This window comes from Reyranella sp. (assembly GCF_030651995.1).
Classification (GTDB): domain Bacteria; phylum Pseudomonadota; class Alphaproteobacteria; order Reyranellales; family Reyranellaceae; genus Reyranella.
In genome coordinates this window covers 1-57060 of sequence record NZ_JAUSBN010000031.1, presented here as the reverse complement: position 1 = coordinate 57060, position 57060 = coordinate 1, and the positions used below count along the sequence as shown (strand labels likewise).

At 66.2% G+C, this 57060-nt stretch carries 46 protein-coding genes (1 of these 46 only partly in view); 20 read left to right on the top strand and 26 right to left on the bottom strand.

The annotated features are described in order from the left end of the window. Window positions 1-779 carry the 3' portion of an MFS transporter gene (locus tag Q7V45_RS08610; protein ID WP_304850127.1) on the top strand. 454 nt of this gene lie to the left of the window's left edge, so only the last 779 of its 1233 coding nucleotides appear in the window; its start codon lies off the left edge, out of view; the stop codon is at window positions 777-779. On the opposite strand, the gene Q7V45_RS08605 is transcribed toward Q7V45_RS08610, so the two are convergent. Together Q7V45_RS08605 and Q7V45_RS08600 are read right to left on the bottom strand one after the other, a co-directional pair. Next, window positions 766-3951, bottom strand: coding sequence for an efflux RND transporter permease subunit (locus Q7V45_RS08605; RefSeq protein WP_304850124.1), 3186 nt, complete (start codon window positions 3949-3951; stop codon window positions 766-768). The two genes, Q7V45_RS08610 and Q7V45_RS08605, sit on opposite strands and share 14 nt — an antisense overlap. 9 nt (window positions 3952-3960) lie before the next feature. Continuing rightward, the gene (locus tag Q7V45_RS08600; RefSeq protein ID WP_304850121.1) at window positions 3961-5106 is read right to left on the bottom strand and encodes an efflux RND transporter periplasmic adaptor subunit; all 1146 of its coding nucleotides are present in this window, start codon (window positions 5104-5106) and stop codon (window positions 3961-3963) included. Window positions 5107-5409: 303 nt separating this feature from the next. On the opposite strand from Q7V45_RS08600, the gene purT reads away from it, so the two are divergent. Beyond that, window positions 5410-6600: a formate-dependent phosphoribosylglycinamide formyltransferase gene (gene purT, locus Q7V45_RS08595; RefSeq protein WP_304850118.1), complete on the top strand. Its 1191-nt coding sequence runs from the start codon at window positions 5410-5412 to the stop codon at window positions 6598-6600. Between the two features lie 132 nt (window positions 6601-6732). Here the strand turns inward: purT and purH are convergent, their stop codons facing one another. The 5 genes from purH to Q7V45_RS08570 form a co-directional block, all read right to left on the bottom strand. After that, window positions 6733-8346 (bottom strand): bifunctional phosphoribosylaminoimidazolecarboxamide formyltransferase/IMP cyclohydrolase, encoded by a 1614-nt coding sequence (purH, locus tag Q7V45_RS08590; RefSeq protein WP_304850116.1) that lies wholly within the window; start codon window positions 8344-8346, stop codon window positions 6733-6735. 45 nt (window positions 8347-8391) lie between these two features. Then, on the bottom strand, window positions 8392-9621 hold the full coding sequence (locus Q7V45_RS08585; protein WP_370692570.1) for a threonine ammonia-lyase: 1230 nt from the start codon (window positions 9619-9621) through the stop codon (window positions 8392-8394). 95 nt (window positions 9622-9716) lie between these two features. Further along, window positions 9717-10802, bottom strand: coding sequence for an NAD/NADP octopine/nopaline dehydrogenase family protein (locus Q7V45_RS08580; RefSeq protein WP_304850111.1), 1086 nt, complete (start codon window positions 10800-10802; stop codon window positions 9717-9719). A gap of 18 nt (window positions 10803-10820) precedes the next feature. Next, window positions 10821-12164: an FAD-binding oxidoreductase gene (locus Q7V45_RS08575; protein ID WP_304850108.1), complete on the bottom strand. Its 1344-nt coding sequence runs from the start codon at window positions 12162-12164 to the stop codon at window positions 10821-10823. 1 nt (window position 12165) lies between these two features. Continuing rightward, a complete protein-coding gene (locus tag Q7V45_RS08570; RefSeq protein WP_304850105.1) occupies window positions 12166-12333 on the bottom strand; it encodes a DUF1674 domain-containing protein in 168 nt (55 codons plus the stop codon). A gap of 59 nt (window positions 12334-12392) precedes the next feature. Between Q7V45_RS08570 and htpX the strand changes: the two genes are divergently transcribed. Continuing rightward, window positions 12393-13340, top strand: a complete 948-nt coding sequence (gene htpX, locus Q7V45_RS08565) for a zinc metalloprotease HtpX (protein WP_304850102.1) — start codon at window positions 12393-12395, stop codon at window positions 13338-13340. Between the two features lie 115 nt (window positions 13341-13455). Here the strand turns inward: htpX and Q7V45_RS08560 are convergent, their stop codons facing one another. Continuing rightward, complete coding sequence (locus Q7V45_RS08560) at window positions 13456-14508, bottom strand: DNA recombination protein RmuC (protein WP_304850099.1); 1053 nt, start codon at window positions 14506-14508, stop codon at window positions 13456-13458. A 62-nt stretch (window positions 14509-14570) separates the two neighbouring features. Between Q7V45_RS08560 and Q7V45_RS08555 the strand changes: the two genes are divergently transcribed. The 4 genes from Q7V45_RS08555 (at window position 14571) to rnk (ending at window position 17744) form a co-directional block, all read left to right on the top strand. Then, complete coding sequence (locus tag Q7V45_RS08555; protein WP_304850096.1) at window positions 14571-15266, top strand: pyrimidine 5'-nucleotidase; 696 nt, start codon at window positions 14571-14573, stop codon at window positions 15264-15266. Next, window positions 15263-16195 carry a ketopantoate reductase family protein gene (locus tag Q7V45_RS08550; RefSeq protein WP_304850094.1) on the top strand — a complete coding sequence of 311 codons (933 nt, stop codon included), beginning with the start codon at window positions 15263-15265 and terminating at the stop codon, window positions 16193-16195. The genes Q7V45_RS08555 and Q7V45_RS08550 overlap by 4 nt, the downstream gene beginning before the upstream one ends. A 9-nt stretch (window positions 16196-16204) precedes the next feature. Beyond that, window positions 16205-17137, top strand: a complete 933-nt coding sequence (locus tag Q7V45_RS08545; RefSeq protein ID WP_304850091.1) for a ketopantoate reductase family protein — start codon at window positions 16205-16207, stop codon at window positions 17135-17137. 196 nt (window positions 17138-17333) lie between these two features. Beyond that, window positions 17334-17744, top strand: a complete 411-nt coding sequence (gene rnk / locus Q7V45_RS08540) for a nucleoside diphosphate kinase regulator (protein WP_304850087.1) — start codon at window positions 17334-17336, stop codon at window positions 17742-17744. Window positions 17745-17835: 91 nt separating this feature from the next. On the opposite strand, the gene Q7V45_RS08535 is transcribed toward rnk, so the two are convergent. Continuing rightward, window positions 17836-20136: an NADP-dependent malic enzyme gene (locus tag Q7V45_RS08535; RefSeq protein WP_304850084.1), complete on the bottom strand. Its 2301-nt coding sequence runs from the start codon at window positions 20134-20136 to the stop codon at window positions 17836-17838. A 210-nt stretch (window positions 20137-20346) separates the two neighbouring features. Between Q7V45_RS08535 and mutS the strand changes: the two genes are divergently transcribed. Beyond that, on the top strand, window positions 20347-22980 hold the full coding sequence (mutS, locus tag Q7V45_RS08530; protein WP_370692573.1) for a DNA mismatch repair protein MutS: 2634 nt from the start codon (window positions 20347-20349) through the stop codon (window positions 22978-22980). A gap of 113 nt (window positions 22981-23093) precedes the next feature. Here the strand turns inward: mutS and Q7V45_RS08525 are convergent, their stop codons facing one another. The 4 genes from Q7V45_RS08525 to Q7V45_RS08510 form a co-directional block, all read right to left on the bottom strand. Further along, window positions 23094-24113 carry a methionine synthase gene (locus Q7V45_RS08525; RefSeq protein WP_304850078.1) on the bottom strand — a complete coding sequence of 340 codons (1020 nt, stop codon included), beginning with the start codon at window positions 24111-24113 and terminating at the stop codon, window positions 23094-23096. 16 nt (window positions 24114-24129) lie between these two features. Beyond that, on the bottom strand, window positions 24130-25524 hold the full coding sequence (locus Q7V45_RS08520; protein WP_304850075.1) for a heme biosynthesis protein HemY: 1395 nt from the start codon (window positions 25522-25524) through the stop codon (window positions 24130-24132). Window positions 25525-25532: 8 nt separating this feature from the next. Continuing rightward, window positions 25533-27527: a uroporphyrinogen-III synthase gene (locus Q7V45_RS08515; protein WP_304850072.1), complete on the bottom strand. Its 1995-nt coding sequence runs from the start codon at window positions 27525-27527 to the stop codon at window positions 25533-25535. 165 nt (window positions 27528-27692) lie between these two features. Continuing rightward, on the bottom strand, window positions 27693-28157 hold the full coding sequence (locus tag Q7V45_RS08510; protein ID WP_304850069.1) for a methylated-DNA--[protein]-cysteine S-methyltransferase: 465 nt from the start codon (window positions 28155-28157) through the stop codon (window positions 27693-27695). A gap of 61 nt (window positions 28158-28218) precedes the next feature. Here Q7V45_RS08510 and Q7V45_RS08505 point away from each other — a divergent pair, with 61 nt between their 5' ends. Then, window positions 28219-29619, top strand: a complete 1401-nt coding sequence (locus Q7V45_RS08505; protein WP_304850066.1) for an alpha/beta fold hydrolase — start codon at window positions 28219-28221, stop codon at window positions 29617-29619. A gap of 117 nt (window positions 29620-29736) precedes the next feature. On the opposite strand, the gene Q7V45_RS08500 is transcribed toward Q7V45_RS08505, so the two are convergent. Continuing rightward, complete coding sequence (locus Q7V45_RS08500; RefSeq protein ID WP_304850063.1) at window positions 29737-30231, bottom strand: L-2-amino-thiazoline-4-carboxylic acid hydrolase; 495 nt, start codon at window positions 30229-30231, stop codon at window positions 29737-29739. A gap of 269 nt (window positions 30232-30500) precedes the next feature. On the opposite strand from Q7V45_RS08500, the gene argC reads away from it, so the two are divergent. The 4 genes from argC to Q7V45_RS08480 all read left to right on the top strand — a co-directional run bounded on the left by argC (window position 30501) and on the right by Q7V45_RS08480 (window position 34755). Then, window positions 30501-31460, top strand: a complete 960-nt coding sequence (gene argC / locus Q7V45_RS08495; RefSeq protein WP_304850060.1) for an N-acetyl-gamma-glutamyl-phosphate reductase — start codon at window positions 30501-30503, stop codon at window positions 31458-31460. Between the two features lie 10 nt (window positions 31461-31470). After that, window positions 31471-31929: an N-acetyltransferase gene (locus Q7V45_RS08490; protein WP_304850057.1), complete on the top strand. Its 459-nt coding sequence runs from the start codon at window positions 31471-31473 to the stop codon at window positions 31927-31929. 270 nt (window positions 31930-32199) lie between these two features. Further along, a complete protein-coding gene (gene araD, locus Q7V45_RS08485) occupies window positions 32200-33948 on the top strand; it encodes an L-arabinonate dehydratase (RefSeq protein WP_304850054.1) in 1749 nt (582 codons plus the stop codon). A 111-nt stretch (window positions 33949-34059) separates the two neighbouring features. Then, window positions 34060-34755 carry an MgtC/SapB family protein gene (locus Q7V45_RS08480; protein ID WP_304850052.1) on the top strand — a complete coding sequence of 232 codons (696 nt, stop codon included), beginning with the start codon at window positions 34060-34062 and terminating at the stop codon, window positions 34753-34755. Window positions 34756-34849: 94 nt separating this feature from the next. Here Q7V45_RS08480 and Q7V45_RS08475 read toward each other — a convergent pair whose 3' ends face one another. From Q7V45_RS08475 to Q7V45_RS08465, 3 genes are all read right to left on the bottom strand, one after another. Next, window positions 34850-35434 carry a hypothetical protein gene (locus Q7V45_RS08475; protein WP_304850049.1) on the bottom strand — a complete coding sequence of 195 codons (585 nt, stop codon included), beginning with the start codon at window positions 35432-35434 and terminating at the stop codon, window positions 34850-34852. Window positions 35435-35602: 168 nt separating this feature from the next. Then, window positions 35603-35992, bottom strand: coding sequence for a hypothetical protein (locus tag Q7V45_RS08470; protein ID WP_304850046.1), 390 nt, complete (start codon window positions 35990-35992; stop codon window positions 35603-35605). Window positions 35993-36069: 77 nt separating this feature from the next. Continuing rightward, a complete protein-coding gene (locus Q7V45_RS08465; RefSeq protein WP_304850043.1) occupies window positions 36070-37281 on the bottom strand; it encodes a CaiB/BaiF CoA-transferase family protein in 1212 nt (403 codons plus the stop codon). Window positions 37282-37340: 59 nt separating this feature from the next. On the opposite strand from Q7V45_RS08465, the gene Q7V45_RS08460 reads away from it, so the two are divergent. Next, window positions 37341-38510 carry a hypothetical protein gene (locus Q7V45_RS08460; protein WP_304850041.1) on the top strand — a complete coding sequence of 390 codons (1170 nt, stop codon included), beginning with the start codon at window positions 37341-37343 and terminating at the stop codon, window positions 38508-38510. Between the two features lie 61 nt (window positions 38511-38571). Here Q7V45_RS08460 and Q7V45_RS08455 read toward each other — a convergent pair whose 3' ends face one another. Genes Q7V45_RS08455 through Q7V45_RS08445 form a run of 3 tightly spaced genes read right to left on the bottom strand, consistent with a single transcriptional unit; the run spans window position 38572 to window position 42092 of the window. After that, window positions 38572-39579, bottom strand: coding sequence for a phosphotransferase enzyme family protein (locus Q7V45_RS08455; protein WP_304850038.1), 1008 nt, complete (start codon window positions 39577-39579; stop codon window positions 38572-38574). A 7-nt stretch (window positions 39580-39586) separates the two neighbouring features. Next, window positions 39587-40882, bottom strand: coding sequence for an aspartate aminotransferase family protein (locus tag Q7V45_RS08450; protein ID WP_304850035.1), 1296 nt, complete (start codon window positions 40880-40882; stop codon window positions 39587-39589). A gap of 10 nt (window positions 40883-40892) precedes the next feature. After that, window positions 40893-42092: an acyl-CoA dehydrogenase family protein gene (locus Q7V45_RS08445; RefSeq protein ID WP_304850032.1), complete on the bottom strand. Its 1200-nt coding sequence runs from the start codon at window positions 42090-42092 to the stop codon at window positions 40893-40895. Between the two features lie 148 nt (window positions 42093-42240). Here Q7V45_RS08445 and Q7V45_RS08440 point away from each other — a divergent pair, with 148 nt between their 5' ends. Together Q7V45_RS08440 and Q7V45_RS08435 are read left to right on the top strand one after the other, a co-directional pair. Continuing rightward, window positions 42241-42990, top strand: coding sequence for a magnesium chelatase domain-containing protein (locus Q7V45_RS08440; RefSeq protein ID WP_370692569.1), 750 nt, complete (start codon window positions 42241-42243; stop codon window positions 42988-42990). A 704-nt stretch (window positions 42991-43694) separates the two neighbouring features. Beyond that, a complete protein-coding gene (locus Q7V45_RS08435) occupies window positions 43695-44777 on the top strand; it encodes a type IV secretory system conjugative DNA transfer family protein (protein WP_304850029.1) in 1083 nt (360 codons plus the stop codon). A gap of 59 nt (window positions 44778-44836) precedes the next feature. Here the strand turns inward: Q7V45_RS08435 and Q7V45_RS08430 are convergent, their stop codons facing one another. Together Q7V45_RS08430 and hsdR are read right to left on the bottom strand one after the other, a co-directional pair. Further along, window positions 44837-46306 carry an N-6 DNA methylase gene (locus tag Q7V45_RS08430; protein ID WP_370692571.1) on the bottom strand — a complete coding sequence of 490 codons (1470 nt, stop codon included), beginning with the start codon at window positions 46304-46306 and terminating at the stop codon, window positions 44837-44839. Between the two features lie 139 nt (window positions 46307-46445). Continuing rightward, window positions 46446-48797: an EcoAI/FtnUII family type I restriction enzme subunit R gene (gene hsdR, locus Q7V45_RS08425; RefSeq protein WP_304850023.1), complete on the bottom strand. Its 2352-nt coding sequence runs from the start codon at window positions 48795-48797 to the stop codon at window positions 46446-46448. A gap of 139 nt (window positions 48798-48936) precedes the next feature. On the opposite strand from hsdR, the gene Q7V45_RS08420 reads away from it, so the two are divergent. From Q7V45_RS08420 to Q7V45_RS08410, 3 genes are all read left to right on the top strand, one after another. Continuing rightward, window positions 48937-49323, top strand: a complete 387-nt coding sequence (locus Q7V45_RS08420) for a hypothetical protein (RefSeq protein ID WP_304850020.1) — start codon at window positions 48937-48939, stop codon at window positions 49321-49323. A gap of 8 nt (window positions 49324-49331) precedes the next feature. Then, complete coding sequence (locus Q7V45_RS08415; RefSeq protein ID WP_304850018.1) at window positions 49332-52205, top strand: type IV secretory system conjugative DNA transfer family protein; 2874 nt, start codon at window positions 49332-49334, stop codon at window positions 52203-52205. A gap of 134 nt (window positions 52206-52339) precedes the next feature. Continuing rightward, the gene (locus tag Q7V45_RS08410; protein WP_304850015.1) at window positions 52340-52693 is read left to right on the top strand and encodes a hypothetical protein; all 354 of its coding nucleotides are present in this window, start codon (window positions 52340-52342) and stop codon (window positions 52691-52693) included. A 10-nt stretch (window positions 52694-52703) separates the two neighbouring features. Here the strand turns inward: Q7V45_RS08410 and Q7V45_RS08405 are convergent, their stop codons facing one another. The 4 genes from Q7V45_RS08405 to Q7V45_RS08390 are packed head-to-tail and all read right to left on the bottom strand — an operon-like array spanning window position 52704 to window position 56694. Next, window positions 52704-54296, bottom strand: coding sequence for an FAD-binding oxidoreductase (locus Q7V45_RS08405; RefSeq protein ID WP_304850012.1), 1593 nt, complete (start codon window positions 54294-54296; stop codon window positions 52704-52706). A gap of 42 nt (window positions 54297-54338) precedes the next feature. Then, on the bottom strand, window positions 54339-55205 hold the full coding sequence (locus Q7V45_RS08400) for a TauD/TfdA family dioxygenase (RefSeq protein WP_304850009.1): 867 nt from the start codon (window positions 55203-55205) through the stop codon (window positions 54339-54341). A 50-nt stretch (window positions 55206-55255) separates the two neighbouring features. Further along, window positions 55256-56296, bottom strand: coding sequence for a S9 family peptidase (locus Q7V45_RS08395; RefSeq protein ID WP_304850006.1), 1041 nt, complete (start codon window positions 56294-56296; stop codon window positions 55256-55258). Beyond that, window positions 56293-56694 carry a histidine triad nucleotide-binding protein gene (locus Q7V45_RS08390; protein WP_304850003.1) on the bottom strand — a complete coding sequence of 134 codons (402 nt, stop codon included), beginning with the start codon at window positions 56692-56694 and terminating at the stop codon, window positions 56293-56295. The genes Q7V45_RS08395 and Q7V45_RS08390 overlap by 4 nt, the downstream gene beginning before the upstream one ends. A 59-nt stretch (window positions 56695-56753) precedes the next feature. Here Q7V45_RS08390 and Q7V45_RS08385 point away from each other — a divergent pair. Beyond that, window positions 56754-57060: hypothetical protein (locus Q7V45_RS08385; protein WP_304850000.1), on the top strand; the 307-nt coding region annotated here is incomplete at its 3' end.

Genomic DNA, 57060 nt, shown 5'->3' with positions numbered 1-57060 from the left:
TGCTCTCCGCGCCGCTCGGCCAGACGCTCACGACCGAACTCGGCTGGCGCGCCGGGCTGCTGGGCTTCCTCGCGCTGATTGTCTTCATGCTGCCGGCGGCCTGGATCGCCGGACGGGTCGACCGCCTGTCGCCACCCATCCCTGCCACGGGCGACATCAGCGCCGCATCGCCGCGCGTGGCCCTCATGGCGGCGCTGCGGAAACCCTCCTTCCTGGTGATGACGGCGGCCTACTTCGTCTGCGGGATGCAGCTCCTGTTCATCACCACGCACCTGCCGTCCTATCTCGCGATCTGCGGCATGGATCCGTCGCTCAGCGCCGGCGCGCTGGGGGCGATCGCGCTGTTCAACGTCTTCGGCAGTCTCTTCTTCGGCTGGGCCGGCGGCCATTGGTCCAAACTCGGTCTGCTGGGCGGCATCTACATCGCCCGCTCGATCGTGCTCGCCGGCTACTTCGTGATGCCGCCGACGCCGGCCAGCACCTTGGTCTTCGCCTCGGCCATGGGCTTCCTGTGGCTGGGGGTCGGCCCGCTGGTCGCCGGCTCGGTGGTCGAGATGTTCGGTCTGCGCTGGCAGGCGATGATCCAGGGCGTCGCCTTCATGAGCCACCAGGTCGGCAGCTTCGTGGGTGCCCTGGGCGGCGGCCTGCTGTTCGACGCGCTGGGCTCCTACGACCTCGCCTGGCGCCTGGGCGTCGCGATGGGGCTCACCGCCGGCATCGTGCAGGTGGCGTTCGCGTCGATGCGCCCGCCACCCGCCACGACGCCTATTGCGGCGTGAAATCGGGCTTGATGTCCTGCTTGCGCCCCTTGAAGCGCAGCTCGGCGAGGCCGACGCACAGCACGTAGAAGACCGGCGTGAAGATCAGGCCGAAGATCGTCACGCCCAACATTCCCGAGAACACGGCGGTGCCGAGCGACTGGCGCATCTCCGCGCCGGCGCCGGTGCTGATGACCAGCGGCACGACGCCCAGGATGAAGGCCAGCGAGGTCATCAGGATGGGACGCAGGCGCGTCTTGGAGGCGGTGACCGCCGCATCGAAGCGGTTCATGCCCTGCTCGTGCGCCTGCTTGGCGAACTCCACGATCAGGATGGCGTTCTTGGCGGCCAATCCGACCAGCACGACCAGGCCGATCTCGACCAGGACGTTGCGGTCGAGGCCGCGGATGTTCACGCCGATCATGGCCGCGAGGATGCACATGGGCACGATCAGGATGACGGCCAGCGGCAGCAGCCAGCTCTCGTAGAGCGCCGCCAGCAGCAGGAACACGAACAGCACGGCCAGGCCGAAGGCCAGGATCGCTGTGTTGCCGGCCAGCTTCTCCTGCAGCGCGATCTCGGTCCATTCGAAGCCGAAGCCCGACGGCAGCACCTTGTCCGCCAGCGCTTCCATCGTGGCGATGCCCTGCCCCGAGGAGTAGCCGCGCTGCAGCGCCACCTGCACCTCGGCCGCCGGATAGAGATTGTAGCGGGCCACGCGGTAGGGACCGGTGATGTCCTCGAAGGTCGCGACGGCGCCGATCGGCACCATCTCGCCGCTGACGCTGCGCGTCTTCAGGTTTTCGACGTCGCGCAGGGTAAGCCGATAGGGATCGTCGGCCTGCACGGTCACGCGGTAGGTGCGGCCCAGGATGTTGAAGTCGTTGACATAGGCCGAGCCCATATAGGCCGACAGCGTCTCGAACACGCGGGCGATCGGCACGCCGAGCTGCTCGGCCTTGGTCCGGTCGATGTCGGCGAAGATCTGCGGCGTGCGCGTGTTGTAGAGCGTGAAGGCCTGGGTGAGGCCCGGCGTCTGTCCGGCCGCGCCGGCAAGGGCCCAGGTGGCGCCTTCCAGGGCCGTCAGCCCGCGCGAGGCCCGGTCCTGGACGTAGCCCTTGAGGCCGCCGCCGGTGCCGATGCCCGGCACGGACGGCGGCTCCAGGACGAACACGAAGGCTTCGCGCAGCGCGAACATCTGCCCGCGCAGATCGGCCAGGATCATGTCCTTGGTGATGCCCGGACGCTCGTTGAAGGGCTTCAGGGTCACGAAGATCACGCCCGTGTTGGGGGCGTTGGTGAAGGTCGCGCCGTCGAAACCGACGAACGAGACGGCATTGGCGACGCCTGGCCGCGACAGGATGATCTCGCTGGCCTTGCGGACCAGCGCGTCGGACCGCTCGAGCGTCGAGCCGGCGGGAAGCTGCATGGCCGCGATCAGGTAGGAGCGGTCGAGCTGCGGCACCAGGCCGGTCGGAGTCGAGACCAGGAGGTGCTGGGTGACCGCCAGGAGTCCGGCATAGATCACCAGCATGATGACGCCCATGCGGATCACCCGCGCCGTCATGCGCCCGTAGAAGTTCGAGAGCGCCTCGAAGCCGCGGTTGAACAGGCCGAAGAACCAGTGGACCGGCCAGGCGAGGCGATCCAGCAGGCCGGGCCTTGGCTTCTCGACATGCGACACGGCATGCGTCTTCAGCAGCAGCGCGGCCAGGGCAGGCGACAGGGTGAGAGACACGAAAGCCGAGATCGCGGTCGAGGCGGCGATGGTGATGGCGAACTGCTTGTAGAAAGTGCCCTGCAGGCCGGTGATGAACGCCGTCGGCAGGAACACCGCGACCAGCACCAGCGAGATCGCGATCAGCGCGCCGCCGACCTCGTCCATGGTCTTGTGTGCGGCTTCCTTGGGCGACATGCCCTGCGCCAGGTAGCGCTCGACGTTCTCGACCACGACGATGGCGTCGTCGACGACGATGCCGATCGCCAGCACCAGGCCGAACAGCGACAGCGTGTTGAAGGAGATGCCCACCGCGGCCATGACCGCGAACGACCCGATCAGCGAGACCGGGATGGCGAGGATCGGGATGATCGCGGCGCGCCAGGTCTGCAGGAACAGGATCACGACGATGACGACAAGGATCACGGCCTCGAAGAGTGTCGTGATGACGGCGTCGACGGAGGCCTGGATGAAGGTCGTGGGATTATAGACGATCGTGTAGTCGAGGCCGGCCGGGAAGCTCTTCTTCAGCCGCTCCATCTCGGCGATGATCGCGTCCGAGGTGGCGAGCGCGTTGGAGCCGGGGCGCTGGAAGATGCCGAGGGCGGTGGCGGTCTTGTTGTTGAGGTAGGCGTTCAGCGTGTAGTCCTGCGCGCCCAGCTCGACGCGGGCGATGTCGCGCAGGCGCGTCACCGACCCGTCCGGCTCGGCGCGGATCACGATGTTCTCGAACTGCTCGGGCGAACTCAGCCGTCCCAGCGTGCGCACCGACAGGGTGAACCCGCCCGGCGAGACCGCGGGGGCCTGGTTCACCGCGCCGGCGGCGACCTGGAGGTTGGCCGCCCGCAGCGCCAGTATCACTTCGCCGGCCGTGAGGTTGCGCGCCGCGACTCGTGCCGGGTCGAGCCAGATGCGCATCGAGTAGTCGCGGCCGCCGAACACCAGCACATTGCCGACGCCGTCGACCCGGGTCAGCACGTCCTTCACGTAGAGCGTGGCGTAGTTGGAGATGTACTGCTGGTCGCGGCTGCCGTCGGGCGAGACCATGTGCACGACCATCATCAGGTCGGGCGAGGCCTTGCGGACCACGATGCCGAGGCGCTGCACGTCCTCGGGCAGGCGCGGCTGGGCCACCGCGACGCGGTTCTGCACCAGCACCTGCGCCTGGTCGATGTCGACGCCGGGCTTGAACACGACGTTGATCGACAGACGGCCGTCACCGGTCGACTGCGACTGGATGTAGAGCATGTCGTCGACGCCGTTGACCTCGAGCTCGATCGGGGTGGCCACCGTCTCTGCGATCACCTCGGCCGACGCGCCGGGATAGGTCGCCGTGATGTTGACGGTCGGCGGCGCGATCTCGGGATATTCCGCGACGGGAAGTCCGCGCTGGGCGATGAAGCCCACGATCACGATGATGACCGAGAGCACCGACGCGAAGATCGGCCGGTCGATGAAGAAATGTGAGAAACGCATGACGGGCCCCTACTTGGCCTTGGCGACGATCTCGCCCTTCTGCGGCACGACCTTCGCACCGGGCCGGACCATGGGATTGGCGAGGCCGTCGAGCACCACCTTGTCGGTGGGTGCGAGGCCGGAGCGGATCACCCGCAGCCCGTCGACGATCGTGCCGAGCGTGACGGGCTTTGCCTGCACGACGCCGTCGTCGCCGACGGTGAAGACGATCTTGCGCGCCTGGTCGGAGATGATGGCCGAGTCGGGGACCAGCAGCGCATCGTACTCGCCGCCGAACAGCTGCAGGCGGCCGAAGATGCCCGGCGTCAGCAGCTGGTCCTTGTTGTCGACGAGCGCCCGGACGCGGATCGTGCCCGACCGCGCGGTCATCGCATTGTCGACGAAGTCGACCTTGCCGGTGCGCTTCCAGTCGGTCTCGTCGGAGAGCCGGATGCGGACGGGATTGGCGCCGTCGCGGGAGGAGGCAAGCGCGCCCGACAGGATCAGGCGGCTGTAGCGCAGATGATCGGACTCGGAGATATCGAAGACGAAGCGGATGGGGTCGAGCGTCACGATGGTGGCGAGCAGCGTGGCGCCGCTCTGGCCGCCCGAGATCAGATTGCCGGCATCGACCTTGCGATCAGAGATGCGGCCGGCGATCGGCGCGGTGACGTTCGTCCATTCGAGGTTGAGCTGGGCGTTGCGCAGGGCTGCTTGGGCGGACTTGAGCTGGGCGCGGGCGACGGCGAGGGTCGACTTGCGGGAATCCTGCTCCGCTTCGGTAATGGTCCGTGAGGCAATCAGCGACGCGCCGCGACCGACCTGCAGCTCCGCCAGATCGACCTGCGCCTTGTTGCGTGCAACCTCGGCTTCCGCCGATTCGACCGCGATCTCGTAGGGCCGCTTGTCGATGGTGAACAGGGGATCACCCTCTCTGACGACCTGGCCGTCGCGGAAGTCGATCTTGTCGATGAAGCCGGAGACGCGCGCCCGCACTTCGACGGTGGCGACCGCTTCGAAGCGGCCGGAATACTCGTCCCACTGGGTGACGCGCTTGGCGAGGGGCTCGGAGACGGTGACCGGCATGGCCGGCGGGCCGCCCTGGGCGAAAGACGCGGACGAAAGAGCCAGGAGGCAGAGGCTGGCGACAGCCAGCAGGCGGCGACGTACGGACACTTGGACTCCCCCGCGAACAATTCTGCGTCGCGAAGTCGACATGTGGTTGCCGTATCAGGCGGTGTCAATTCCTCGCGAAGTAACTGGCGCACTTCCAGGGAACGGAGTTTCACAGGCAACTGCAGGGTTGAATAAGAACGAGGCTCGCCCCGCTCTGCGCGCAACGTTTCGGCCATTCAAGCGTTCAGACCGATCGCGAACAAGGCTGGTGCAGTCGCAGCTCGCTTTGCGGAGCCGTCCAGCGGCCAGCGCAGGCCGTGGCCGGTGGGTTGGCGGGAGGAGTTCGCCTGCTATCATGAGCGCATGAAGATCAAGAAATTCGGCACGCCGCTCAAGCCCTCCGCGATCAAGCTCATGATGCTGGGCTCGGGTGAACTCGGCAAGGAAGTCGTCATCGAGGCGATGCGCTTCGGCATCGAGGTCATCGCCTGCGACCGCTATGCCGATGCGCCGGCCATGCTGGTCGCCAACAGCGCCTACGAGTTCGACATGCGCGACGGCGGGGCGATGCGCCATGTCGTCGAGACGGTGAAGCCCGACTTCATCGTGCCCGAGATCGAGGCCATCGCCACCGACACGCTGGTCGAGCTGGAGAAGGAGGGCTGGACCGTCATCCCGACGGCGCGCGCCGCGCAGCTCACCATGGACCGCCGCGGCATCCGCAAGCTCGCGGCCGAGAAGCTCAAGCTGCCGACCTCGCCCTATCGCTTTGCCGCCAGCCTCGAGGAGCTGCAGGCCGGCGCCGAAGCCGTGGGCTTTCCCTGCTTCATCAAGCCCACCATGTCGTCGTCCGGCCACGGCCAGAGCGTGGCGCGCAAGCCTGCCGACGTCGCCAGGAGCTGGAAGATCGCGATGGAAGGCACGCGCGCCAGCACCGGGCTGGTGATCGTCGAGGGCGCCATCGACTTCGACTACGAGATCACCCTGCTCACCGTGCGCCACGAGGGCGGCTTCGGCTTCTGCGAGCCGATCGGCCACATCCAGGTCGACGGCGACTATCGCGAAAGCTGGCAGCCGCACGCCATGTCGAAGCCGGCGCTGCGCAAGGCGCGCGACATCGCGAGGAAGGTCGTGAACGAGCTGTGCGGCGCCAGGGGCCGCGGCCTGTTCGGCGTCGAGATGTTCGTGAAGGGCGACAAGGTCTGGTTCTCCGAACTGTCGCCGCGCCCGCACGACACCGGCATGGTGACCATGGTCACGCAGAACATGAGCGAGATGGAGCTGCACGTCCGCGCCATCCTCGGCCTGCCGATCCCCGAGATCACCTGCCAGCCCGGCGCCTCTGTGCCCGTGCTCGGCCATGGCAATCTCGAGGACCCGACCTACACCGGCATCGCCAAGGCGCTCGCTGCACCGGGCACGTCGGTGCGCATCTTCGGCAAGCCCGAGGTGAAGGGCCACCGCCGCATGGCCGTCGCGCTGGCGACCGGCCGCACGGTGAAGGACGCGCGCCGCAAGGCGATGACGTCGGCGAAGCAGATCAAGGTCGGGTAGGAAATAGCCCGTCGTCCCGAGCGGAGCGCAGCGAAGTCGAGGGACCTTTCTTCGCTTCGACACACCGTGCGCCGGAAAAGAGGTCCCTCGACTACGCGCCTGCGGCGCTTCGCTCGGGACGACGGGTGGGACTCAATGCCGGAAGTGCCGCATCCCGGTGAACACCATTGCGAGGCCCTTCTCGTCGGCGGCCTCGATCACTTCCTTGTCGCGCATCGAGCCGCCCGGCTGGATGATCGCCGTCGCGCCGGCTTCGGCGGCGGCCAAGAGTCCGTCGGCGAAGGGGAAGAAGGCGTCCGAAGCGACGACGCTGCCGACCGCCGGGCTCACCGCGAGGCCCGCGGCCTCGCCTGATTCGGCGGCGCGGATGGCGGCGATGCGTGAGGAGTCGCGGCGGTTCATCTGGCCGGCGCCGACGCCCACCGTGGCGCCGTCCTTGGCGTAGACGATGGCGTTCGACTTGACGTGCTTGCAGACCGTGAAGGCAAACAACAGGTCGTCGAGTTCCTTCGCGGTCGGCGACCGCCTGGTCACGACCTTGAGGTCGGCCTTCGTAAGGTGGCCGTTGTCGCGCGTCTGGAAGAGATAGCCGCCGGCGACGCTCTTCAGGGTCATGCCGGCCGTGGTCGGATCGGGCAGGGCACCGGCCAGCAGCACGCGCACGTTCTTCTTGGTGGCGAGGATCGCCAGCGCTTCCGGCGTCGCGTCGGGCGCGATCACGACCTCGAGGAAAAGCTTCACCAGTTCGGCCGCGACCCGGGCCTCCAGCGTGCGGTTGACCGCGACGATGCCGCCGAAGATCGAGACGGGATCGCAGGCATAGGCCTTCTGGTAGGCGGTGAACTGGTCGGCATCGACCGCCACGCCGCAGGGGTTGGCGTGCTTCACCACGACGATGGCCGATTCGGCGAACTCCGCGACGCACTCGTAGGCCGATTCGGTGTCGCCGATATTGTTGTAGGACAGCTCCTTGCCCTGGATCATGCGCGCCGTGGCGACGCCCGGCCGCTTGCTGCCGTCGCTGTAGAAGGCGGCCTTCTGGTGCGGGTTCTCGCCGTAGCGCAGCGTCTGCACGCGCTCGGCCGACAGGGTCAGCCGCTCAGGGAAGGTCTCGCCTTCCTGCGTGGCGAACCAGTTGGCGATCGCCGAATCGTAGGACGCGGTGCGGGCATAGGCCTTGGCCGCCAGCTTGCGGCGCAGCGCCAGGGTGGTGGCGCCCTTGTTCGCGGCCAGCTCCTCCAGCACCGAGGCATAGTCCTTCGGGTCGACCACGATCGTCACGAAGTCGTGGTTCTTGGCCGAGGCGCGGATCAGCGCCGGGCCGCCGATGTCGATGTTCTCGACGCAGGTCGGGAAGTCGGCGCCGCGCGCGACCGTGGCCTCGAACGGATAGAGGTTCACCACCACCAGATCGATGCCCGCGATCCTGTGATCGCTCATCGCCTTCTGGTGCCCCGCGTCGGTGCGGCGGGCCAGGATGCCGCCATGGATCGAGGGCTGCAGCGTCTTCACCCGCCCGTCCATGATCTCGGGGAAGCCGGTGTGGTCGCTGACCTCGACCACCTTCAGGCCGGCGTCGCGCAGCGACTTGGCCGAGCCGCCGGTCGACAGGATTTCCACCCCGTGCGCCGCCAGCGCCTGGCCCAGTTCGACCAGGCCCTCCTTGTCGGAAACGGAGATCAACGCGCGCTGGATGCGGGCCAGGTCGGGCGTGGGCGAGGGGACGTACTGGGTCGAGGCGGACATGGCCGGTCTTTTAGCTCCCTCTCCGGTGGGGAGAAAGCGGTGGATTTACGCGTCTGCGCCCTCCAGGACGCGGACCTTGAAGCCGTCGGATTGCAGGGCGGCCAGGAGTTCGCCCAGATGGGCGCGGTCGCGGGTTTCGACGGTGACGTCGAGTTCGGTGGCCTTGGCGACCACGCCGAACAGCCGCTGGTGCAGCACTTCGACGATGTTGCCGCCGGCACCGCCGATCAGGCCGGCCACGCGGGCGAGCTGGCCCGGCGCATCGCCGATCATCAGGCGGAGCCGCACGATGCGGCCGTCGCGGACCAGGCCGCGCAGCAGGACCGACGCCAGCAGGCGGGTGTCGATGTTGCCGCCGCACAGGATCAGCCCGACCTTGCGGCCGGCGAAGACCTCGGGGTGGGCCAGCAGGGCCGCCAAGCCGGCGGCGCCCGCGCCCTCGGCCACGGTCTTCTCGACTTCGAGGAACAGCGCGATGGCGCGCTCGATCGCCACCTCGTCGACCGCCAGCACCCGGTCGACCAGCGCGCGGGCGATGGTGAACGGCGCCCGGCCGATGTCGCGCACGGCGATGCCCTCGGCGATCGTGTCGCCGCCCACCGTCACGGGCTCACCGGCCAGCAGCTGGCGCATGGCCGAGTAGCCGGCCGTCTCGACGCCGATCACCCTCAGGTCGGGCTTGAGGCCGCGCGCGGCGACGGCGCAGCCCGCCAGCATGCCGCCGCCGCCGACCGGCACGACCAGCGTGTCGAGTTCGGGCACGTCCTCCAACATCTCGAGCGCGATGGTGCCCTGGCCTGCGATGATGCGCGGGTCGTCATAGGGATGCACGAACACCAGCTTCTCGGCGTCGGCCAGGCGATGGGCCTCGGCGGCCGCTTCTGCCAGCGTGTCGCCGATCAGGATGACCCGCGCGCCGTGGCCGCGCGTGTGCTTGACCTTGGTGTTGGGCGTGAAGGACGGCATCACGATGGTGGCGGGAATGCCCAGCCGGCCGGCGTGATAGGCGACGCCCTGCGCGTGGTTGCCGGCCGACATGGCGATGACGCCGCGGCGGCGCTCCTCGTCGGTGAGCTGCAGCAGCGTGTTCAGCGCGCCGCGCTCCTTGAACGAGGCGGTGAACTGCAGGTTCTCGAACTTGATCCAGACGTCCGCCCTGGCGATGCGCGACAGCGTCTCGCTGCGCAGGCAGGGCGTGTGGACCACCGCGCCCTTGATCCGCGCCGCGGCGGCGCGCACGTCGGCGAGGGAGACGGGGAGGGTGTCGGTGCTCATCTCTTGGCTCTCAATTCTTGTCATCCTGAGCGAAGCGAAGGATCTAACGCCAGCTCCGCAGTACTTCGGTCGTTGCGCAAGGTCCTTCGCTGCGCTCAGGACGACAGACGAGAATAGCCGTCGCGGCACAGCGTCTGGAGCTTCGCCAGAGAAAGCGCGTCTATGTCGAGGGCGCCCAACAGGTCGTTCTCGGCTGTGAAGTCGCGCCCGTACATCGCCGAGAAGAGGCTGACGCCGGCCTCGTGCAACGGCGCGGGAGAGCCGGCGAGGCGGCCGAGTTTTGCGGTCGGGACCAGGCCGAACGGCACGTCCTCGGTGACGTAGCGGCTGTCGGCCGTGGTCGGGCCGGCGCCGCTCTTGCCGATGGCATGCATAGCCTGATGCATCTCGAAGGCGGATCCGACGGGCACACCGAATGAGAGGTTGAGATGCTGGAAGATCGTGCGCACCTCCAGGCCGAGCGCCGTCGCAACAGCGAGACGCTCGCGATCGAGTTCCTCCAGCAGGCGGCCGACCTTGGGCGTCACGTTCTCGGCCTGGCCCCAGGTCTCGGCCCGCTCCATGCGCGTCATGTTGCCGAGCGCGATCCCCATGTGGATCGTCGGATTGAGATTGCTGAGCGCGATGGCCAGCAGGCTCTGCCGGTCGACGAAGCGGTCGCCGAACAGGGTCTGGCAGAGGGCGAGACCCTCGGCGCTGCGCGACGCGGGCAGTGTGGCGAGATCGACGGACTTGCGCACCGTGTTCACCTGGACCTTGGCCGGACCGGTCTGACGGCCGCTCACCAGCGTCGTGCCCCAGGCGACGATCGGCACCGTGATGCTGCGGGCAGCGAGTAGTTTTGAGAGGTACAGCGCGCCGAACGAGGCGTGCGAGCTGACGATCACCGTCTGCTTCGCTGTGACGTGCGCCGCGATCCGGTCGAAGACGTGCTTGTGCCCGTAGGCCGGCAAGGCGATCAGGAGCACCTCGGCACCGGCTGCGAGCGACTCGGCGCTGGTGGCGACAGCCGGCGTGAACGATCCCTCGATCGCGCCGGCAGCCACGAGCGGCTCGCCCGCGGCCAGCGCCCTGGTGCGCTCACCGGAGGGCGACCACAGGGTGGCGGCATGTCCCGCCTGTTCGAGAAACGCCGCCATTCCAAACGCGATCGCGCCCGCGCCGACGATGCCAACCTTCATTGGTCAAAAAATCCTGTTTCAGCCGGCCATCTTGCGGTCGAGCCAGTCGCGCGTGCGGTAGAGGGCGCCGATCAGCGGGAGATAGAGCGAGGGGTCGCCGTTGTAGAGCGGATGCCCGGGGAATTCGCGGCCGTCGAAGGCATTGACCGGGGCGTTGGAGCCGCCGGCGATCTTCTTCGCGGTCTGGGTGCCGAGATAGGTCATCATGGCGACGCCGCTGCCGTTGCAGGCGAGCAGGTAGTGCATGCCGTCGTCCTGGCCCATGTGCGACATCGAATCGAGCGCGAAGGCCACGTTGCCCGTCCAGACATGGGTGATGCGGATGCCCTTGAGCTGCGGGAACCGGTCGATCATGTACTGGTACAGGATCGGTGCGCTCACTTCCGGCGGCGCCGCCGTGAAGCGGGCGCGGCCGCCGAAGATCATGTGCCGGCCGTCGGGCGAGGGCCGGTAGTAGGTCAGCACCCGCTTGGTGTCGCCGATCGAGCGCTGCAGCGGGATCAGGTCGGTCGCCGGCATCGGCAGCTCTTCGGTGGCGATGATGTGGCTTGCCACCGGCACGACGCGCATCTTCAGCTTGGGCGTCAGGTCGCCGGTATAGCCGTTGGTGGCGATGACGACTTCCTTGCAGGCGATCGGGCCCTTGGCCGTCAGCACGCGCCAGCCGCTGCCCGTCTTCGCGTTACTCGTCTTTTCGATGCGCTCGGCCTCGACCTCGCCGCACAGCACGGCGCCCTGGCCGTGCGCGGCCTCGAGCAGTCCCTTGTAGTAGCGCGCGGGATGGAGGTTGCCGCCGCTCTTCACGTACATGCCGCCATAGTAATAGTCGGACGCCATCATCTCGCGCACCCGCTCGCGCGGGATCATCTCGGCGCCGACATGGGCGTACTTGTTGAACATCTCGACCTTGCGCGCCTGGTCGTCGTAGTGCTTGGGCGTCCAGGCGCCGGTGAAGCGGCCGTTGGTGATCAGGCCGCAGTCGATTTTCTCGCGGTGGATGATGTCGATCAGGGTCTGCAGCGAATCGGCGCCGCTGCCCAGGAACGCCGCCTTGTTGGCCTCGAACTCGGCCTCGACCTTGGGGTTCTTGCCGCCCAGCCCCTTGGCGATGTTGGTACCGCCCGAGAGCATGCCGCCGTTGCGCGTCGAGGCGCCGATGCCGAACACGCCGCGCTCCAGCACCACGCAGTCGATGCCGTTGCGCCGCAGCTCCAGCGCCGTCGACAGGCCGCCATAGCCGGCCCCCACGATCACCACGTCGGTCTTCGCGGGCGGATCGACGCTCAGCGCGTTGTTGGGCGTCCACGCCTCCCACCACCAGGGTTGCGCCTTGAAGCTGGGGTGGAAGATGTCGGTGCGCATCCTAGAAGTCCGTTACCTTCCCGTTGAACTGCCAGTCGCCGTAGCGCGTGGGCTCGGGGCCGGGCGGGCCGCCGATCTCCTCGACCTTCTTGGGCTTCTCGGGGACGGGGGGTGTTGCCGGGTCCGCCTTGGGCGGCTCCGGCGGGGTGGGCTTGTTGCTGTCGGTCATGACTGCATGATGCCTGTCCCTACCTTGATTTGCCACTTTTGCAGACCAACTTACCCGGCATGAATTACTTCAAGACCGCCCTCCTGCTCGCCGCGCTGACGGGCTTCGTCCTCGTGGCGGGCTACCTGCTGGGAGGCCAGACCGGCCTCGTCATCGCCCTCGTCGCCGCGCTGGGCATGAACCTGTTTGCCTACTGGAACAGCGACCAGATGGTCCTGCGCATGGCCAACGCCCAGGAAGTCGGGCCCCAGAATGCGCCCGAGCTTTACAACATCGTCCACGAGCTGGCGCAGCGCGCCGGCCTGCCGATGCCGCGCGTCTACCTGATCGACGAGGACCAGCCCAACGCCTTCGCGACCGGCCGTGATCCGGAGCATGCCGCCGTGGCCGCGACCACCGGCCTGCTGCGCTACCTCAGCCGCGAGGAGGTGGCTGGCGTGATGGCGCACGAGCTGGCCCACGTCCGCCACCGCGACACGCTGATCATGACCGTGGCAGCCACCCTGTCGGGCGCCATCGGCATGCTGGCGAGCTTCGGCGGCCTGATGGGCGGCGGACGCGATTCCGAGGGCCGGCCGCTGGTCAATCCGATCGTCGCCATCGCCGCGATGATCCTGGCGCCGATGGCCGCGATGCTGGTCCAGATGGCGATCAGCCGCGGCCGCGAATACGAGGCCGACCGCATGGGCGCGGAAATCTGCGGCCAGCCGCAGTGGCTCGCCTCGGCGCTGGCCAAGCTGCATGCCGGCACGCAGCAGATCCACAACGAGGCGGCCGAGCGCAATCCGGCGACCGCCCACATGTACATCGCCAACCCGCTCGCCCTGGCCGGCGGCATGTCGAGCCTGTTCTCGACCCACCCGCCGATGGAGGAGCGCATCGCGCGCCTGCAGTCGATGGGCGGCCAGACCTACGCCCAGCCGCGCCCGCTGGCCTCGTCGGCGCCGCGTCGCGGTCCTTGGGGTGGCGCCGCCCCCCAGACCCCGCGCCGTGGGCCGTGGGGTTAAGGAAGGGTCCCTCGCAAGGCTCGGGATGACAGCTTTTGTTGCATCCGACGCGCTGCGCCGATCCCGACACCCATTGTCATCCCGAGCGTAGCGAGGGACCTTTGCGCGCTGCCCGCTAAACCTTCGGCGGTAACGCCGCCGGCTCCTCGCCGAGGTCGACGGCGAGGATGCGTTCGCCGCGGCGGGTGATCGCCGTGGTCGAGGTGTCGATCTCGCGCAGGTCCTTCTCGGTCTGGGCGAAGTGCTTCTTGAGATTGTCGACCCGGTCGTCGAGCCGCTTCACGTCGCCCAGGATCAGCCCGACCATCTTCTGGATCTCGCCGGCCTGCTCGCGCATGCGCACGTCCTTCAGGACCGCGCGCACCGTGTTGAGGGTCGCCATCATGGTGGTGGGCGACACGATCCACACACGCGCCCTGTAGGATTCCTCGACCAGGCCGGTGAAGTTGGCGTGCAGCTCGCCATAGACGGCTTCCGAGGGAAGGAACATCAGCGCCGATTCGGCGGTCTCGCCGGGCACGATGTACTTGGCCCGGATGTCGGCGATGTGCTTGCGGATCGCCTGCTGGAAGCTCCGCTGCGCCGCCAGAAGCGCCGCGCCGTCGCCCGCGGGGACCGCCCGCAACAGGCTGTAGCTTTCCAGCGGAAACTTGGCGTCGATGGCGATCGAGCCCGGCGGATTGGGCAGCTTCAGCAGGCAGTCGGCGCGTACGCCGGTCGAGAGCGTCACCTGGAAATCGTAGGCCGAGGGCGGCAGGGCGCTCTGGACCAGGTCGTTCAGCTGGACCTCGCCGAAGGCGCCGCGGGCCTGCTTGTTGGACAGGACCTCCTGCAGGCTGACGACCTGGGTAGAGAGCTCTCCGATCTTCTTCTGCGCCTCGTCGATCCGGACCAGCCGCTCGCGCAGGTCGGTGACGATCTGGCCCGTGGCCTTCTCGGTGCGGTCGAGGCGCTCGGCGACGACCTTGCCCAGCGCCTGCTCCTGCTCGCGCAGCGACTTCTCGACCCGCTGCACGGTCTCGGCCTGCTGGCTCAGCGCCAGGGCGAGCTGCTGCTGCATCCGCTGCTCGGCCTCGCGGCTGCCGCCCCCCTGGAGCATCAGCACGACGACCAGGACGAGAACCAGCACAACGACGGCGGCGAGGAGGACGATCGTCAGGATATCCATTGTCCGTCCTTATAATCCGCCGGCTCGACAAGCGCACGGCTGGCCGGTAATCCAAACGTCCCATGGCACGCAAATACGATCCCCCGGCGCACGATCCGGACGTCTGGCTGTTCGACCTCGACAACACGCTCTACCCGGCGCGTTGCAACCTGTTCTCGCAGATCGACGTGCGCATCGGGCGATATATCGCCGACTGGCTCAAGGTCACGCCGGAAGAGGCGCGGGTCGTGCAGAAGCAGTACTGGCGCGATCACGGCACCTCGATGCGCGGGATGATGAGCCTGCACGGCGTCGATCCCACGCACTATCTCGATTACGTCCACGACATCGACTACTCGCCGGTCGAGGCCAACCCCGCGCTCGAAGCGTCGCTGCGCGCACTGCCGGGCCGCAAGATCATCTTCACCGCCGGCGACGTGCCGCACGCCGAGCGCGTGATGGAGCGGCTGGGCGTGGCGCATCATTTCGAGGCGATCTTCGACATCGCCGCGGGCGAGTACTGGCCCAAGCCGCATCCGCAGATCTACGAGTCGCTGGTGAAGAAGTACGGCATCGATCCGACCCGCGCCGCCTTCGCCGACGACATCTCCGTCAACCTGAAGCCCGCCGCCGATATCGGCATGCGCACGGTGTGGATCCGCACCGACGAGAGCGTGAAGCGCGCGGCCGACGCCGACCTCAGCCACATCCATCACCAGACCGACGACCTCGCCACATGGCTCGACGACTGGTTGACCGAAAGGAACCTCAAGACGTGAAGATCCTGATTCTCGGCGCCGGCGCGGTCGGCGGCTATTGGGGCGCGCGCCTCACGCAGGCCGGCATCGATACCACCTTCCTGCTGCGCGAGAAGCGCGCCGGGAAGGTGCGCGCGGAAGGCCTGGTCGTGAAGAGCCCGAAGGGCGATGCCGTCGTGCCGGTCAAGGTCGTGACGAAGGGTAGCGAGGGCGGCCCCTATGACGTCATCGTGCTGGCCTGCAAGGCCTACGACCTCGACTCGGCGATGGAGTCCATTGCACCGGCGGTCGGGCCGGACACGGTCATCGTGCCGATGCTGAACGGCCATGCCCATTTCGCCGCGCTCGACGCGAAGTTCGGTGCCGCGCGCGTGGCCGGTGGTCTCGCCCGTATCTCCGGCATGCTGGGCCCCAACGGCGAGATTCTGCACAGCGGCGCCTCGGGCGTGTCGTTCGGCGAGCGCGACGGGAAGCCCGCGCGCCCGGCGCTGGTCGAGCTCGACGCCGCCTGCAAGAAGGCCGGCATCGACGGCGGGCTCAACGACAACATCAACCAGGATCTCTGGGACAAGTGGATCATGCTGTCGACGATCGCCGGCATGTGCGCCTCGATGCGCGGCACGATCGGCGACATCATGGAGAGCGAGGACGGCGCGGCGATCGTCGCCGAGACGCTGGAGGAGAGCCGCAGGGTCGCCGTGGCCGAGGGCCAGCCGCCGAGCGACAAGGTCGTGGCCAACCTGCTGGGCATGCTGACGGCGAAGGGCTCGAAGGCCGTCGCCTCGATCCTGGGCGACATGGAAAAGGGCGGCGCGGCCGAGGGCAAGCAGATCGTCGGCGACATGCTGGGGCGGGCGCGCAAGCACGGCATCGCCGCGCCCAACCTGCGCTATGCCTATGCCCACCTGCAGACGTACGAAGCGCGCCGGGCGCGCGGCGGATTGAAGTAGAGGCCTGACATGAAGATCCTGATCCTCGGCGCTGGCGCGATCGGCGGATATGTCGGCGGACGCCTGCACCAGAGCGGCGCCGACGTGACCTTTCTCGTGCGCGAGAAGCGGAACGAGGCGCTGCAGCGCGACGGGCTGGTGATCAGGAGCACCAAGGGCGACATCACCCAGACCGTGAAGACGGTTGTCGGCGGTGGCGAGGGCGGCCCCTACGACGTCATCCTGCTTACCTGCAAGGCCTACGACCTCGACTCGGCGATGGACGCCATTGCCCCGGCGGTCGGCGCCCACACGACGATCGTGCCGCTGCTGAACGGCATGCGCCATCTCGAGGCGCTCGACGCGCGCTTCGGCGCCGAGAAGGTGGTGGGCGGCCTGGCGCGGGTCGGCGTCGCCATGAACGGGGAAGGGCACATCCTGCACACCAGCCCCTTCGCCGTGATCTCGTTCGGCGAACGCGGGGCCGCGCCCGCACGCAAGGCGTTGAACGATCTCGATGCCGCCATCAAGGCATCGGGCATCGACGGCGGCCTCAACGCCAACATCGTGCAGGATCTCTGGGACAAGTGGATCATGCTGTGCACCCTGGCGGCGACCTGCTGCCTGATGCGCGGCTCGTCCGGTGACGTGCTCGAAGCCGACGAGGGCCTGGCGATCGTGCTGGAGACGGTCGAGGAGGCGCGCCAGGTCGCGGTCGCCGCCGGCCACGACCCCGGCGAGAAAGGCCTCAAGACCATTCGCTCGTTCCTCACCGTGAAGGGCTCGAAGTTCACCGCCTCGATGCTGCACGATCTGGAGAAGGGCGGCATGGTCGAGGCCGACCATATCGTGGGCGACATGATCGCCCGCGCGAAGAAGGCCGGACTCGCCACGCCCAACCTGCGCCTGGCTTACGCGCACCTGCAGGTCTATCTCGCGAAGCGTGCGCGCAAAGCGGCTTGAACGCCGGCACCGGAGGGGCTTAACTCCTTCGCATGAGCTTCTTGGACCCCTTTTCGCGCGTCCCGCGACGGAACTATCCGATCGCGGAAGCGTAGTCCCCGAGCCGGCCTCTGTGTCCCGGCATCGGGGCACGATCGCGTTTCTGCGATCACCGATTCTCTACAATTCGTCTTCATCAAATGCAGGAGCATCCGCGATGCCCGCCGTTGCACGTAACCGTTCCGTCCCCAACATCGTCGTCAGCGACGCCGACTGTGACCGCCTGACCGACCTTGCCACCGCGTCGCTGGAGCGTCTGCCCGATGTGGCCGAAGAGCTGCTCTCCGAGATGGAGCGCGCCAAGGTGGTGAGCGAGGACAAGGTGCCGGCGGACGTCGTGCGCATGGGCTCCACCGTGACCTTCCGCTCCGACGCCGGGACCGACGGCGAGCAGCACGAACTCACCGAGACGCTGGTCTATCCCGCCGACGAGGACAGCGACGCGCACAAGCTCTCGGTGATGACGCCGGTCGGCGCCGCGCTGGTCGGCCTCGCGGTCGGCCAGTCCATCTCATGGACGGCCCGCGATGGCCGCGAGCATCGGCTCACGGTGGTGAAGGTTTCCTGAGCCTCACGGCGTCGCGTCTCTAAAGCCAAATATCCGTCGTCTCGACCGGAGCCCCGCTGCGCGAGGCTCCGGTCGAGACGACGGAATCTTGCTACCTCCGAGAGATCAGCGCTCCGTACGCGGCTAGGGCCGCGTGGTTCACCAGATCGCTGACGGTGGCTCCCATCGGCACGATCTGCACGGGCTTGGAGAGACCGTCGATCACCGGGCCGATCACCGTCACGCCGCCCAGCGACTGCATCAGCCGCGAGGAGATGTGGGCCGAGTGGAGCCCCGGCATGATCAGGATGTTGGCCGGGCCGGTGAGGCGCGTGAACGGATAGGTCGACTTCAGAAGTTCGAAGTCGAGCGCCATGTCGGCCTGCATTTCGCCGTCATACTCGAAGTCGACCTCCTCGGCGTCGAGCAGGCGGATCGCCTTGCGGATGCGGTCGATGCGCTCGATCTCGCGGCTGCCGAAGTTCGAGAAGGAGAGGAAGGCGACCCGGGGCTCGTGTCCCATCATGCGGGCGTTCTTCACCATCTGCTTGGCGATGGTGGCGAGCTGCTCGGGGCTCGGCGTCTCGTTGATCGAGGTGTCGGCGAGGAACACCGTTCCGTGGCGCGAGACGACGATGGAATAGCCCATCGGCACCTTGCCCGCGTCGATGTTGATCACGCGCTTCACGTCGGCATAGCACTCGGGGAAACGCCGTGTGATGCCGGTCACCATGCCGTCGGCATCGCCCATCGCCACCATGCAGGCGCCGAACACGTTGCGGCCCTGGTTGACCATGCGCTGCACGTCGCGATGCAGGTAGCCGTCGCGCTGCAGCCGCTTGTAGACGAGGTCGGTGTACGGGGCGTTCCTGGTCGACAGCCGCGCATTGTGGATTTCCATGCCGGACGAGTCGTTGATGCCGAGCGACTTCATGGTCTCGCGCACCTGCTCCTCGCGGCCGATCAGGATCGGCGTGCCGTAGCCGTTGTCGCGGAACATCACGGCGGCGCGGATCGTGCGCTCCTCCTCGCCCTCGGCGAAGACGATGCGCTGCGGATTGGACTTCACCTGCTCGAACAGGCTCTGCAGGAAATGGCTGGTCGGATCGAGGCGGCCGCTGAGGCTGCGCTTGTATTCCGCCATGTCGGCGATCTGCTTCTTGGCGACGCCCGACTCCATCGCGGCCTTGGCGACGGCCGCCGAGACCTCGACGATCAGACGCGGATCGAACGGCACCGGCACGATGTAGTCGGGTCCGTAGCGCAGGCGGCGGCCGGAATAGGCGCGGTCGACCTCGTCGGGCACGTCCTCGCGGGCGAGCTTGGCCAGCGCCTCGGCGGCGGCGACCTTCATCGCCTCGTTGATCGTGGTGGCGCGCACATCGAGCGCACCGCGGAAGATGTAGGGAAAGCCCAGCACGTTGTTGATCTGGTTGGCGTAGTCGGAGCGGCCGGTGGCAACGATCGCGTCGCCGCGGGCCGCGCGCACGTCTTGCGGCGTGATCTCGGGATCCGGATTGGCCATCGCGAAGATGATCGGCTTGGCGGCCATCGACTGCACCATCTCCTTGGTGACCGCGCCCTTGACCGAGAGGCCGAAGAACACGTCGGCGCCCTTCATCGCCTCCGCCAGGGTGCGCGCCTTGGTGCGCACCGCATGGGCGCTCTTCCACTGGTTCATGCCCTCTGTGCGGCCCTGGTAGATCACGCCCTTGGTGTCGCACAGGATGGCGTTCTCGTGCGGCATGCCCATCGCCTTGACGAGCTCGATGCAGGCGATCGACGCGGCGCCCGCGCCGTTCACCACCATCTTGATGTCCTTGATGTCGCGGCCGGTGAGGTGCAGCGCATTGATCAGGCCGGCGGCGGAGACGATCGCCGTCCCGTGCTGGTCGTCGTGGAAGATCGGAATGTCCATCAGCTCGCGCAGGCGCTGCTCGATGATGAAGCACTCCGGCGCCTTGATGTCCTCGAGGTTGATGCCGCCGAAGGTCGGCCCGAGATAGCGCACGCAGTTCACGAACTGGTCGACGTCCTTGGTGTCGACCTCGAGGTCGATGCAGTCGACGTCGGCGAAGCGCTTGAACAGGACGGCCTTGCCCTCCATCACCGGCTTGCCGGCCAGCGCCCCGATGTCGCCCAGGCCCAGCACCGCCGTGCCGTTGGAGATCACGGCCACCAGGTTGCCCTTGATCGTGTAGTCGTAGGCGGTCGAGGGGTCCTTCTCGATCGCGAGGCAGGGGGCCGCGACGCCCGGCGAATAGGCGAGCGCCAGATCGCGCTGGGTGACCAGCGGCTTGCTGGCAATGATCTCGATTTTGCCGGGCCGCCCCGTCCGATGCATGATCAGCGAGTCGCCGTCGAGATCGCCCATCTGGTTGCTGACCATTTCTTCCGAGCTTTTGCCCGCCATCTGCTTTTTCACTCCCAATTGAGCGCGCATATTGGCGGTATTCCGCTGCGCGTGCCAGACACCCATCCCGCGCTGCAGCGCAACTTCCATGCCCAAATATCGTCCACCTGTCGTCCACATGGATCGCTTTGCGGCGTGTGCTAGACCGAACCTCTCCCGAGGAATCTCCCAGTGCCGGACAGTTCCACCATCCCCGCCGACGCCACCCCGATGATGCGCCAGTACCTGGCGATCAAGGCCGCGCATCCGGACCATCTGGTGTTCTACCGGATGGGCGATTTCTACGAGCTGTTCTTCGACGACGCGGTGAAGGCCTCGGCGGCGCTCGACATCGCACTGACCAAGCGCGGCCAGCATCTCGGCGAAGACATCAAGATGTGCGGCGTGCCGGTGCACAGCCACGAAGCCTACCTGTCGCGTCTGATCCGCCAGAGCTTCAAGGTCGCGGTCTGCGAGCAGATCGAGGACCCGGCCGAAGCCAAGAAGCGCGGTGCCAAGTCGGTGGTCGAGCGCGCCGTGGTGCGGGTCATCACCCCCGGGACGCTGACCGAAGACTCCCTGCTCGATGCGCGCAGCCACAATTACCTCGCGGCCCTGTCCGAGGCGCAGGGCGATCTGGCGCTGGCCTGGCTTGATCTCTCGACCGCCGACTTCGCGACCCAACCGCTGCTGCCCGGGCAGTTGGCGGCGGCGCTGGCCCGGCTGTCCCCCGGCGAGCTGCTGGTGCCCGACCGGCTGCTGGCGCGCGAGCCGCTCAAGACCGTGCTGGAGGAATGGAATTCGATCCTGACGCCGATGCCCTCGGCGCGGTTCGACAGCGACAATGCCCGCAAGCGCCTGCTGCAGGCGTTCAACGTCGCGGCGCTGGAGAGTTTTGGCGATTTCTCGCGCGCCGAGGTCGCGGCCTGCGGCGCGCTGCTCGACTATGTGGAACTGACCCAGGCCGGCAAGCGGCCGGCCCTGGTGCCGCCGCGCCGCGAGCGTGCCGACGGCACGATGGAGATCGACCCGGCGACCCGGCGGAACCTCGAACTGGTGAAGAGCCTCGACGGGCGCCGCGACGGCAGCCTGCTGGCCACCATCGACCGCACCCTGACCGGCCCGGGCGCGCGCCTGCTGGCCGAGCGCATCGCCGCGCCGCTGACCGATCGCGTCGAGATCGAGCGCCGGCTCGACCTGGTGCAGCTCTTCGTCGAGCGGCCGGCCGTGCGCGAGCGGGTGCGCGAGGCGCTGCGCCGTACCCCCGACATCGAGCGCGCCCTGCAGCGCCTGTCGGTCGGCCGCGGCGGTCCGCGCGACCTGGCGGCCCTCCGCGACGGTCTGGACCTGGGCGAGGCGCTGGCCCAGTCGCTGCGCGCCGAGCCCGAGGCGCTGCTGCCGCCGCCGGCGCCGCTCGCGGAAATCGTCATGTGCTGCTCCGACCACGGCGCCACCGTGGCGGCGCTCGCCGAGGCGCTGGCCGACGAGCCGCCGCTGCTGGTGCGCGACGGCGGCTTCGTGCGGCAGGGCTACCGGCCGGAACTGGACGAGCAGCGCACCCTGCGCGACGACAGCCGCAAGACGGTGGCCGGCCTCGAAGCGAAGTACCGGACCGCGAGCGGGGTGCCGTCGCTCAAGATCCGGCACAACAACATGATTGGCTACCATATCGAGGTGACGGCGACGCACGCCGACAAGCTCGATCTGGCCGCCCTGGGCTTCACGCGCCGGCAGTCCATGTCGAACGCCACGCGCTTCAGCACGGTGGAGCTGGCCGACCTCGAAACCCGCATCGGCCGCGCCGCCGACCAGGCGCTGGCGCTGGAGATGGCCGTGTTCGAGGAGCTGGTCGCCAAGGTCATGGCGGTGTCGGCGTCGATTGCCGCGGCCGGCCGTGCGCTGGCCTCGCTCGACGTTTCCTCGGCGCTGGCCGAACTGGCGGCCAGCAGCAACCATGTGCGTCCGACTCTGGCCGACGATCCGGCCTTCGCCATCGAGGGCGGCCGCCATCCCGTCGTCGAGGCGGCGCTGGCCCGCCAGGGTGGCGCGGGCTTCGTGCCCAACGACTGCGCGCTCGGCACCGACCGCCGCCTGTGGCTGCTGACCGGCCCGAACATGGCCGGTAAATCGACCTTCCTGCGCCAGAACGCCCTGATCGCCGTGATGGCCCAGGCCGGCGCCTTCGTGCCGGCCAAGGCCGCGACCATCGGCATCGTCGACCGCCTGTTCAGCCGCGTCGGCGCCGCCGACGACCTGGCGCGCGGGCGCTCGACCTTCATGGTCGAGATGGTCGAGACCGCGGCGATCCTGAACCAGGCGACGGCAAGGAGCCTCGTCATCCTCGACGAGATCGGCCGCGGCACCGCGACCTTCGACGGCCTGTCGATCGCCTGGGCGACGCTCGAGCATCTGCACGATGTGAACAGATGCCGGGCGCTGTTCGCCACGCACTATCATGAGCTGGGCGCGCTGAAGGAACGCCTCGACGCGCTCGCGCCCTACACGATGCGCGTCAAGGAGTGGCAGAACGAGGTCGTGTTCCTTCACGAGGTCGCGCCCGGCGCCGCCGACCGCTCCTACGGCATCCACGTGGCGCAGCTGGCGGGCCTCCCCGCCACCGTCGTCTCACGCGCCGAGGAAGTTCTGGCCGTACTGGAGAAGGGCGAACAGTCCAGCGCCGTGACCCGGCTGGCCGACGACCTCCCCCTCTTCGCCGCCGCCCCCGCGCGTCCCGCGAGCGGCACGGCGAAGACGAAGGAATCGGAAGTCGAGAAGGCCCTGGCCGAAATCAACCCCGACGAACTCTCGCCCCGCGAGGCGCTCGACGCCCTCTACGCGCTACGTCAGCGGTTATCGGCGTCGTAGTTGCATCAACACTTTCCTTGTCATCCCGAGCGCAGCGAGGGACCTTTAGCGGTCTCTGATCAAAGGTCCCTCGCTACGCTCGGGATGACAATGGTGGGCGGTAGAAGCGACGCTTAAGCGAACGCCTTCCGCGCCAGCGCCGCGCCTTCGCTCAGCGCGCGCAGCTTGCCGTAGGCGACGCCGAGCGTCATCGGGGCCATGCCGCAGTTGGTGCAGGCCTGGATGCGCTCGGGATCGACGAACTCGGTCGCGAGTTTCAGGGTCGCGGCCACTTCCTCCGGCGTTTCGATCCTGTCGGAGGCAACGTTGATGGCGCCGACCAGGACCGTCTTGTTCTTCAGGAGCTTCATCAGCTCGGGCGGCACGTGGCTGTCGCGGCATTCCAGCGAGACCTGCTGGATCGAGCTGCGGTCGAGCGCCGGGAAGGTCTGTTCGTACTGACGCCAGCTTTCGCCCAGCGTCTCCTTCCACTTGTTGTTGGCCTCGATGCCGTAGCCGTAGCAGATGTGCACGGCGGTGGTGCACTTCAGCCCCTCGGCCGCCTTCTCCAGCGCCGGCACGCCCCAGTCCACCGTCTCGTTGAGGTAGACGTTGAAGGCGGGCTCGTCGAACTGCACGACGTCGACGCCGAGTGCTTCGAGGTCCTTTGCTTCCTGGTTCAGCAATTCGGCGAAGGCGAAGGCCATCTTCACGCGATCGCCGTAGTATCCGTCGGCCAGCGTGTCGATCAGGGTCATCGGGCCGGGCAGGGTGAACTTGAGCTTGCGCGAGGTGGCGGCGCGGGCGATGCGCGCCTCGCGCTCGTGCACGAACCTGCGACGCCTGAGCGCCGAGGTGACGGTCGGGCAATCGGCGTCGTAGCGGTTGTTGCGGATGCCCATGCGGACCTTCTTGTCGAAGTCGACGCCGTCGACCTCGGCCAGGAAGCCATGCACGAAATGCTGTCGCGCCTGCTCGCCATCGCTCACGATGTCGAGACCGGCCTCCTCCTGGCGCCGGATGGCGAGGAACGTCGCATCGTCCTTGGCCTCGAACAGCGGCTCTCCGGACAGCGTCCACGGCGCCCACAGGACATTCGGCGTGGCCAGCCAGGCCGGCTTGGGCAGGCTGCCTGCAAGCGTCGTCTCGAACATGGCGTTTCCTCTTTTTCTAGCTTGTCGTGTTGTGCGTGGCCGGCACGGGCAGGTTGGATCCGCGCGGCGATGACGCAAGCGCCTCGGACGGCACGCTTTCGGGCGGCAGAATCTGTCCGTAGGTGCCGGGCGCGCGCCATTGCAGCGTGCCGAAGGCGCCGCAGCTCTCGCAGACCGGCCGCCAGGCCTCGTGATGGGCGCCGCACGCGTTGCAGCGCCAAGCGCGGTCGGCCGGCGCATCGGCGGCGCGGGCGAGCCACGCGCGCACCTTGTCCTGCCCGGTCTGCTCGCGCTCCTCGACCTCGGCCATGAGGCGGCAGACGCGGGTCGACGGATTGCTGCCGGCGGCGCTGTCGAGATGGCGGCGCGCCTCGCCCCACAGGCCGGCATCGAGCGAGGCCTGGGCCAGCATCAGGTGGCTTTCGATGTCGGACGGGTTGAGACCGGCCAGCCGACGCGCGACCCCGATCCTCTTGAGCGCCTCGGTTTCGCCCGAGGCGTCGAGATAGAGCGACGCGAGATCGGGATGCGGCGCCAGCGCCCAGCCGCGCTCGATCGTCTTCATCGCCTTCTTCGGGTCGCCCGTGAGCTGCAGCTCGGCGAGGCGCCGCGTCACGGCGATGCGTTCCGGCGCCAGCGCGAACGCATCGCGGGCCAGCGCCAGCGCGTCGCTGGGGCGGCCTTCGCGCTCGGCCTCGCGGCTGCGCTCGACCTCCAGCAGGGCCTTCAGGGTGCGACCCTTGTCCGCCGTGACGACCTTGCGGCGGATGCCCGTCTCCAGCGTCTCCTGGGCGGCCCGCCAATGGCCGACCTGCGCCTGCATGTCGAACAGCGAATGCACGACCCACGGTGTCTGCGGCCGCAGCCGGAAGGCGCGTTCGGCATGGGCCAGGGCCTGGGCCTGGTCGCCGTCGCGCAGCGACTGGCCGATCAGGCCGCGCAGCCCGAGGAAGGCCATCTGGTCGTCGTCGAGCATGGCGGTGAAGGCGCGCCGCGCGCCGTCGCGGTCGCCGTTGAGCTGCGCTGCCTGGGCCGAGAGCAGGAGGGTGAGCGCCGGTTCGGACAGGAGCTGCTCGGCCTTGCGCGCATGCTTCTGGGCTTCCACGCCATCGCCCGCAGCAACTGCGGCGAGTCCCTGGGTCAGCTCGCGATAGCCGCGACGGCGGCGGCTCTCGCCCCAGCCTTCCAGCAGCGCGCCGGGGGCGCCGACGATCCAGCGGTAGACAAGCCATCCGCCGACGCTGACCAGGATCAGCACCAGCACGGAGATCATCAGCACGCCGACGCTGGTATCGAGCCTCCAGCCGCGGAACTCGGCGGTGACGGAGCCCGGCCGTTCGGCCAGCCACACCGCGCCCAGCATCGCCACGATGGCGAAGACGAACCAGATGATGGTGCGCAAAATCGTCATTGCAGGACCTACCGGGCCGAGCCGAGCAGGGTGACGGCCTGCGAGGAGATCTGGTCGGCTGCCTGCTTGGCCGCGAGATGGGCGTCGGCGCGCGACAGCCAGCCGGCGGTGGCCCGCGCCGTCGGCGGCGGCAGCGTCTTCACCAGCGCGACCGCCTTGGGAAGGTCGCCCGCCTCGAGGGCGGCTTCCGCCCGCGCGAGCTTCGCTTCCGTGCCGTCGCCTTCGACGTCGTTGCCGACCCGGCGCAGCGAGACCAGCCCCCGCACCTTGCCGAGCAGCCGCTCGCCGAACGAATCGTCGGCGAGATCGTCGGCCAGCGCGGCCTTGGCGACAGCCGGGAACTCCGCCACCAATGCGGCGCGCGAGGCGACGCCGCTCTGGGCATAGGTCTGCAGGGCGGTGGCGCTCTCGGTCAGCTTGGCGTCGCCCTGGGCCAACGGCGTCAGCAGGGCGAGGTCGGTGGCAAAGGGCAGGCCGGATTCGACGGCCGCGCTCAGCCGCGCCGCAATGCCGATGAGGGCGGAAGCCCGCGCGGCGCTCATCGCCTTCTGTTCGCCGGCATTGCGCGCGCTCGCCTCGCCGCGCGCCTTGTCGACGGCCTCGGCCAGCAGCTTCGTCTGGTCGCGCTGCACGGTGACCGTCTGGTCGATCGTCTGCACGGTGTTGCGCATCGTGGCGAGTTCGAGCCGCAGGGCCGCGAGCTCCTTCTCCTGCTCCGGGCTGGGGGCCGATGGTGCGGGCGCTGGCGCCGGTGCTGCGGCTTCGGGGGCTGTGGCGCGGCTTTCCAGTGCTTCGACCTTGCGGCGCAGGTCGGCGATCGCCGGATCGGGGCCGCTGCTTGCGGGGCTGCCCGGCCGCTCCGCCGCGGCGGCCGAGGCCGCGCGCACCCGCTTGTCCAGGTCATCGAGGCGCGCCGAAATCTCGCGCTTGGCCGCCTCCACCGAGGCGTTGGCGACGGCGGCCGCATCCTGGCGAACCTGCTGCAGGTCGAGGGCCGGCGCCGGCGGCACCGCAGCCGCCCCCTGGCCCTGCCATAGCGCACGGATCTCGGCCGGCCAGTAGGGCAGGCTGATCAGCGCGCCGGCCAGCACCAGGGAGGAGGCGACCACTCCGATGATGAAGGCCCCGACCACCCCGAGGCCGCGGCGGACCTGCACGGGCGGGGGTGTGACGGGAGAGGCCGGCGGCGCAGTCGTCTCGGAAGAAGAAGGTGTATCGCTCATGATGCTCGGTCCTTCTACGGCCGCCTCGCGGGGGGCCTTGGGGGCGTCCGCGACAGTATCCACGGGCAGCCGGTCGATCTCGTCCAGCACGCACTGGCGGGTGGGGCGCGCTGCCGCCACCGTCGCCTTGAATGGCAGGGCACTCAAGGGCTGGAGCGCCGCAGGGCTGATGGCAATCGCGGTGACGCTCGACAGGGACGCGGAAAGTCCGGCCTCCTGCACCAGCCGGGCGAACAGGTCGGACGCGCGCGGCGAAAAGAACATCGCGGCGTCCAGCGCGCGGGCCTCGATCGCGGCTCGCGCCGAGTCGGGGAGGGTGGTCTCCTCGCGCGCCTCGTACAGGGCCACGCGGCGCACCTCGAACCCGTCCGGGGCGAGGGCAGCCGCGAAATCCTGGGCGATCTCGACGCCGGACACGTGAAGGAGAGGACCGGCCTTGGGATCGAGGCGCGTTCGCGCCAGCTCGGCCAGCGCCTGGCCGTCGCCCGCGGCGGAAGTGACCGAGGCGAAGCCCAGCCCCTCCGCGGTCGAGGCGGTGGTGTCGCCGACCGCGAGGATGGGCTTGCCGCGCTGCTCGCTGGCCTCGGCCAGCGCGCGCGCTCCATTGGCGCTGCTCAGCAGGATGGCCTGGCATCCGGAAAGATCCGTGGCGAAACCCGCCGGCGGATGCAGGATCTCAAGACGGAACAGCGGCGCGATGACGGGGACATGGCCGCGCTGGGCCAGCGCCGTCGCCAGCGTGGTCGCCTCGCGTTCCGGCCGGGTGATCAGCACGCGCATGACGCCTCCGTAGCCGGGGCGTCCGGCCGACGCAATCGAGAACAGGCCTCATGCTGAGGAGGCTGCGAAGCAGCCGTCTCGAAGCATGGGCTACACGCACCACGTCTGTTGCCCACCCTTCGAGACACCATGCTGCGCATGGTTCCTCAGGGTGAGGTGATCACGTTACAGAAGCACGACGCCTTCCAGCGCCAGCAGCTGGCGTTTGGTCGGCAGACCCTGGCCGCCCGAGAAGCCGCCTTCCCTGCCGCCGCTGCCCAGAACCCTGTGGCAGGGCACGATGATGGGGATGGGATTGCGGCCGCAGGCCATGCCGACGGCGCGAGCGCCGGACCCCAGGGCCATCGCCATGCCGCCATAGGTCGCGGTGCCGCCGTACGGGATTTCGCACATCATCTTCCAGACGCTCTTCTGGAAGTCAGTGCCGCGCGCGGCGAGCGGCAGGTCGAAGCGCTTGAGCCTGCCCGCGAAATAGCGGTCGAGCTGGCGCCGCGCCTCCTCGAGCAATGGGGTCGACGAGACGTCGCGTGCCCGTTCACCGGCGCCGGCCCAGCGCACCGACGTCACCGCGTCGAGATCCGCCTCGATGGCCAGCCGGCCGACCGGGCTGTCGACGTAACAAATGGACATATGGCAAGCGTAGCGCCCGCCTCCGGCATTTGCCAACATGGGGCGATTGTTTGGGGGAGTGATGACGAAGGGCTCGAGGTCCTCGAAGAACGGCCCGACCCGCCGCGCGTTGCTCGGCGGCTCTGCCATGCTGGCGTCGGCGCTCGCCCTTCCCGGGCTTGCTCACGCCCAGGCGGGGCCGCGCCGCCAGCAGCCCGAATCCGGGCCGCCGCCGGTCGTGTTCGTGCACGGCAACGGCGATTCGAGCGCGCTCTGGATCAACAACCTGTGGCGCTTCGAGGCCAACGGCTACAGGCGCAACCAGCTCTTCGCCATCGACTTCGTCTATCCCAGCGCCCGCAGCGACGATTCGAAGCCGCAGCCGTTGCGGTCCTCGGCCGAAGATCAGATGAAGGAATTGACGTCCTTCGTGGTGCAGGTCCTGAAGGCCACACGCCGCCGCAAGGTCGCCCTGGTCGGGTCCTCGCGCGGCGGCAACGCCATCCGCTCGATGCTGAAGAACGGGGGCGTCGACATGGTGAGCCATGCCGTTCTCTGTGGCACGCCCAACAAGGGGATCGTGATCTCTGAGCAGCTGCTGGTCGGCAGCGAGTTCAACGGCGCCTTTCCGTTCCTCAAGGGGCTCAACGCTGGTCCCGATGACCTGATCCCGGGGGTCGAGATGATGGCCATCCGGTCGGACACGAACGACAAGTATTCGCAGCCCGACGGCCGCTTCATCGGCGCGCCCGGCAAGCCGACCGGCGTCAGCTACGATGCCTCCGAGCTGCGGGGCGCGCGCAACGTCATCCTGGAAGGCCTCGACCATCGCGAGGTCGCGTTCCACAAGCTGGCCTTCGCCGCGATGTTCGAGCAGATCACCGGCAAGCCGCCAAGCAGCATGTTCATCGCCCAGGAGCCTCTGCCGATCCTGAACGGCAAGGTGACCGGACTGAGCGAAGGCCTCTATACCAACATCCCCGCCGCCGGTGCCGAAGTCGAGATCTTCGAGGTCGATGCAAAGACGGGCGAACGCAAGAGCGCGGTGGCGCTGCATCGCAAGACCACCGGCGAGGACGGCGTCTGGGGCCCCTTCGTCGGCCGCGCCGATTCCTACTATGAGTTCGTGCTCCGTGTGCCTGGACTTCCGACCACGCACACCTACCGCTCGCCGTTCCTGCGCTCGAGCGACGTGGTGCATCTCAGGCCGCAGCCGTTCGCCAAGGCCGACGAGGGCGCCGGAGCGGTCACCCTCATGAGCCGGCCGCGCGGCTATTTCGGCGTCGGCCGCGACAAGTTCTCGCTCGACGGCAAGGTGCCGCCCGGCATCAACGACGGCGTGCCCGGCGTTTCTACGGGACGGCTGGCCTTCGAGGCGGCGCCGACGCGGACCGTGATGGCCGTGTTCAACAACGAGACCATCCCGACCCGCACCTGGCCCGCCAAGGACGGCCACATCGTGGTGGCGGAGTTTTTGAACTGACTCTTTTCATATTCCTCTCCCCCGCTAGGGGGAGAGGTTAGGTGAGGGGGTTACAGGAGGTGCGTCGCCCCCTCACCCAGCCTCTCCCCCTAACGGTGGAGAGGAGGAAGATTCTGTTCAGCTCTCGTACGTGTATTTGAAATTGCAGTGGCTGGCGCCCTGCATGATCGTCTGCGTGCGTTCGAGCTTGAGCTTGGGGTCGTAGCCTTCGCAGAAGGCGCCGTCGCGGTTGCAGGACAGGAGGGCGCCGATCTCGCCCAGGCCCATCGCCTTGTAGGTCTCGGCATACCGGCAGCGCACGACGTTGAAGCTGAAGGTGTCGGCGGTCTGTTCCTTGACGTCGATTTCCAGCGACCCGCCCGCGGTCCAGAGATGCTGGATGTCCTGAAACGACTTGAGCGACGTGCCTCCGGGCACCGAGGCGGCGAACTGGCGGGCCTGCTCGATGGCCGAGCGGCGCACCGATTCCTCGATCGTCTTCTTCGCCACCTCGACGCCGTGGCTCGCCTTCAGGGTTTCGTAGACCTCCTTCAGGATCTCGGCCTCGATGCGGCGCTTCTCCAGCATCGAGAGACCTTCGGGATGGGTGGAAGCGGCGGGCGACTGGCTCATGGCTTGTCTCCAGAACAGGGAATAATCGAACCTAGCGTGTCGGCGGCATCTTGACAGGGGGGAGCCCCGGTGAAATATCGGCCCCAGCATGATTTCGCCTGCCCTCCTCCGGTCGCGACGTCGCCGCTCGCAAAAGCGGTAAGTGAACGCGCGCGCGCAACAGTAACAAACGCGCCGTATCGTGAAGCCGCTGGAGAGACGAAGCGGCTTCCATCCTTCCTTCTCCAGTCGGCCATTTCCCTCAAGGCCCTGCATCGAGAGAGAAGTCCATGACCAGCAACAAGACCAAGATTTTCATCGACGGCCAGCACGGCACCACCGGCCTGCAGATCCTCGACCGGCTCAAGGACCGGGCCGACATCGAACTGCTCGAACTGCCGATGGCCGACCGCAAGGACCTGGGCAAGCGCGCCGAGATCGCCAAGGCCTCCGACATCACCGTGCTCTGCCTGCCCGACGCGGCGGCCAAGGAACTCGTCGCTGCGATGGGCGACAGCGATACGGTCGTGATCGACGCCTCGACGGCGCATCGTGTGGCCGACGGCTGGACCTACGGCTTCCCGGAACTCGCCAAGGACCAGCGCAAGAAGCTGCTCGCCTCCAACCGCATCAGCAATCCGGGCTGCTATCCGACCGGCGCCATCGCGCTGCTGCGGCCGCTGGTCGATGCCGGGATCGTGCGGGCCGATTCCACGCCCGCGGTGTTCGGCGTGTCGGGCTACACCGGCGGCGGCAAGGAGCTGATCGCCGTCCATGAGCAGCCGGGCGTCGAGCCGTTCGGCCTCTACGGGCTCGAACTCACGCACAAGCACGTGCCGGAGATGCAGAAGTATTCCGGTCTCACGCACGCGCCGCTCTTCGTGCCGTCGGTCGGCCACTATGCCCAGGGCATGCTGGTCACCGTGCCGATCACGCGCGACATCACGACGAAGCAGGTGACGGCCAAGGACGTCCACCAGGTGCTGAGCGACTACTATGCCGGCGAGATCTTCGTGCCGGTGCGGCCGCTCGCCGACCGGGCGTGGCTGGAGCGCGACCGGTTCCTGCGGGCCGACCGGCTGATCGACACCAACACGATGGAACTCGCGGTCTACGGCAACGACGCCGACGGCAACGTGCTGGCCGTGGCCTCGCTCGACAATCTCGGCAAGGGTGCGTCGGGCGCGGCGGTGCAGTGCATCAACCTCAAGACCGGCGTCGACGAGACGACGGGCCTCAAGCTCGGCTGAGACTTTCGTCATGGACGAGACGCCGGCGCTGCGGCGCGCGGTGGCGGACGATGCCGCCGCCGTGCGGGTGCTGACGCGCGAAGCCTATGCCAAATGGGTGCCCGTGATCGGTCGCGAACCGCTGCCGATGCGCGCCGACTATGACGAGGCGGTGCGCCAGCATCGCATCGACCTCGCCTTTCTCGACGGCGGCCTCGCGGCCCTCATCGAGACGATCGACAAGGGCGATCATCTGGTGATCGAGAACGTCGCCGTCGCGCCCGCCTTCCAGGGGCGCGGCCTCGGCCGGTACCTGCTCGCGCACGCCGAGCGTCTGGCGCTCGACCTCGGCTATGCCGACGTGCGGCTCTACACCAACAGGATGTTCGAGGCGAACGTCCGGCTCTATCTCGCCTTCGGCTACCGCATCGATCGCGAGGAGACCTCGGCACTCGGCGTCACGGTCTATATGAGCAAGCCCCTGCAATAGTCTCTTTGTGCGGGAGAAAATCGCCACCACCAACCTCATGCTGAGGAGGCCGCGGAGCGGCCGTCTCGAAGCATGGGCCACATACCATGCTTGTTGCCCATCCTTCGAGACGCGCCGCGGGGCGGCGCTCCTCAGGATGAGGTAAGTGCTTGAATCAATTCAGTTCATTTCCGGTCAGCCTCTCAGGATGAGGTGGTGCGATTCGAAGCGGCGCCGCGGCTTGACCGCGATCCCTTGAATGTGGTCGCGTCCGGCGCGGAGGAAAAAGCCATGCCGGACAGCAAGCCAAGGAACAAGACTCCCGACCAGCTGCGAAGCGCGCGCTGGTTCGCGCCCGACGATCTGCGCGCCTTCGGTCATCGCTCGCGGGCGATGCAGATGGGCTACGCGCCCGAGGAGTGGGCCGGCAAGCCGGTGATCGCCATCCTCAACACCTGGTCCGACGCCCAGCCCTGCCACATGCACTTCAAGACCAGGGTCGACGACGTGAAGCGCGGCGTGCTGCAGGCCGGCGGCTTCCCGATGGAGCTGCCGGCGCTGTCGCTGTCGGAGAGCCTGCTGAAGCCCACGACCATGCTCTATCGCAACCTTCTGGCGATGGACGCGGAAGAGCTCTTACGCGGCCACCCCGTGGATGGCGTCGTGCTGATGGGCGGCTGCGACAAGACCACGCCGGCGCTGCTGCTGGGCGCGATCAGCGTCGGTCTGCCGACGATCTACCTGCCGGCCGGGCCGATGCTGCGCGGCAACTGGAAGGGCAAGGTGCTGGGCTCGGGCTCCGACGCGTGGAAGTACTGGGACGAGCGTCGCGCCGGCAAGATCTCCGACTCCGACTGGGTCGACGTCGAAGCCGGCATCGCGCGTTCCTACGGCACCTGCATGACCATGGGCACGGCGGCCACGATGATGGCGATGGCTGAGACGCTCGGCATGTCGCTGCCCGGCGCCTCGTCGATCCCCGCCGCGGACGCCAACCACATCCGCATGTCCTCCGAATGCGGCCGGCGCATCGTCGATATGGTGTGGGAAGACCTGACGCCCAACAGGATCCTGACGCACGAGGCGTTCCTCAACGCCATCACCGTGGCCATGGCGGTCGGCTGCTCGACCAACGCCATCATCCACCTGATCGCGCTGGCGCGGCGCGCCGGCCAGAAGATCGGCCTCGACGATTTCGAGCGCGCCAGCCGCAAGGTGCCGGTGATCGCCAACATCCGGCCGAGCGGCGATAAGTACTTGATGGAGGATTTCTTCTACGCGGGCGGCCTGCCGGGCCTGATCGAGCAGATCCGCGACCACCTGCATCTCGATGCCCTCACCGTCACCGGCAGGACGCTGGGCGAGAACGTGAAGGGGGCGGAGATCTACAACGACGACGTGATCCGCTCCGTCGCCAACCCGATCTACAAGGAAGGCGCGCTGGCCGTGCTGAAGGGCAACCTCGCGCCCGACGGCTGCGTCATCAAGCCCAGCGCCTGTGCGCCGAAGTTCCTGAAGCATACCGGCCCGGCTTTGGTGTTCGACGATTACCCGTCGATGAAGGAAGCGATCGACCGCGAGGATCTCGACGTCACCGAGGACACGGTGCTGATCCTGCGCAATGCGGGGCCGCAGGGCGGGCCGGGCATGCCGGAATGGGGCATGCTGCCGATCCCGACCAAGCTGGTGAAGCAGGGCGTGCGCGACATGGTGCGGATCTCCGACAGCCGCATGAGCGGCACCAGCTACGGCGCCTGCATCCTGCACGTCTCGCCGGAGTCGTATATCGGCGGGCCTCTGGCGCTGGTGAAGACCGGCGACATGATCTCGCTCGACGTCGACAAGCGCACGATCGACATGAACGTGTCGGGCGAGGAGCTGGCAACGCGCCGCGCGGCCTGGAAGAAGCCCGAGCCCCGGTACGAGCGCGGCTATGGCTGGATGTTCACCAAGCACATCAAGCAGGCCAACGAAGGCTGCGACTTCGATTTCCTGGAGACGGCGTTCGGCAAGCCGGTCGCGGAGCCGTCGATCTACTGAAGCATCGGGCAGGCCGGAGGCGCGCTCTGTCGCCGTCACATCCTTCATGAAAACGCAACACCCCGGCGATTAGAGGGAGTGTTGGGTGCTTGTGGCGCAGGAAGACGAGCGATGCATTTCGACCTGTTCGAACTCGGCGAGACCGCCCTGCGTCTCGGCGTGGCGCTGCTGCTGGGCTCGGCCATCGGGTTCGAGCGCCAGTGGAACCAGAAGATGGCGGGCCTGCGCACCAACGCCCTGGTGGCGCTGGGCGCGGCGGGCTTCGTCACCTTCTCGGGACTTGTCGGTGCCGGCGATCCGACGCGCGTGGCCGCACAGGTCGTGACCGGCATCGGCTTCCTGGGCGCGGGCGTGAACGTGCACGGGCTCAACACGGCGGCGACGCTGTGGTGTTCGGCCATGGTCGGCACGATGGCGGGGGCGGGGCATGGCGGCCCGGCGCTACTGGCGGCCGCCATGGTGATCGCCACCAACCTCGTCCTGCGGCCTCTGATACGGCGCGTGAACAGCCGCCTCGTGTCCGGCAGCAACGCCGAGACCCACTACACCGTCGAAGTTGTCTGCCGCGGCGCCGAGGAGGCGCAGATGCGATCGCTGCTGCTGAACGCGCTGGCGCAGGCGGGGCTCGGCCTGCGCCGCCTCGACAGCGAGGATATCGCCGATACGTCCAAGGTGACGGTGACCGCGCAGGCCGTGGCCGCCAAGCGCAACGACGCGGCGCTCGAGCAGATCGTCGGCCGCCTCAGCCTGGATCCCAACGTCACCGGCGTCACCTGGCAGATCGACCGCACGATTCCGGAGTCCTGACCTTCCTCGCCGCTTGGACCTTTTGTCCAATTTAGCGAACCTGCACTCCCGACGACAGTGCGCGCCATTCTCGTCGGAGGGATCGTGCGCCTCATTACTGACTGGCTCGGTGCCGCGTCGTATCGCGCGGTCGTTCTTGTCTCTCCAGCTCGGCCTCGCTCTCGCTGACCGTCAGGACGAGGATCAGCATGCCGAGCCCGAGGAAGGCGATGGGCCCCGCGAATTCGAGGCCGGCGACGTTGACGGCGATCACGGCCAGCGCCGCGATGTTGGCGAGGCCGAGCGGCGTGCCGACGATGCGGCCGATGGCGGCCAATACCTGTCCCAGCACACCCGCGGCGATTTCGACGGCGAAGCGCCCGAGGAACAGCGGCCAGCGCAGCAGTGCGGCGATGGGCCCCGTTATGCCGCCCAGCACGTGCACCGCGGCGGCGCCGGCCGTTATGGCGGCGGTGGCGATGGCGCGTCCCACGAGGCGGGGCAGGCCATGGGGATCAGCGAGCAGGTGGCCGGCAGTGCGCAGGGCGGCCGGCAGGACGCCGAGACCGATGCCGACCAGCACGCCGATCTGGGCGCCACGTAGTCCGCCGGTCAGGAAGCCGATGAGGATGCAGAAGCCGGTGTTGATGGCGATGGCGATGCCGAAAGCGGCACCGCGATAGCGGTCGAAGAGTGACATGGTTTCTCCTTGGGAGATCCTGGGATGAGGAAGCATTCGGCATCGGGCGGTGGTCCTGCAGCTGGCCGGCTCGAAAACCGGTCGCCAGGCAGGAGTTGCCCGATGGTGGCGTCGTGCGACGACGAGGGTGCACACGACGGGCGCGCGCAGGCTGCCTGCGGCGCGGACTCAGGCGATGACGGGAGGGGCGCGGGCCTGGAGGGGGCCGTCGCGTATGCCAGCCGTACCGACCGGGGCGGCGGCGGCCATGACGGGTGACGGCTGGGCGAGCGGCGGCTCGACGCTGAAGACCGCCGGGGGTCCGACCATCGGCGTCGCGTGGGCGAGGCCGATGCAGCATTGATGGATCTTCCCGGCATCCGGGGCCGGCACCTCGCCGCTCTCGCTATCGGCGGTCGGCAGGCAGAAGACGCCCCAGAATCGTGCCGCTTCGATCGGTCCGCCGTCCCGCATCAGGGCGGCATGAGCGAGCGGCTGGAGGAAATTGAGCGTGATCGCGAACAGGGCCGCGGCGAACGCGACCGCGCGCCTGCCGGTAACGGGGCCCGTACGATCCATGACGCTATACTAGAGGCCGCCCGCCCGACCCCTCAAGTGGACGCGCCCCGCGCAATGTCGCAGGCGGAGCCGAGGCGTCAGCCCAGCGCACCGGCGCTGCGAAGCCGGTCGAGGCCCTGCCGGTCATAGCCCAGTTCGCGCAGCACCTCGTCGGTGTGGGCGCCGTGGTCCGGGCCGGCGCCGGCGGCCGCCGGTTCGGGGGCGAAAGACATTCGGATCGGTGCGGAGATCGTGCGCGGCATGTCGTCCTGGCGGGTCGGCACGACGGCGCCGTTGGCCACGGCCTGCTCGTCGTCGGGCACGTCGCGCAGGACGCCGAGCAGGCCGAAGGTGATTTCGTGCCGGCGCAGGCGCTCCTTCCACTCGGGCCACGGGCGGCCCGCGAACACGGGATCGAGGATCGCCGCCAGGTCGGGGGCGTGGGCGCGCCGCTTCTCGGTCGTCTCGAAGCGCGGATCGTCCATCAGGTCGGTGCGCTCGAGCGCCTGGCAGAGTTCGGGCCAGAGCTTGTCCTCGCGCACGATCGTGAGCTGGATCCAGCGGCCGTCGGAGGTGCGGTACTGGTTGGCCAGCGCGCTGCGCGGCTTGGTGCGCGGCGGACGCGGAGACACGAACGAGCCCAGCAGGGCGCCCTGGGCCAGGATCGCGTTCGACCACAGGCCGCTCGCATGCAGCGACGTGCCGACCTCGCTGCCCTCGCCGGTGCGCTCGCGGTGCAGCAGCGCCATGGTGATGGCGGCGAACAGGTTCATGCCGGCCATCTGGTCGCCCTGTGCGGGCAGGGAGAAGGCCGGCGGCCCACCCTCGTAGGTCAAGGCGTCGAGCAGGCCGGAGCGGGCGAAGAAGGCGGTCGAGTCGAAGCCCGGCTGCTCGGCGTCCGGACCCTGCTCGCCGTAGCCGGTCATGGAGGCGTAGATCAGGCGCGGGTTGGCGGGCTTCACGTCGGCGTAGCGCATGCGCAGCCGCTCGCGGACCTTGAGCGGGAAGTTCACCACCATGACGTCGGCCGTCGCGACCAGCCGGTCGAACGCCTCGCGCCCCAGCGGGTTCTTGAGGTCGAGCACGACCGAGCGCTTGTTTCGGTTGGTCATGTGCCAGCAGAAGTTGACCGGATGCTGCGGAATCGAATGGGCCTGCCCGAGCTTCCGTTGCGGGTCGCCCTCACCGGGCGGTTCGATCTTGATGACCTCGGCGCCGTAGTCGCCCATCACCGTCGAGGCGACGGGCCCGGCGATGAAGCTGGCCAGGTCGAGGACCCGGAGGCCCTCCAGCGGCAATTGTCCGCTCATTGAGTTTTTCCTTTCGAACGCCTACACCCAGCCTATCCGGGGAGAAGGCTTTCAGGTCAATGGCCGGCAGGTTTCGCAATTTCTGGCTGGTGGGCGCCTTCCTCCTCGTGATCCTCGCGGTCGGGCTCGTCCTGCAGTCGGCCCTCTGGGCCTGCGTTGCCGCCGCCCTGCTCGGTATCGTGGGTGTCGTCACGTTGCGCGGCAACCGCTGGCGCAGTGGCGCGCTCCTCGCGACCGCGCTGGCGCTCAGCCTGGTGGCCCTCGACCTCTTCGCCGGCCTGCTGTCGCCGAAGGCCATGAACATGGGGGTCGTGACCCGCACGATTCCCCAATGGTGGCCGCCGCCCGACCCGATCCTCGGCTTCCGGCCGAAGCCCGACAGCGAAGTCATCGCTACGGCCACCTGGGGCTCCGAGCTCATCTATCGCCAGACCTATCATTTCGATTCCGCCGCGGCGCGCGTGACGCCGCCGGCACCGGACGCGACCGACACCTACCTGTTCATCGGCGATTCGTTCATCTTCGGGCAGGGGCTGCGCGACGACGAGACGATGCCGTCGCACTTCACGAAGCAGAATGCGCCGGCCGCCCGCAGCGTCAATCTCGGCGTGCCAGGTTACGGGCCCAACCACCTCGTGCGCGCCTTCGAGGCCGGTCTCCTCGACCGCTACACCGACCGGAAGGTGAAGGCCGTAGTGACCTGGATCATTCCGGCGCACCTGCAGCGGGTGACGGGCGACGGCTCCTGGCTTGGCTCCTCGCCGCGTTACGTGCTCGAGAACGGCGTGCTGCGCTACACCGGCTCGTTCAACGAACACCGCTGGAGCGATCCCATCGCCGGCCTCCGTTACCTGCTCGGCCGGCAGTTCGCCTTCATCGACGCGATCGGCCAGCGTCAGCGCCAGGCGGAGCAGATCGAACTGTTCCTCGCCATGATGGCGAAGCTGCAGGCCGATGCGCGCGCGAAGTTCGGTGCCCCCCTCGTCATCGTCTATTCCTGGCCCGACGAGCAGACGCGCCATCGCTACGGCGATTCGAAGGTGGAGCAGCCGTTGCTCGTCGAGACTCTCGTGCGGCTGCGCAAGCTCGGCGCGCCGATGTTCAGCGAATCGTCGGCGACCTACGGGCAGGAGGTCGGGAGACTGATGATCCCGCACGACGGGCATCCCTCGGCCTTCACCGCCGAGCTGATCGCCGCCGCCTTGAAGAAGCTGCTGCAAGGATCCTGATCGACATCCTGGATGTGCGGGGGCTCATCGTCCGCTTGAACGGACGAATCACCTGCTCCGGTCATGGCTGGGCGCGCTGCAGCGCCGCGCACTGGTCGAGGACCCAGGCCTTCCGTTCCTCGAACACCGACGAGGGCCGATTGACTTCGGGGCGCTGGTGGAACCAGCCGATCTTCGCCATCCAGCGGATCAGCCGGAACTGCGGGATCAGGCTCAGCGCTTCGTCGGGGACCGGACGGGTGTCGCGATAGCCGGCCAGGAAGGCGCGCTCGATCTCCGCGGCATTCGGCTTGGTCTGCCAGTGCGTGAGCGCGGTGGCGATGTCGTACTGGTGCCAGCCGTACCCGGCATCGTCGAAATCGATGACGGTCAGCCGGTCGCCGTCGACCACGATGTTGCCTGGATGCATGTCGGCATGGATCACGCTGTAGGCAGACGGCTCCCGGCTCAATCCGCTCAGCAGGTCGTGCATCCGCTGGCGCGCGTCGAGCAGGAGGCGGCGCTCGCCCGACGTGAGCGAGCGATGCTCCCAGAACTCTCCCCAATGAGGCGCCATTCCCATCAGCCCGTCACTGTCGAGCGCGTGTCGCTTGAAGCCGGGCGGCGGCTGCCAGGCGCTGGCCTGGTTGTGCATCGCGGCCGTGATGGCGCCGAGCTGCTTGAAGGACTCCTCGATCCTCTTCTGGTCGGCCGTCTCCGCCAGCACGTCGGAGAGCAGGCGGCCTTCCGTCCAGCTCGCCAGGCCGGCGAAGCGCTGCTCGCCGGTGGCGGGGATCGTCACCGGGACATAGTCCTGCCCGTCGCGCGTCATCACGGCGTCGGGGACGTCGATCCCGGCCTCGGCCAGGGCCCGGATCCAGGCCCGCTCGGAGACCAGCTCCTCGAGCGAGTGATAGCCCGGCCGGTGCAGGCGAAAGACGTAAGCCCGGCCATCGCGGCCGTCGGTCACCCGGAACGTCACATTCTCGGAGAGCGACACCAGGGTCAGGTCCTGCGCATCGATCGGAAAGGCCGTCAGGGCGGTGCGGGCGGCCGGCGCGAATGTCCGATCGACGGTCTCGTTGTCCATCGAGGGCTCAGCCGTCGACTTCCGCCATCGTGGCATCGAAGGCGACGATGAATTCTTCCGCATGGCTCTGCTGGAAGACCAGCGGCGGCCGGATCTTCACGACGTTCCTGTAGGCGCCGGCATTGCTCGTGAGGAAGCCGCGATCCTTCAGTCGATTGATGATGTCGACCGCCTTGTCCATGTCGGGGTCGCGCGTGGCATCCGTCTTGGCGATCTCGACGCCGATGAACAGCCCGTGGCCGCGCACGTCGGCGATCGACGCGAAGCGGCCCTTGCGCTCCGCCAGCGCCGATTTCAGGAAGGTGCCCACGGCGGCGACGTTTGCGGCCAGGCGGTCGCGCTCGATGACGTCGATCACCGCCATGCCCACCGCCGCCTGCAGCGGGCTCGAGGCGAAGGTGTTGAAGTAGCGCGTCGCGGCCCGGAAGGTCTCGACCAGCTTGCGGCTCGCGGCGGTAGCCGCCAGCGGCAGTCCGTTGCCCATCGGCTTGCCGGTGACCACGATGTCGGGCGTGAAGCCCAGCACGTCGTAGCCCCACCAGACGCCACTGCGGCAGTAGCCGGCCTGGACCTCGTCGGCGATCACCAGGCCGCCGGCGGCACGCACGATCTCGGCAGCGCGCGCCATGAAGCCGCGCGGGACATCGGGCAGGCCCTCGTTGGCGAAGATCGAGCAGACGATCAGACCCGCGAAGCCCGTCCCGTCCTCCTCGAAGCTGCGGATGACCTGCCGCAGCCGGTCGAGATAGGCCTCGCACAATTCGTCCTCGCTGGCGCCCGGCACCAGCGGGCGCAGCATCTCGGGGAAGGGGATGGCGCGCACGTCGCCGGCGGTGTTCTGGCCGCTGCCGATGCGCGTCATCTTGCCGACCGCCTCGCTGTTGCCGTGATAGGTGGCGTTGGTGCAGACGATGCCCGCCTTGCCGGTCGCCATGCGCGCCATGCGCAGCGCCACCTCGTTGGCCTCCGTGCCGGAGCAACTGAAGATCACGCTCTCGATCTCCGGCCCGTGCAGCGCCGTCAGCCGCTCGGCGAAGGTCACGATGCCTTCGTGCAGGTAGCGGCTGTGGACGTTGAGCGTCGACTGCTGGCGCGCCATCGCCTCGGCGACGTGGGGATTGGCGTGACCGACGCAGGGCACGTTGTTGTACATGTCGACATAGCGCCGGCCCTCGGGGTCGAACAGCTCGACACCCTGTCCCCGCACGATGTGCAGGGGCGTGTTGTAGAAGAGCGGCGCGCCCGCACCGAAGGCGCGGTCGCGGCGCGCCGCAAGCGTTGCGGCCGGTGTCGTCGCGTTCATGGTCTCCGTCCTACATCTTCCCCGAAACGATGCGGGCGCCCAGGGCCCAGCGATGGACCTCGGACGGGCCATCGTAGATTCGGAAGGCGCGGGAGTCGCGGAAGAAGCGCTCGACCACCGTGTCGCGCGTGATGCCGAGCCCGCCCAGGATCTGCATACAGCGATCGGCCACGCGGAAATAGGCCTCCGAGCAGATGACCTTGGACATCGAGCTCTCGTTGGAGGCGCGCTCGCCCTGGTCGAGCAGCCACGCCGTGTGCCAGATCGACAGCCGCGCCTGGTTCATGTCCATCAGATTGTCGGCCAGCATGAACGACACGCCCTGGTGCTCGCCCAGCGTCTTGCCGAAGGCGACGCGGTGGCGCGCATAGTCGGTGGCGATGTCCTGGGCGCGCATCGCCGCGCCGAGCCAGCGCATGCAATGGCTGAGCCGCGCGGGTGCGAGCCGGACCTGGGCGTAGCGGAAGCCCTTGCCGATCTCGCCCAGCACGGCGTCGGCCGGCAGGCGCAGGTTCTTGATCTCGATCACGCCGTGGCCGCCGGTGAAGCTGGAATCCATCGTGTCGAGCGTGCGCTCGAGGCGGATGGCGGGATCGGGCAGGTCGGCCAGGAACATGGTGGCATGGCCGTCCATCGGCCCGCCCTCGTTCTTGGCCATGATGATGGCGCAGCCCGCGCCCTCGGCGCCGGTGATCAGCCACTTGCGGCCGTTGATCACCCACTCGTTGCCTTCGAGCCGCGCCGTGGTCGTCATCAGGCTGGGGTCGGAGCCGGCGCCGCCCGGCTCGGTCATGCAGAAGATCGAGCGGATCTGGCCCGTCGCCATACGCTTCAGGAAATGCTCGCGCTGGTCGGGACGGGCCACGACGTCGAGCAGGTGGATGTTGCCCTCGTCGGGCGAGGCGCAATGGATCGCCGTCGGCCCCAGGATCGAATAGCCCGCCGCCTCGAAGACATGGGCGCGGCCGACCTGGCTCAGCGCCTGGCCGCCATATTCCTTCGGCACCTGCGGCGCGAACACGCCGGCGGCCTTCGCCAGCTCGTTCATCTCGATCCGCAGCGCGTCGGTCGGCCCGTGCGCCGTCCAGCGCGGGTCGGTCTCGTAGGGGATGATCTTGTCCTTGACGAAGTCCTTCACCTTGGCGGCCAGGTCGGTGATCGCCGCCGGCGGCGTGAAATTGAGGTCGTCGATCTTCTGCTTGGCCGTCACGAAACTCTCCCGCGTTTGCGGGCGGAACCTAGCACGGGTCGCGGCCGGCGGCGTGCTTGAGCGTCGCAGAGCAATATGCAACTATTACGTGCTTTACTTATATCCTATGCGTTCTTTAATTGTTCCCGGTGCAGGACGGGAGCGGGACATGCAGGCGACGGTTCGGACGGTGGCGTTCCAGGGCATCGATGTCCTGCCGGTGGACGTGCAGGTGCTGGTGGCGCCGGGGACCATCGCCTTCGCGGTGGTCGGGCTGGCCGACAAGGCGGTGGGCGAGAGCCGCGAGCGGGTGCGGGCCTGCTTCCGGGCGCTGGGGCTGGCCCTGCCGCCGCAGCGCATCACGGTGAACCTGTCGCCGGCCGACCTGGCCAAGGAGGGCAGCCACTACGACCTGCCGATCGCGCTGGGTCTGCTGGCGGCCCTGGGCGTGCTGCCGCGCGAGAGTGTCGAGGGCTTCGTGGTGCTTGGGGAACTGGCGCTCGACGGCTCGCTCTGCCGGGTGCCCGGCGTCCTGCCGGCGGCGATCGCCGCCCAGGCGGCGGGGCGTGGCGTGATCTGCCCGTCGGTGTGCGGGGGCGAGGCTGCTTGGGGTGGCTTCGACTCCCTGCCCGACACCGACCGGCCGCCGATCATCGCCGCGCCCTCGCTGCTGGCGCTGATCAACCATCTGCGCGGCCAGCAGACCCTGCCGGCGCCCGAGGCGCTGATGGCCGACGATCGTGCGACCTATCCCGACCTCAGCGAGATCAACCCGCCACTCAGTGGCAATCCGCCTACTCCGTCATTTCCGTTCGGAATGACAATGATGGAATTCCGCTTGATCCAACCTTGCTCGTTATACCAGTCCCGGAAAATCTCCCAAGTTGGCTTAAATTCAAGAACGCCGATCTTGCGTTGAGCCTCCGTCGTCATCGCCGTCTTGTCGTACTGCTTGCCCAGGCGTGTGAAGTCAGCATCAGTGCAAGCGTAGGGTTTGCCGTTGTAAGTAAACCTTAGATGCGCGAGCGCCGTTTCGATTTCATCAACGTGGTCTGGGTCATCAGGCGAAATTATGAGATGAATATTTAGTGGATTGCCCTTGTCGAGTTTCGGGCCAAACCTGAACTCAATGTTAGGAACGAGTAACTCAATGTTCTTGAGTCGTCCCTCATTCCTGTGCGCTAAGAGTCTCTTATATCCTTCAATTGAGAGATAGTCTGTCGCCCCTACTGTCGCAATCGAGGGGTCGGCGCCCTCAATGCAGGCTAGGTAACCATCCCAATCGTTCGAGAAGCCATTCGCGAACACACTGGCAGGCGTGTGAATGTGCAAATCCCAGCGCCGCCATTCAGAGCCCTTAGCATACTTTTCCTGAGCCATTGTCTTTCGGATACCGATCATCGAGTAGTCTGAGGGAGAGATAGGGACATTCTACTCCGCAAAAGAGCAAACGGGTAGTTGTGTGAACCCAGTTGCAACCAGGCATCGACTGGCATCTCCGTCCCTTGTTGGTTGCGCGCCGGAGAGTATCGTAGATCTATGTTGAAGGGCGACGTCTCTAGATTAGGAGTAACTAACGGCCGACGGCGACACCTTTTTGGCATTCGTCAATCCGATCGGCTCATGCATCTGTATGTTGTAGGTAAGACAGGGACCGGAAAATCGACACTTCTGGCCTCGATAGCTCGGCAAGACCTGGAGGCTGGTCGTGGCTTCTGCTTTATCGATCCTCATGGCGATGTTGTTGAAAGGATCGCGAGCGCCGCAACGCTTTCGGGGCGCTCCGATGTCACCTACTGGAACGTCCCGGATCCGGCATCGCCGTACGGATATAACCCGCTCCGACATGTCCGGGAGGACAAGATATCGCTCGCAGTCTCAGGCGTGCTCGAAGCGATGCGGAAGCTCTGGATCGATGCCTGGGGCGTACGGATGGAGCACATTCTTAGGAACGCTCTGTATGCCCTCTTCGAACGGCCCCACAGCACTATCGCCGACGTGCTGCGGCTTCTTGGGGAGGAAAGTTTCCGGAAGGAGGTGGCCGCCGGCATTCAGAATGAGGCGGTACGCCTTTTCTGGCAGAAGGAGTTCTCCAGGTACTCCTTTGGGTATCGCTCGGATGGCGCAGCACCGGTGCAGAACAAGATTGGGGCGTTCCTCGCTGACCCGCTGTTGAACCGCATCCTCACCAAGCCCCGGGAGGATCTCCATCTGCGGGCGATCATGGACAAGGGCGGGGTACTTCTTGTCAATCTCGCCAAAGGCCAGATTGGAGAGGACAGCGCCAACCTCCTCGGTAGCTTGCTTGTCTCGACGGTGGGCTTGGCTGCGTTCAGCCGGGCGGACATGCCTGCAACGGAACGGCGCCCCTTCTTCCTCTATCTCGACGAGTTCCAGAGCTTCACCACACTCTCGATCGCCACCATGGCCTCGGAGCTACGCAAATACGGAGTAGGCCTCACTCTGGCTCACCAGCAGCTCGATCAACTGGAGCCTGAGGTACGCCACGCTGTCCTTGGCAATACAGGAACCATCATTGCCTTCCGCACCGGGGCGGAGGATGCCCCCCATCTGGGTCGAGAGTTCGCTCCTGTGTTCGGCGCGAATGACCTCATCGCGCTTCCAAACTACCACATCTTTCTGAAGCTAATGATCGACGGGGTGCCGAGCAGGGCGTTCAGCGCGGTGACAGCAGCGGTGATCTAAGCGGTTCGGCGTGCTTTGACTATTCGTACGATAGGAATTCTGACCGGAATACGGACAAGCTAAAGCTCTCTCTTGAATGCCCTATCGAGGATCGATGGAAGCAATGCCTCAAGTTCAACAGCGGTCTCCGCCTGCATCCGCTTCAGCACATCCACCTCCGCAAAGACGCTTTCACCAATTTCCTGACTTCGCGCATCTGGCATTGGAATCTCAATATTAAGAAACTGCTCTGGGCGCGTCCGCTCTCGCCGTGCGCCAACCCCTCGCGTTGCATCGCTGAGGCCACTCCAGAACCATTTCGTTCGAACAATCGCCGCTAGATACCTGGGTCTCGCCTCACCTTCGATGCATCGGAAGGTTCGATACTCCGGGGACACGAACCAATCGGCTAGGTTCTTGGGACAAACAGCCACTGCGCCTTCCCAACCTTTCACTTGGCTGAGAACCACTGCACCATCATAGAGCCGATTGAAGGCGCGGTATGTCGTTTCGGTCCCAGAAATAGCCGCTTTGGAAAACAAGCCTGCGCCAAAACTCTTGAGTCCAACCTGCGGATACGATCCCTCTGGTTGAATTCGAACGGCGTCCTCCTCCAGTCGAAGCAGCTCGCTGAGACGTCTCTTCCGGTTGGCACTGGTCGGCTGCCGACGCAGCTTCCTCATGATGAGCTGCAGAAAAAGGAGCGCGGTCTCTGCCGTCTGTCGATCTTCGGGGAAGTTGCCTTGAATCCCCCTCTCCTCCTCGCCGCCGAACGGTGGGTTGGTGAGGACAATGTCGACGCGGTCCTTTTCTCCGATTTCGGACAGTTTGAACCGCAGCGCGTTCTCGCCATCGATCTGCGGCGCATCCAACCCATGAAGAAGCAGGTTCATCTGGCAGAGTAGATATGGAAGGGATTTAGGCTCACAACCGTAGAGGGTTTCCTGCTGGAGCTTTTTCCGGTCTCCAACGGTCCTGACTTGCTTCGACAGATGATTGAATGCCTCAACAAGAAATCCGCCCGTACCGCTTGCTGGATCGAGAACGACCTCGCCAACCCTCGGATCGGTTAACTCGACCATCAAGCGGACAACCGCTCGCGGAGTGTAGAATTCGCCAGAATCTCCGGCAGCATCGCGCATCTCGCGAAGCATTGATTCGTAGAGCGCACCGAGCGTATGCAGCTCGGCGCTAGACGTGAAATGGATGCTCCCGATCTTATTGATCACATCACGGAGGAGATAGCCGCTTTTCATCCGGTTATCGACACCACGAAAGACAGTTGCTATCACATCGCGCCGATTGTCGCCGTTGCTGCTGGAGAGCGACCGAAGGTACGCGAAGAGGCCGGGTCCACGCACGCCATCCGGTCGAACCGCCTCGTCCTGATTGATAAAAGAGAGCAGCTCGTCTCCCGTGATACCTTGCTGATTCGCCGCCCAGTCGCGCCACCGATAAGGAGCTTCAATGGCCGGCCGAAATCGCTTAGTTGCAAGGGTTGCCTCATCTTCTCGAACGACCTCCAGATCGTCCAGAAACTTCAAGAACATAATCCAAGTAAGGAGCGGTAGTCGGTCAAGATCACCGTTAAGTCCCTTGTCCTTCCGCATGATCTTGCGAGCAGACTTGAGAAGACTGCCTAGCGCCTGTGCTGTGGTAGCAGGGGCGTCGTTTTTCTTTGTCTTGGGACTACGCGGCATATAGCTGACTCTGCAACTCGGTTACGGCGGCACGCAGACGATCTGCCCCACCAAAAATTTGGATGATGTCGCTCACTTGACCATGGTGCGATAGTGGCGGCACCTTCAGTACATCCGGCAGAACAAATTGGGCATCGCCATGGTCAGCGTACTTTTCCAATAGTTCACCGAGAATCTGACGAGCCTCATCTCCGTACTGCACAAATAGATCAGGCTTTTCTGTCCTGAGCGCTTGGGCACGCTCGCGACGAGTACGTAGCGGCGCACTGAATGCGAGGTGACAGAGGAGATCAAATGGATCGGCTTCGACTTGGCCCAGTGATTCGCCAAGTTTCTCGAAGTCGATGCCGCGCTCCCTAAGCGAGACAATCACTTCTGCTCGCTTATCACTGTCCGCCCAAGCTAGCCGCAGCTCTCGCGACGACTGAAACAGCGATCGTACTGTCGAGCCGGCATAGTCAGTATAGCGGACAACCTTCAGCACTTTCCCATCGGGATCGAGTTCTGACACGATATGGGCAGCAATTGTCACTTGTCCGCCGTCGAAATAGAACTTTCGAGGTTCATCTGATGGCGGCTCACTTATTGCCGGACCAGTGTCCCATTCATCGCCAATGTCCGTCGATGACTCGCTCTCCTTGGTGACCGCCCCGCTGCCATCGATCTCGGTTTCCGTCACCCTAGCCGGTTCACCGTCGAAGTCGGGATCCGCAAAGAGACGCGTGGCCGAACCTGTGTAATCGAGAATATTGAACCAAAGCTTGCCGTAGTCATCGCGCACGCGCGTGCCACGCCCAATAATCTGCTTGAACTCACTCATTGAGCCAACGACACGAGCAAGAACGACATTCTTGCATGTCGGAGCATCCACGCCCGTTGTAAGCAATTGGGAGGTTGTCAGGACAACGGGAGTCTTGGTGTCAACGTCTTGGAAGCGCCCCAGATGTCCGCGTCCGATATCACCCTCGTCAGAAGTAACACGAGCGACATAGTCGGGATATGTGACCCTAAGGTCCGCGTTCAGGTTACCGAGAGCTGCGGCCATCTCTGATGCATGTTCTTGGTCGACACAGAATACAATCGTCTTGGCGAAGCGGTCATTCTTTTGCATGAAGTCAGCCAGGTGCTTGGCAATTGCCTCGGTTCGCGCTTTGAGCGCAATGACCCGCTCGAAGTCCTTGGTCTGATATTCGTCGTCGGGAATAGTGCGGCCGTACCGATCACGTTCTTCTTTAGTCGGACGCCAACCAGCCGCGTCCCACTCTGTGACAACGCGATGTACGCGATACGGTGCCAAAAAGCCGTCGTCGATGCCCTGCCGGAGGCTGTATTCGTAAACTGGGTTGCCGAAATAGAGATAGGTGTCGCGGTTATCCTCGCGGAGCGGCGTCGCAGTCATACCAAGCTGAAAAGCTGGCGAAAAGTGCTCCAGGATAGATCGCCATGAACTGTCGTCGCGAGCACTTCCGCGATGGCATTCGTCAACAATGATGAGATCAAAAAAGTCAGCTGCATACTCCTTGAAGAGTCCGGCTCGACGCTCATCCTCTGCTAGGGATTGGTAGATCGCGAAGTACATCTCGCGACTCTTCACTATTTCCCCGGACGTGATCTTGTGTCGGGCGTCTCCAAAAGCCGCAAAGATGCCGTCTTTCGGCTGGTCGACGAGGATATTGCGGTCAGCGAGATAGAGGATGCGTGGCCGACGGTGTTCGCCAGTGCGGTTCCAGCGAGCGTTCCAGAGCTTCCAGCAAATCTGAAAGGCGACGGCTGTCTTTCCAGTGCCCGTGGCCATAGTGACGAGCAAACGCTTGTCCCCTCTAAGGATCGCCTCGATGGTCCGGTTGATTGCGATCTGTTGATAGTATCGTTCACCCTTTCCGACTGTGTGATTGGAGGGCGTCAGCAATTGGTCGCCCTTTACTTGATCGCCCAAGCCGACAGCGGATCGATAGCGCTCCCAGAGTATTTTCGGAGTCGGGAAATCTTCCACCTTGGCTTCCAGCCCTGTGGTGTAATCGTATTCGATAATCTCATGGCCATTAGTGGCATACGCGAACTTCAAGCCGAGCATCTCCGCGTACTGCTTTGCTTGCTGAAGTCCTGCAGCGGCTGTCTTGTACACCGGCTTGGCTTCAACGACCGCCAACGGAAAGTCTCGCGTGTACCGAAGGAGATAGTCGACGCGCTTCGGCGGCTTGCGTACGAAACCAGAGCCAACAGGAATGATCCGCCCATCCGTGATGGTTCGTTGCTCCGCAATACTGTGCGGATCAGTATCCCAACCAGCCCCTTGAAGCTTCGGAACAACGTATCTTCGGCACGTATCAGCTTCCGTCATGCGCTCTTTCTTTCACTTTCCAATGATACCCCAAACGGGCCAACTGGTCGAAGCGCAGGTCCCTCTTCGCATGGTTGCAAAACTGTAGTAAAAGGCAATGCACAAAAGCCGCCATTGACGAGCGGTAAAGGGGAGGACAATGAAGCTCATTCTGCGCCGGGACCAAAAGTCCAGTGGCATGCTTTCGAAAACCATCACCTTCTTGCTCGACGTCCGGGCCGACCTCTCGGAGGAGGAGCGGGCTAACATCAAGAAATACAAGCTTTCCGACACGATTCTATACGAGCGAACTACAGTTATCCATCCTGGCTCAGGGCTCCTCGGCGTTGCTTCTCGCCTAGCCCACAAGGCAACGAACCTGTCGATCAGCGTTGGCGATCTTGAGAATGGAAAGCGCATCGACTGCAAGGATATCGTTGAAATGATTGCGATCGAAGAGCAGGTGCGGGAAGCAGCTCAGACATTCAAGAACGTACTTGAGGCCGCCGCGCATTTTGGCGGCGAAGAGGTCATCGAGATCAGTTAGCGCGCGCCGTGTGGAACAACCTCCTTAATTTCTTCGCGGGTGGTACCAAATCCCGCGAGTTGCGCGATATGGAGGCGCTGTATGACAAGATCAAAGCGGCCTTTGATGCGTCTGAGTACACCGATGATAAGTTCGGTGCGTTTCGTGTCGGCGTCATCCTTGAGGCGGGCGAACGGGCGGAACGTATCCCTATCGACCCCCTCATCAACGCCATTGGTCGGCTCGTCGGCGACCTCGTTGACCTTGACTTCCTACTCTACGGCTTTCCCGATCGACCACATTTCGAAACGCTCACCGCCCATGAAGGTGTCGATCTCCGCACGTACCTAAAGCGCAAGGAGCGCTTCCTCTCGAATCCTGCCCACCTGCTCGTCGAATGGCGTAGCCCCGTCGTCGGCGCAATTGCCGGAGTGCTCAAGGCGCTCCCGGCAACACTTTTCAAAGAGGACTGGGACGATCCCGATCCCACTCCCACAGACGGTCCCACAGTTCCTCTTGTTGATCTCCTGGACAGCGTTCCGGAGATTATTGAGCGGCTGTATGCGACGTTTGTGAGCGATATGGTCCTCAAGGCCGATGTCTTTCCCGAACTACGGGAGCAATTGGACCGACGTGCATGCCTGGCTTCAGGCATTGAGTGGCATGAACGCTTTGAGACCGAACGCAAGTTCGTGCCACCTTCAGCATACACACCGGACCAACCGGACCTGGTCGCGGCCATGTATCTTGATGGTACGCCATGGAAGAGGTTCTTCGACACGAGACTGCCGCTCTCGATCCCGTTCCCGGTCCGCTTCGAGCACACCCACATTGTCGGCGGCTCCGGTCACGGTAAGACCCAGCTCCTCCAGCTTGGCATCCTGAGAGACCTTGAGGCGAGCATCGAAGACAACCGCTCGGTCGTGGTGATCGACTCCCAAGGCGATCTGATTCGCAACATCTCGCGGCTGTCGCTCTTCGCACCAGACGATCCCTCTGGCCTTGCCGATCGGCTGCTCATCGTTGATCCGACCGATGTCGAATATCCGGTCGCGCTCAACATGTTCGACTTCGATCGCGGGAGCATGGGGCGGCTGCCGATGGTGGATCGGGAGCGGCTCCTCAATGCCACCATCGACCTCTACGAATACTTTTTCGGAGCGCTACTGGGCGCCGAACTCACGGCCCGGCAAGGCATCATCTTCAAGTACATCGCCCGCCTCCTCCTTGAGATACCGGATGCCACCATCCACACTTTCCGTGAACTCATGGAGGACGGCGAGCCGTTCCGGCCATACATGGAGCGCCTGCCACCCACTGCCCGCGCCTTCTTTGAAACGCGCTTCTTTGACCGCACGTTCAATGAAACTAAGAAGCAGGTTCTCACACGTCTCTGGGGCGTTCTTTCGAATGCGACCTTTGACCGGATGTTCAGCCATCCACGCAGCAAGGTGGATATGTATGGCGCCCTTCAGAGCGGCAAGATCGTCCTGGTAAACACGGCCAAGGAACTCTTGGGCCACGAGGGCGCCTCGATCCTCGGACGCTTCTTCATTGCACTCATCGCCCAGGCCTCACAGCGTCGAGCGACGGTGCCCCAGCACGAGCGCAATCCTGCCTTCGTGTATATCGATGAGGCTGCCGACTACTTTGATGTCACGGTCGATCATCTGCTTAATCAGGCCCGCAAATACAAGGTGGGCATGGTCCTCGCACATCAGAACCTCGATCAGCTTTCGACCTCTTTGCGGGCGTCGATCTTCGCTAGTACGAGCATCAAGTATGCCGGTGGTGTTTCGAGTAGGGACGCCACAGTCTTCGCATCGGAAATGCGCTCGGAGCGAGATTTCCTCGAATCAATGCGCAAGCTCGACCGGGAGACGATGTTCGCCTGCCATGTGCGCAACGTGACACCCCAGGCACTCGCAGTATCAGTGCCACTTGGTGTCGTGGAACGTGAACCGAAGATAAGCAACGCGGACTGGCAAGTCGTACAAGCTGCCAATCGCGCCGCCTATTGCATCTCGTTGGAAGAGGTCCCTGCCGCCCAGTTCCGGCCGGCGCGAAAGGCCGAGCCACGCAAGGAGAGGAGAGACGAGCGGGCGCCTACGAAGGCGGAGCTAGGCGCGGAAGGCGCTGCGCTGCATGGTGCTGGTGATGAACAGCAACATGAGGACGGCGAACAAGACGACCTGCCAGTAGAGCTTGGGCAGGGCGAGCGAGACGGCATTGAGCCTTGCGTCGCGCGACTCCGCGATCGAGTCGAAGGAGCCCAGGATTTCGGCATAGATCGTCCTCTCGCGGGGGGACCGCGGTTCGATCTCGAAGATGCCGCGCGAGAGGCGCGCGAAGGCGAGGCGCACCTTGTCGCTGGCCTCGCCGCGCAGCATCACGGGCCATTCGTCGTCGACGATCGCCTTCGCATAGGCCATCAGGCTGCGCCGCAGCTCCGTGACCTGCTCGTCGCCATAACGATTGAGCAGCCGGTCAAGCCGGTTGATCTGCGATGCCTCGGTCGCCACCAGCGAGTCGGCCTTGCGGAAGTTGCTCTCCGCCTCGACCAGGGTGAAAGCCAGCACAAGGCTCGTCATGGTGAAGAGCGTGGCCTGCATGCGCAGCACGAAGTCGGTGTTCTCGTTGCTGGTCCGCAGGTAGGGCAGCCGGTGCACCAGAGACGGCAGGGCGAGGATCGCGCCGGCCATCAAAAGGGCGCCCATTGCCAGGACGAGGGTCTCGGGGAGCGAATACAGCCAGTCGATCATGGCCCTGTTCTAGCGAGGAGAGGCGTCAGTATCGAGTGGATGACGCCTGCCGAAATTGATCCTCGATCGGCCGTTCGACTAGGGTCGCATCGCCGCGGCCACGCTTGGTCGAGGCAACAGAAAGAAGAGAGTTTGCGATGATGCGTCCTTTGATGCGTGTTCTTTTTTCACAATATGCATTTGGCCTGATTTCCCTGCTGATCTGCATCCTCATGGTCATCACATTGACTTAAATCCCCAAGTTGTTGTGGCTGAAGCCTGACATCCACGAAGAGATGGAAATCGTCACTGGCATTGGCATCATCATGATCGGCTGGGGCGTCCTCCTAGAGGAATGCAAGACTCTGCGTGAGATCTTCGGTCTGCTGGGGACGCCGGACGAGGCTTGGCAGGAACTGATCAATCATAGGTGCCACAATTACGGCGTTGGCCAGCTCTCCATCGGCCTGATTGCCAAGATCTGCATCGAGCTGATCAAGATCCCCAACACCATCATCTACACCGGCGAAGTCGACGACTACCTCGTCGCCGACGGCCTCTTCTTCGTGGGCGTGGGCGCGCTCCTGCTCGTCCGTCACGTCCTTGTCATGTATTTCTTTCTGCCGCGGTCGGCCGTCGCGACGCGCTGACATCCCGCCGTCACGGATCGATCAGCACGCCCGGGTTCATCATCCCCTTCGGGTCTAGTTCGCGCTTGGCGCCCCGCAACGCCCGCGCGAACAGCTCGGGCCGTTGCTTGTCGTAGAACGGCCGATGGAAGCGGCCGACGGCGTGATGGTGCGTGGTCGTGCCGCCATGTTCCACCGTCGCGGCGGTGCAGGTCGAGAGGATCTCCATGAACTGCTGAAGCGCGTCCTTCTTCGGGTCGTACAGGCCGCCGAAGGTGAAGTAGAGGCAGGGTCCGTCGGGATAGACGTGCGTGAAGCGGCAGGTGACGGTGCCGTCGCGGCCCGTCACTGCCTTGATCGTGTCCTTGGCGATCTTCGTGATCTTCGTGTGGAAGTCGCGGGTGCGCTCCCAGGTCATCGAGGTCTCGAAGGTCGAGGAGAGGATGCCGCGCGCTACCGCATGCTCGCCATAGTGCGGCGCGCGGATGAACTTGTTGCGCCAGGCCCCGGCGGCGCCGGACCGATGGGCGTTCTCGTCGTCGTCGCTCTGGTCGGCGACGCCGCCATGGGCGGCGCAGATCTCCAGCGCGCGCTTCATCCAGGCGTCGAGCGGATGGTCGGGCGATTCGAAGGCCAGCACCAGCACGGCCTCCTCGTTGCTCCACGGGATGCCGGGCAGCGCCTCGCGCGCTTCGAGCAGGCGGCAGTTGGCGGGATAGAGCCCCGCCTGGGTGATGTCGCGCACCGCGTCGGCACCTGCATGGAAGTCGCGGAAGCGCACGCTGGCCGAGGCCCGAAAGGTCGGCTTCTTGCGCAGGCGCACCCAGGCTTCGGTGATGATGCCTAAAATGCCTTCGGAGCCGATGAACATCCGGTCCGGGCTGGGGCCGGCGCCGGAGCCCGGCAGGCGGCGCGTTTCCAGCGTGCCTTCGGGCGTCACGACCCGCGTGCTCTCCACGAAATCGTCGATGTGTGTGTAGAGCGTGGCGTAGTGGCCGCCCGAGCGCGTGGCAATCCAGCCGCCCAGGGTCGAGCAGCGATAGGCCTGCATGTAGTGGCGCATCGTGAACGGCGTGTCGCGCAGCGCGTCCTCGATCGCCGGTCCGTAGATGCCGCCCTGGATGCGCGCGGCCTGGCTCACCGCGTCGACCTCCAGCACCTTGTCCATGTGGCGCGTCGAGATGGTCACGACCTTGTCGAAAGCGGCCGAGGGTTCGATGCCCTTCACGACCGACGAGCCGCCGCCGTAGGGGATCGCCTTGGCGCCGATGCGGTCGCACCAGTCGAGGACCTTGACGATGTCCTCTTCGCTTTCCGGGAAAGCCACCGCGTCGGGCGGGTTGGGCACGGACCGCATGAACATGCGCAGCGTGTCGAAGCCGGCCTTGCCGTAGCTGTGCTCGAGCCGCGTCAGGTGATCGGTGCGCACCATCGCCTGCAGCGCCGCCGGCACCTCGACGCGGCTCTTGCGCAACACGATCTCGTCGGCCTTGGGCGGCGCTTTCACGTCGAAGCCGGAGAGGCCGTAGCGCTGGGCGATCTCGGCCTCCCAGGGCCTGATCTCGTCTTGGGTCAGGTCCTCGTCGGCGTAACCCCAGGCATAGAACTTCTTCTGCCGCCGCATGTTTCCTCCGATCATTTTTTCATTTTGTCGTCTTTTTGCTTTTTAGGCGGCGAAGGCGATCGGCTTCGTCGTCCCCTTGATCTGCGTGCGGTGCATGATGCGACGCGCCGATTTGTCGAACGGATCGCGGCGGTGCATGGTCGAGCGATTGTCCCACATCACGAGGTCGCCCAGCTTCCAGACATGCTGGTAGATGAAGCGCGGCTGGGTGACGTGCGCCCACAGCTCTTCCAGCACCGCGTCGGACTCCTCTTTCGTGTAGCCCTCGACGAAGGAATTGCGGCGGCGCCCGAGATAGAGCGTGGCGCGGCCGTTGACCGGGTGACGCAGGATCGCCGGGTGCCAGGCGCCCGGCGCAACCATCGGATCGTCGGTCGGCGTCACGCCCTTGCGCAAGTAGCCGCCGGAATTGTAGGTGCCGTCGTGCTTCACCCGGCGGCCTTCGATCTTGGCGCGCAAGGCAGCGGGCAGGGCATCGCAGGCCGCCTGCATGCTGGTGAACCAGGTGTTGCCGCCGGTCGGCGGGATTTCCAGCGAGTAGAGCATCGACGCGTCGGGCGGCACGTCGAGATAGCTCATGTCGGTGTGCCAGACCGCTTCGCCGTCGCCCAGCGCGCCGATCGGATCGCCCTTGGCGTCGAGCACGTTCGACACGACGTAGATGTCGGGGTAGCCCGGCGGGCTGATGCGGCCGCGCTCCTGGTTGGGCGGCGGATCGAGTTCGCCGAAGCGGCGGCTGAAGGCCAGCAGATGGTCGTCGCTGAGCTGCTGGCCGCGCAACAGGATCATCGAATGCGCGTACCAGGCGCGCTCGATCGCGGCGAACTGCTCGTCACTGAAGTTGCGAAGGTCGACGCCGAGAATCTCCGCTCCGACCGACTCGGTCACGGGCCGCACTGTCACGCTCATGTCATGGCCTCCGTCTCTCGCCTCGATGATCGGCCGGCCGCGAGTGTCGATCAAGCGCCGAGCGCCGGCACCAGCCACTTCAGCAGAGCCGCGGCGACGGCGGGCGAGAGCGGCCCGGCGAATCCCGGATCGAGCGGCCCGGTCACGGTTTTCAGGTTGTGGCTGACCTGCGGGATCACTACGGCCTCGCCGGACACGCCGCGCGTTCCCAGCGCGTCGATCAGCGGCTGGATGTCCTCCATCGGGACCACCTGCCGGTCGGCGCCGCCCTGCAGGAGAAGACAGGGCGTGCGGCTCTCGGCGAGCACCGCGGCCGGATCGAAGGACAGCAGGCTTTGCAGGAACGGGCCGGCATAGAGCGGGAACAGGAGTTGCAGCTCCGGCGGCAGGTTGGTGGGCACGCGCCCGGTTTCGAGGATGGCGGCGATGGCGCGATCGGTCGGCAGACGCAGCGACGGCGGCGCGTTGCGCGCGATCTGCGCGCGCAGGATCGCGTCGAGCCGGCGGCCCGGGGTGGCGGCCAGCACCAGCGCGTGCAGCTTCTTCGCAGCCAGTGACCGGCTCGCCGCGAGCGCCAGCAACCCGCCCTCGCTATGGCCCAGCAGCGCGGTGGCATAGGGCTTGATCTCGTCGTGGCGCAGCAGCTCGGCATGCGCGGCCTCGACGTCGCCCACGAAATTGTCCCAGGCGAAGAAGGCTTCCTGTGCCTCCAGCGAGCCGCGCGGCCGCGGCGTCGACTGGCCGATGCCGCGCTTGTCGTAGCGCAGCGAGGCGATGCCGTTGCGCGCCAGCAGCTCGGCGATGTCCTTCAGGAGGTCGATGCGCTCCGGCGCCAGAGGATTGTTGCCGTTGCGGTCGGTCGGCCCGCTGCCGGCGACCAGCACGATGCCCGGCACGTACTGGATCTCGCTGAACAGCGGCATCAGCAAGGTGCCGGCCAGGGTGACACCGTCGCCGCGGCCGGCGAAGCGCACGGGCCGCTCCTTGGTCTTGCCCCTGGCGTACCACCCGCTCTCGGTCGGCGACGTCTGCGCCCATGCGGTGGCCGGCGCGAGCGCGCCGGTGACCAGCAGGGCGCGACGCCGGATCAACCGGCCTTGTCCGGGCTGGGCATGCTGCCCATGGCATGGCTCATGGTGCGGCCGCCGAAGATGTGGACATGGAAGTGAAACACCAGCTGGCCGCCATTGGGTCCATGATTGGCCACGAGGCGATAGCCCTCGGGATCGAGGCCGAGATCGTGCGCGACCTTCGACACGGCGCGCCAGAAGCCGACGATCACCTCGGGCGGCGCCTTGGCGCCGAAGTCGGCCTGGCTGATGTATTCGCCCTTCGGGATCACCAGCACATGCACCGGCGCCAGCGGCGCGATATCGTGGAAGGCTAGCACGAATTCGTCTTCGTAGACTTTCTTGCACGGCAGTTCGTCGCGTAGGATGCGCGCGAAGACGTTGCTGCGATCGTAGGCGGACGTCATGGGGGCTGACATGAAGAGCTCCGGAAGTTGCTGCTGAACGACATGACAACAATACAGGGAAGGTTCGATCGATGGCGGAATTTGAAAAGCGTCTCGCCTGCGTGATCGCCGCCGACGGTTCCATCGCGCGGGGCTACATGATTGACAAGTGCGAGCTGGTGGGGGCCAACCAGTATGTCATCACCTGGAAGGTGCCATTGCAGAAGGAAGCGAAGACCAACTTTTCCTGCGTGATCGGCAGCACCGAACAGGAAGCGGTGGAACCCGGCTTCTGCACCGTCGGCCTGATGGCCGACCCGATGAAGATGAACGTCCATACCTACGATGTCGCCGGCAAGCCGGCGAAGCGGCCCTTTCACCTGGCCGTGTTCCGCGACT

Coding starts and splice junctions, on each gene's coding strand:
- Q7V45_RS08605 (WP_304850124.1), bottom strand. CDS start 3,951: ATGCGTTTCTCACATTTCTTCATCGACCGGCCGATCTTCGCGTCGGTG.
- purT (WP_304850118.1), top strand. CDS start 5,410: ATGAAGATCAAGAAATTCGGCACGCCGCTCAAGCCCTCCGCGATCAAG.
- purH (WP_304850116.1), bottom strand. CDS start 8,346: ATGTCCGCCTCGACCCAGTACGTCCCCTCGCCCACGCCCGACCTGGCC.
- Q7V45_RS08585 (WP_370692570.1), bottom strand. CDS start 9,621: ATGAGCACCGACACCCTCCCCGTCTCCCTCGCCGACGTGCGCGCCGCC.
- Q7V45_RS08580 (WP_304850111.1), bottom strand. CDS start 10,802: ATGAAGGTTGGCATCGTCGGCGCGGGCGCGATCGCGTTTGGAATGGCG.
- Q7V45_RS08575 (WP_304850108.1), bottom strand. CDS start 12,164: ATGCGCACCGACATCTTCCACCCCAGCTTCAAGGCGCAACCCTGGTGG.
- Q7V45_RS08570 (WP_304850105.1), bottom strand. CDS start 12,333: ATGACCGACAGCAACAAGCCCACCCCGCCGGAGCCGCCCAAGGCGGAC.
- htpX (WP_304850102.1), top strand. CDS start 12,393: ATGAATTACTTCAAGACCGCCCTCCTGCTCGCCGCGCTGACGGGCTTC.
- Q7V45_RS08560 (WP_304850099.1), bottom strand. CDS start 14,508: ATGGATATCCTGACGATCGTCCTCCTCGCCGCCGTCGTTGTGCTGGTT.
- Q7V45_RS08555 (WP_304850096.1), top strand. CDS start 14,571: ATGGCACGCAAATACGATCCCCCGGCGCACGATCCGGACGTCTGGCTG.
- Q7V45_RS08545 (WP_304850091.1), top strand. CDS start 16,205: ATGAAGATCCTGATCCTCGGCGCTGGCGCGATCGGCGGATATGTCGGC.
- rnk (WP_304850087.1), top strand. CDS start 17,334: ATGCCCGCCGTTGCACGTAACCGTTCCGTCCCCAACATCGTCGTCAGC.
- Q7V45_RS08535 (WP_304850084.1), bottom strand. CDS start 20,136: ATGGCGGGCAAAAGCTCGGAAGAAATGGTCAGCAACCAGATGGGCGAT.
- mutS (WP_370692573.1), top strand. CDS start 20,347: ATGATGCGCCAGTACCTGGCGATCAAGGCCGCGCATCCGGACCATCTG.
- Q7V45_RS08525 (WP_304850078.1), bottom strand. CDS start 24,113: ATGTTCGAGACGACGCTTGCAGGCAGCCTGCCCAAGCCGGCCTGGCTG.
- Q7V45_RS08520 (WP_304850075.1), bottom strand. CDS start 25,524: ATGACGATTTTGCGCACCATCATCTGGTTCGTCTTCGCCATCGTGGCG.
- Q7V45_RS08515 (WP_304850072.1), bottom strand. CDS start 27,527: ATGCGCGTGCTGATCACCCGGCCGGAACGCGAGGCGACCACGCTGGCG.
- Q7V45_RS08510 (WP_304850069.1), bottom strand. CDS start 28,157: ATGTCCATTTGTTACGTCGACAGCCCGGTCGGCCGGCTGGCCATCGAG.
- Q7V45_RS08505 (WP_304850066.1), top strand. CDS start 28,219: ATGACGAAGGGCTCGAGGTCCTCGAAGAACGGCCCGACCCGCCGCGCG.
- Q7V45_RS08500 (WP_304850063.1), bottom strand. CDS start 30,231: ATGAGCCAGTCGCCCGCCGCTTCCACCCATCCCGAAGGTCTCTCGATG.
- argC (WP_304850060.1), top strand. CDS start 30,501: ATGACCAGCAACAAGACCAAGATTTTCATCGACGGCCAGCACGGCACC.
- Q7V45_RS08490 (WP_304850057.1), top strand. CDS start 31,471: ATGGACGAGACGCCGGCGCTGCGGCGCGCGGTGGCGGACGATGCCGCC.
- araD (WP_304850054.1), top strand. CDS start 32,200: ATGCCGGACAGCAAGCCAAGGAACAAGACTCCCGACCAGCTGCGAAGC.
- Q7V45_RS08480 (WP_304850052.1), top strand. CDS start 34,060: ATGCATTTCGACCTGTTCGAACTCGGCGAGACCGCCCTGCGTCTCGGC.
- Q7V45_RS08475 (WP_304850049.1), bottom strand. CDS start 35,434: ATGTCACTCTTCGACCGCTATCGCGGTGCCGCTTTCGGCATCGCCATC.
- Q7V45_RS08470 (WP_304850046.1), bottom strand. CDS start 35,992: ATGGATCGTACGGGCCCCGTTACCGGCAGGCGCGCGGTCGCGTTCGCC.
- Q7V45_RS08465 (WP_304850043.1), bottom strand. CDS start 37,281: ATGAGCGGACAATTGCCGCTGGAGGGCCTCCGGGTCCTCGACCTGGCC.
- Q7V45_RS08460 (WP_304850041.1), top strand. CDS start 37,341: ATGGCCGGCAGGTTTCGCAATTTCTGGCTGGTGGGCGCCTTCCTCCTC.
- Q7V45_RS08455 (WP_304850038.1), bottom strand. CDS start 39,579: ATGGACAACGAGACCGTCGATCGGACATTCGCGCCGGCCGCCCGCACC.
- Q7V45_RS08450 (WP_304850035.1), bottom strand. CDS start 40,882: ATGAACGCGACGACACCGGCCGCAACGCTTGCGGCGCGCCGCGACCGC.
- Q7V45_RS08440 (WP_370692569.1), top strand. CDS start 42,241: ATGCAGGCGACGGTTCGGACGGTGGCGTTCCAGGGCATCGATGTCCTG.
- Q7V45_RS08435 (WP_304850029.1), top strand. CDS start 43,695: ATGCATCTGTATGTTGTAGGTAAGACAGGGACCGGAAAATCGACACTT.
- Q7V45_RS08430 (WP_370692571.1), bottom strand. CDS start 46,306: ATGTTCTTGAAGTTTCTGGACGATCTGGAGGTCGTTCGAGAAGATGAG.
- hsdR (WP_304850023.1), bottom strand. CDS start 48,797: ATGACGGAAGCTGATACGTGCCGAAGATACGTTGTTCCGAAGCTTCAA.
- Q7V45_RS08420 (WP_304850020.1), top strand. CDS start 48,937: ATGAAGCTCATTCTGCGCCGGGACCAAAAGTCCAGTGGCATGCTTTCG.
- Q7V45_RS08410 (WP_304850015.1), top strand. CDS start 52,340: ATGGAAATCGTCACTGGCATTGGCATCATCATGATCGGCTGGGGCGTC.
- Q7V45_RS08405 (WP_304850012.1), bottom strand. CDS start 54,296: ATGCGGCGGCAGAAGAAGTTCTATGCCTGGGGTTACGCCGACGAGGAC.
- Q7V45_RS08400 (WP_304850009.1), bottom strand. CDS start 55,205: ATGAGCGTGACAGTGCGGCCCGTGACCGAGTCGGTCGGAGCGGAGATT.
- Q7V45_RS08390 (WP_304850003.1), bottom strand. CDS start 56,694: ATGTCAGCCCCCATGACGTCCGCCTACGATCGCAGCAACGTCTTCGCG.